Origin of the sequence: Devosia sp. YR412, assembly GCF_900110945.1 — a bacterium.
Lineage (GTDB): Bacteria > Pseudomonadota > Alphaproteobacteria > Rhizobiales > Devosiaceae > Devosia.
The window spans coordinates 1,135,955-1,191,622 of sequence record NZ_FOFL01000001.1 but is presented as its reverse complement, the minus strand read 5'-3'; the positions used below and the strand labels follow the sequence as shown (position 1 = coordinate 1,191,622).

Here is a 55,668-nt window from a genome sequence, read left to right as displayed (position 1 = left end):
CCGAAGCCGCCACCACGAAAGTGGTGATCGCGGCAACCGTCAGCACCATGAAGAGCGACGAATTGGTGAAGGAGAAGTTCATGCCGTGATCGGCAGCGCCGTCACCACCGAGGTGAATCGGGAAAATGTCCTGAATGACAAACTGGTGGATCGGGTCAGTACCGGCCAAGATCAAGCCCTCTAAAGGTCATCATTTGTCATCCTTGTCGGCGACACCGGAGACCGGCGGCGCTGACAATTCAGCGTTCATTTGCGCCACCACACGGGTGACATTGAGTATTCCAGCGGCGAAGCCCATCAGCATGCCGATGAGCAAGCCCCAGGGGCTGGACCCCAGGCCAAGATCGACGAGATATCCGAGGACACACCCGACGATGATTGCGGCGATGAATTCGGTACCGATGCGCATGCCGCGCGCCATACCGCTCATCCCCTCGGAGCTGTTTGCCGAGGCTCTGTTGTCCTCGAGCTGACGCTCCCGCTTGGCCGAGGCAATACGCGAAGCAATGTCGCGCGTCACCCCTTTGGCGCTGTCCGGCCGACCATCGGTATCTTGCGGTTTCGACATCCGCTCGCTCCCCTCGGCCGGCTTTTTCCCCGAGTTCCGGGTACGCCTTTTAAGTCGCGCGCAACATAGTGGTGGGGTCTGAGAGTGTCAAGACAACCTTAAACGTCGTAAGTATCTGTTTTATAATGGGAAATCAGCTTGTCGCAGGGGTGCGTCATGCTGTCCATCAATCAAGGTGGCAAAGTCTGGGCAGGGTCGGGGGGATTCTGTGCATTTTGTCCACGACCAGACGCCGCCCGGCCGGAGCCTTACGGTTGCAAACAGGCGGGCCCCGAGACGGCTTACGCCTCTGGTTAGATTAATAGTGAGACGCTAACCGTCTCGGGGCGTCCGGTTTTATGAACCGCGTCGGGCGGCCGATCTAACCTCGCAGATCGACGGCCCGGGCGTGAACCCACGGCGACTGGCATAGTCCCGTGCCCGGCCCACTCCCGCCACTGTCGCCTGCAGGCCGCCGATGCGGGGTGGATGGCAGGAGTATGCGCGCAGGTTGAGGGGCGGGGATAAGGTGGATAGATTCTTGCTGCGATGCTTCAGGCACTGAGCTTGCGGAAGGATACCCCCTTCCTGCTCGATGACGGACTTAGCTAAGGGCTAAGTCCTATCTCGCTTCCCTCCCCGCAAGGGGGAGGGTGGCCTCCACTCGTGCTGCTAGCTACTTGAGGTCAGTCCTGGGGCTTCCACACCAACTCAAACCGCCTCGCGGAAGCTCTCTGCCGTAGTCAGATCCACGGACACCAGCTGGCTCACGCCGCGCTCGGCCATGGTGACGCCGAACAGGCGATCGACGCGGCTCATGGTGATAGGATTGTGGGTGATCACCATGAAGCGGGTATTGGTGCGCTGGCGCATGCTGTCGAGCAGGTTGCAGAAGCGTTCGACATTGGCGTCGTCGAGCGGGGCGTCGACTTCGTCGAGCACGCAGATCGGCGCGGGGTTGGTGAGGAAGACAGCAAAGATCAGCGACATGGCGGTCAGAGCCTGCTCGCCTCCCGAGAGCAAAGTCATGGTCTGCGGCTTCTTGCCGGGCGGGCGGGCGATGATTTCGAGACCCGCTTCGAGCGGATCGTCGCTTTCGACAAAGCTCAGCTCGGCCGTGCCGCCGCCGAAAAGGGTGGTGAACAGTTCCTGGAAATGCGCATTGACCCTGCCGAAGGCCTCGTTGAGCCGGGCGCGGCCCTCGCGGTTGAGCGAGGCAATGCCGGTGCGCAGCTTGGCGATGGCTTCGATCAGGTCATTCTTGTCCCCAACCATCAGGTCGAGCTTTTCCTGAACCTCAACCGCTTCCTTCTCAGCCGACAGGTTCACGCCGCCCAGCCGCTCGCGCTCGGCCTTGAGCCGATCGACCTTCTGCTCGGTGGCGCTTTCGGCAGGAAGGGGCTCTTCGGGGCGGATGCCCGAGGCTTCGAGCGTCTTGTTGGCGGGAATGTCCAGCACTTCTTCGACCTGCCGCTCGATCTGCTGGCGCTGGGCAATGAATCCCTTGGCGCGTTCTTCGATGCGGGTCAGTTCGATCCGAGCATTGGCCAGGGCATCGCTGGCCGTCTTTAGCGTGCGATCGGCATCGCGCCAGCCGGTCTGGGCGACGGAGAGGCTGTCGCTAGAGGCTTGGTGCTCGATCTTGGCGGTTTCGATCTGATCGTCGAGCTGGGCGCGGCGGGTGGCAAAGCCGTCCGGCGTCTCGTTGACGGTGGCCAGTTGCGCTGTGACTTCGGCGCTGCGCTGGTCGAGGGTCGAGAGCTGGGCCAGGGCGCCATCGCGGCGGCGCTGCCAGCTCTGGCTGTCGCGTTCGAGCTGGGCGAGCCGGCTGTCGCGCATGCGGGCAGCGGTTTCGAAATTGCCGAGTTTCAGCCGGGCCTGGTCGGCGCGATCGCGAGCCGTGCTGAGGACCAGTTGCTTTGACTCGGCGGCAACGGCCGCATCGTCTTCGGTGCCGGCTTCGGTCAGTGCGCGTTCAGCCTCGCTGCGGGCGGCATCGGCTTCGGCAAGGCTGGTGGCCAGCCGGGCGCGGGCCTCTTCAAGGGCAGATTGCCGCGTCGCCAGATCGCCGATGGCGCGCTGCGCCGTATCGACATCGGACTGGGCAGCGCCGATGGCATGCTGGGCGGCGCGCCAGGCATCGCGGGCCTTGCGTTCTTCATGCCTGGCGGCATCCAGCGCTGTGGTCAGGGCTTCCACGTCGCGTTTGTGGGCATTACGCTCGCCGCGGAAGCGGGCAATTTCCTCATCGAGTTCGGCGAGGCGATTGCGCTGGGCGAGGCGCTGCGCGGCCGCACTCGGTGCGTCGGCAGCCGCGATGAAACCGTCCCAACGCCAGAGGGCGCCGTCGAGCGTGACGAGGCGCTGGCCGGGTTTGAGCGCATGCATCAGGCTCGGGCCATCCGCGGCGTGGATCAGGCCGATCTGATCGAGCCGGCGTTTCAGCAGCGGGCTGCCGGTGACATAGCGGGATAAGGGCTCGGCCGCCTGGGGCAGGGCGGCATCGTCGCTGTGATCGACTGGAACCGACCAATGCATCGGCGCGCCGGCATCCGAGCTGGCGTCGAGATCGTCGCCCAGGGCTGCGCCGAGCGCGGTTTCATAGCCGGGCGCCACCTTGAGTTGGTCGACAATGGCGGGCCACAGACTGGCGCCGACATTGAGCATTTTGCCCAGGGTGGCAGCTTCGGCTTCGAGGCGGTTGAGTGCGGCTTCGATTTCGGCCAGGCGGGGGCGGGCGGCGTCGAGCTGGTCTTGCGCGGCGGCGGCCGTTTCTTCGGCGAAGAGCGCGGCGCTTTCGGCCTCGGCCGCGACCATCTGGGCCGTGTCGAGGGCCGCGCGGCGAAGGCTCAGGGTTTCATCGGCATCGAGCTGCGCCGAAATGGTCTGGGCTTCCTGTTCCACTTCGGCCAATTGCTGTGTCAGGCGGTGAATGCGGGCGGCGGCGTCCTGGCTTGAGCGGGCGGCCTGGGCCCGGCGGGCGCGCACCTGGGCCAAGGTGTCGGCGGCAGCGCGGGCTTCGTCCTCGGCCTCGGCGACGATCTCGCGGGCGACTTCAGCCGCTTCGCGGGCCTCGTCGAATTCATCCTGCGCGGCTTCGCCTTCGGCGGTGAGGCGCTCCAGCTCTTCGCCATAGGCTTCGAGCGTCACCTCGGCCTCGGCCACCAGTTCGCGTTCGCGGGTGCCGTCGGCGCCGAGCTGGCGGATGCGGTCTTCCAACTCGGCCCGGCGCTGGCTGGCGCGCCGGGATTCCTCGGCGAGCTGTTCGGCGAGGATCGTGTAGCGCTGCAGCACGGCGCCGGTCACCGCCTCGCGGTCACGCAGGGGCTGCAGCGAGGCTTCGGCGGCAGCGAGCTTTTTCTGCGCCTCGAATTCGAGATGGGTGGCATCGGCCAGAGCGCGGACCAGCACACCCTGCTGCGCCTCGGCTTCTTTTTCGGCGAAGCGGGCGGCGACCCAGCGGATATGATACAGCGTCGCCTCGGCGCGGCGGATGTCGCCGGAGAGTGAACGATAGCGGGTGGCTAGACGCGCCTGCCGCTTCAGCGCCTCAAGCTGGGTCTCGACCTGGGCGATGATGTCGTCGACGCGTTCGAGATTGGCTTCGGCAGCGCGCAGGCGCAGTTCTGCCTCGTGGCGACGCGAATGCAGACCCGAAATGCCGGCAGCCTCTTCGAGCAGGGCGCGACGGGCGGTGGGCTTGGCGGCGATCAGCTCGCCGATCTGGCCTTGCCGCACCATGGCGGGCGAATGGGCACCGGTGGAAGCATCGGCAAACAGCAATTGCACGTCGCGGGCGCGGACTTCCTTGCCATTGACGCGATAGACCGAGCCTTGCTCGCGCTCGATGCGGCGCGTGACTTCGAGCACATCGGCATTGTTGAGCGCGGCGGGGGCGGTCCGGTCGGAATTGTCGAGGACGAGGGTGACTTCTGCCGAATTGCGGGCGGGACGATTGCCGGAGCCGGAAAAGATAACGTCGTCCATGCCGGAGGCGCGCATCGCCTTGTAGGAGCTTTCGCCCATCACCCAGCGCATGGCTTCGACGAGGTTGGACTTGCCGCAGCCGTTGGGCCCGACAATGCCGGTGAGGCCAGGCTCCATGACCAGGGTCATTTCATCCGAGAAGGACTTGAAGCCGTGCAGCTTGAGACGGGAGAATTTCATGACAGCGCCACCAGGGTGGCGCTGTCAAAGATCGAATTACTGCGCAGCGGGAGCAGCCGGGGCCATGGCGCCGCCAGCCGGAGCCGCGGCTGCCGGATCAGCTGGAGCCATTGCGCCGCCAGCGGGCGGAGCGACTTCAGTGGCGGGAGCGGGTGTGGTTGCAGCCGGTGCGGCGGCGGGAGCTGCCGGAGCCGGCGTTGCAGCGCCGGTGGTCGGCACGAAATCGGCAGGCACCAGCGGATCGATTTCAGCGGCGAGCTGCTCGAGCGTCTTGTCACCGCTAAGGGTCTTGCCATTGACATAGAATGTAGGCGTGCCTGCCAGACCAAATTCGCCGAGCGCCTGTTCGCGCACGGCTTCCATCCCGGTGAACAGGGCCTGATTCGTCAATGCGGCGTCAAAAGTTTCCTGGGTAAAGCCCAGCTGCTTGGCGATTTCGAGGATCGCATCGCGCGGGGTCTGCGAGGCAGCCCAGGTGTTCTGCGTCTTGAAATAGGTGTCGAGCACGTTGTGATAGTTGGTCGGGCCGGCGGCCTCGGCCAGCATGAACACGGCGGCGTCAAGCACGTTGCGCACGAACGGGCGGATGATCAGCTTGACCTTGCCGGTATCGACATACTGTTCAATGACGGTCGGCAGCACGTTGACCGAGAAGGCCGCGCAATGCGGGCAGGTCGGGGAAGCATATTCGATCAGGGTCACAGGCGCGTCTTCGCTGCCCAGCACATGGTCGGCGACGCCGCCGGCAGGGGCCATCAGCTTGGCCACGTCGATCATGTCACCTTCAGCAGCGCTGGCGGTGGCGACCCCGCAGAGGCTCAGCGCCGATGCGGCAGCGGCCAGAATAAGGGTGTCACGGCGGGTAAATTTCACGGCTAACGCTCCTGTTTTGTTGTGCGCGACACTACACCGGGCAAATGTGTGGGCAAGTAGGCACATTCATCAACCTACGGTGAACACTCCGGTTGCATTGTCGCATCCAATCCGCAGCTATTTTCGCTCCGACCTGCTGGAGAGCGCGTGACCCAGGGTCCGCAGCGCCTCCCGCAGATGCTCATCCTCGATATCGGCCACCTGGGCCCCGACCTTTGCGGCAACGCTCTGGCTCGGTTGGGTGGATTTCTGCTCCGTGCGGCCTGAACCGGGGGTGAATGCCTCGGCCGAGAGGCGGACAGTACTCACCAGCACGAAGCCGAAATAGCGGTTCACCGCCGCGGCGATCTTAGGACCGTCATGGGCGATGGCCAAAGCATGGCCGGGGATGCAGCGCAGCACCAGCGTCGCGCCCTCTTCGCTGCGCTCGCCGCGCGGCCAGCTCAGCTTGTCGGGAATGGCGACGGCATCATAGGGTTTTGGTGCCATGACCGACCAATAGGCAATGATGTCCCGGCTGGCAAAGCCGCGCTTCTTCAGTACCGGATCGAGCGCGCCCGCTAGCACATCGGCGATATTCATCGTCCGATTGCGGCGTTTCAGCTCTGGGAGGTCGTCCTTGGCCATGATTATGGAGTACCTCCACTGTGCTGCCGTTCACAAGAGCAATGCTGCCTCTTGTGAAGCTGCGGCGGCTGGCTATATCCGATACTGATGTACCTCCCCGACCCCGCTCCCATCGACGCCCCGGCCGTTCTCGCCTGGTATGACCGGCATGCGCGTGACCTGCCGTGGCGGGTGTCGCCAGCCGAGCGGGCGCGGGCGGTCAAGCCTGATCCCTATCGGGTGTGGTTGAGCGAGGTCATGCTGCAGCAGACGACGGTCGCGGCGGTAAAAAACTATTTCCTGCGCTTCACCAGTCTGTGGCCGACGGTGTTCGATCTCGCTGCAGCGCCGCTCGATAGCGTGCTCAAGGAATGGGCGGGGCTAGGCTATTATGCGCGGGCCAGGAACCTGCATGCTTGCGCTGTGGCGGTGGTCGAGCAGCATGGCGGGAAATTTCCGCAGACGTCGGAAGGGCTGCAGAGCCTGCCCGGTGTTGGCGCCTATACAAGTGCGGCAATTGCCGCGATCTGCTTTGATGAGCGCGTGGCCGTGCTCGATGGCAATCTCGATCGGGTGCTGGCGCGCTATTATGCGCTGCCGGTGCCGGTGCGCGAGGCCAAGGAAGAATTGCGTGCGGCGCTGCAGGCCTCGGTGCCGGAGCGGGCGGGGGATTATGCGCAGGCGATGATGGACCTTGGCGCCACCATCTGCGCGCCGCGCACGGCGGTCTGCATGCTGTGCCCGATCCAGCCGGGCTGCGTGGCAACCAAGGCCGGTGATCCGACGCTTTATCCGATCAAGCCGGTCAAGGCCGAGCGACCGACCCGCAAGGGCCATGCCTATGTAATGCTGGATGCGGACGGCGACGTCTATCTGCAAAGTCGCCCGGCCAAGGGCCTGCTCGGCGGCATGACCGAAGTGCCGGGATCGGACTGGGCTGCGACATTGCCGGCGGTGGATTATCCGGCCAAGGGCGACTGGCAGCATCGCGGCCAGGTGGTGCATGTGTTCACGCACTTTCGACTCGAACTGGAAGTCTGGTCGGCCACGGTTGCGGCCGACAAGCTGGACAGCGGCTGGTGGGCGGAGCGCCGGGTGCTCAAGGGCGAGGCACTGCCGACGCTCTATCGTAAGGTGCTGGCGGAGGCCGGTCTGCACTAGCCGGTGGTCGCGATGGAACAGGCTCGGCGCTAGGCGAGTTGAGAGCCATGACCCAGGACGACAGACCTTCCCGCCGGCTCATCTGGTCCGATGAATGTGACGCTCCCGCCGGCACGCCACCCGATCCACGATGGTGGACGCTGGAAACGGGCGATGACGGCTGGGGCAATCAGGAATTGCAGCGCTATACCGATGATCCGGCCAACGCCTTTCACGACGGAGAGGGCAACCTAGTTATCCGGGCTAAAAGAGAGCCGCATGATCTTACCTCCGCGCGGTTGATCAGCAAGGGGCGGTTCGAGTTTCAATATGGCCGGCTGGAATGCCGTGCGCGCGTGCCCGCCGGGAGTGGCCTTTGGTCGGCAGTCTGGATGCTGGGCAATACGATCGATCTTGCAGGCTGGCCAGCCTGCGGCGAGATCGATGTGATGGAACAGCTCGGCGCCCAGCCCAACCGGATTTTCGGGACATTGCATGTTCCTGGTCATTCCGGAAAGCATGGCATCGGTGGGGAGCACACTCTGACCGAGACCCTGTCAGATGAGTTTCACGTCTTTGCCGTGGACTGGCAGGCCGACCGCCTGACCTGGAGCATGGACGGTGCTGAGTATTTTTCGCTGACGGCGCAGGCGCTGGGCTCTGCCTGGCGCTTCGATCATCCGTTCTACATCCTGCTCAACCTGGCGGTGGGCGGTTGGCTGGGTGGAGAAGTGGCTGTGGAGACGGCATTCCCCGCCGATCAGCTGATCAACTATGTCCGGGTCTATGCTCCCGATTGAAACAAAGAGGCCGCCGGGGCAAACCGGCGGCCAGTTCAAGAGCCTGAATGATTGGAGGTCAGAATCAGGCAGAAAGCAAATCAAGTTGTGCACGGACGCCCGTACGAAGATCGTCGATGGGCAGGGAGCGCCCATCTTGTTCGTGGTGCCAGAAGGTCCACCCGTTGCATGCTTCAGCACCCTGAACCAAAGCGCCCACTTTGTGGATGGAGCCCTGGTGTGTGCCGGAGACAAGTGAGCCGTCTGCACGAACCATGGCGAAGTAACGTTTCGTTAAGTCGAAAAGTTGCGTGCCCGGTTCAATCAATCCCTGCTCGATCAGCGAGCCGAAGGGAATGCGGGGTTCCTTGCGCTTTGGCGTCACCGACTGTAGCGCCTCGAAGACGCCGGGCCGGATCGCGGCGATGCGCTTCAGCGCGGCATTGATATAGGTCTCTTCGCGCTCGATGCCGATGAAGTGGCGGCCCAGCTTGCGGGCCACGGCGCCAGTGGTGCCGGTGCCGAAGAACGGGTCGAGCACAATATCGCCGGGCTTGGTCGTGGCATTGAGAATACGGAACAGCAGGGCTTCCGGCTTTTGGGTCGGATGGACCTTTTCGTCGTCGTCGCCCTTGAGGCGTTCGGCGCCGGTGCAGATCGGGAACAGCCAGTCGCTGCGCATCTGCGTATCGTCATTGGCCAGTTTCATCGCTTCATAATTGAAGGTGACGCGGCTTTTTTGCGAGCGGGCGGCCCAGATCAGCGTTTCATGCGCATTGGTGAAGCGCGTGCCGCGGAAATTGGGCATCGGATTGGCCTTGCGCCAGATCACGTCGTTGAGCATCCAGAAATCGAGATCCTGCAATGCCGCGCCGACGCGGAAGATATTGTGGTAGCTGCCGATGACCCAGAGGGCGCCATCGGGCTTCAGCACCCGGCGCGCGGCGGCGAGCCAGGCGCGGGTGAACTTGTCGTAATGGGCAAAGCTGTCGAACTTGTCCCAAGCGTCATCAACCGCATCGACCTTGCTCTGGTCGGGACGGGTCAGCCCCTGCTCAAGCTGCAGATTATAGGGCGGGTCGGCAAAGATGAGATCGACGGAGCCGGCCGGCAAGGCATTCATGTGGTCGATGCAATCGCCCACGAGAATGGTATCGATCGGGAGACGCTGGGTCTCTTCCGCAGCGGCTGACGCAGCCGTACGCGCGGTACGCAACATACACTTAACCCTAACGCAGTACTAACGAGACGGTTATACGCCGGTGAGGTTAATGGAGCGTTTTTAAGGGGTTAGCGGTAGGTTAATCTAAGCGACTTGAATGCGGACGCGGGCCCAGGCTTCGCGGACCGGGGCGAATTCTTCGCGGTGGTGGCGGCAGGGGCCGTGCTCCACCAGGGCCCGCATATGGGCTGGGGTGGAATAGCCCTTGTGGCCGGCAAAGCCGAAATGCGGCGCATCGCAATCCATGACGCGGCACATGCGGTCGCGGGTGACCTTGGCGACGATCGAGGCTGCGGCGATCGAAACGCTGCGGCCGTCGCCGCCAATCAAGGCCAGACCTTCGCAGGGCAGGCCGAGTGGTACATCGCGGCCATCAATCAGCACACGGTCGGGACGGATGCCGAGGCTGTTGGCGGCTTGTGCCATGCCCCAAAGCGTGGCGCCGCGGATATTGTGGCTGAGGATGATCGAGGGCGGGGCGATGACTACGGAGACGGCAAGGGCCGTCGCCATCACCTGCTCGAACAGCACTTCGCGCTGGTCTTCGGTGAGTTTCTTGCTGTCGTTGAGACCTGCAGGAATGGCGTTTGCGTCCAGCACGACCGCCGAAACGACGACCGGGCCGGCCAGCGGACCACGGCCGGCCTCGTCGACGCCCGCGATGACGCGGAAGCCGCACGCCTGCAGCGCCAGCTCGTGGGAATAGTCAGGCTCGGTCTGAAGTGTCGAATCGAACAGCATGGCGCCAGCATCGCCTTCGCGCGGTTCAAGTCAACTAACGAGCCTGTGCCGGTAACCGTCAGGGCGAATTCCCCTTTATTCACAGCGGCGTGCCCTGTTGCGCCACATTGGCTCTGTTATAGTGCCTGGGCTGGGGGCAGCAGCGAGAACCGGCATCATGATTTCCAGGACTGGCATTTTTTTCGCAACATTGGCGCTGCTGGTGACGCCGGCGCTGGCCGATCCGTTCGAGCATTCGAGCGGCGAATGGCGAGAATATCATCGCGACTGGCTCGCTTCCTGTCCAGATGCCATCCATGAGGATGCCACCGACTATTACGGCTTTTCCTGTTTTGCCAGCACCGGTAGCCAGGAGTTGAACAGCGCCAACCTGCCGGCCTACAAGCTGACCCTTATGCGCAACCGGCTAACCGGCGATCTCGATCTCGCCATCACCGTGGCGGCCGATAATGTCGAGGCCGATACAAGCCGCAAGATTATCCTGGCCTTTGGCGGCGCAGCGCCGGTGAGCCTGGATTTCACCACGGATCTGGAAACTCGCTACAATACCATCAACCAGTTCTATGTGGTGGATCCCGCCCTCAAGGCCGAGCTGATCGAACGTCTCAAGGCGCGCAATGCGGTGTCGGTCACCCTGCCGCTGACCGGCCCTAAAACTAACCAGACGGTGTGGTTTTCCTTACGCGGCGTGGCGGCTTCGCTTGACTTCATGGCGACCTATGCCCGACGGGTCGCTCAATACTGATCCTACTTCCTGGAAATTCTGCATGATCCTCAAGCCCGGCGCCGCCCTGCTGTTTGATATCGACGGCACGCTGGCCGATACCGATCCGATCCATCTCGAAGCCTTCAACCGCACCTTCGAGCCCTATGGCCACCACTTCGACAAGGCGCGTTTTGCCCTGGAGCTGCAGGGCTTTGCCAATGCGGCGACGGCTGCCCGCTTCGTGCCGCATCTGTCGGTGGAGGAGGGGGCGGAAGTATTGCGCGGCAAGGAGACGATCTTCCGCGAACTGGCCGCCACATCGATCCATGCCGTGCCCGGCCTGTTCGAACTGATGGATATGGCAGACGCGCTTGGCCTGCCCATGGCGGCGGTGACCAATGCACCCCGCGCCAATGCTGAGTTGATCCTCGATGGACTGGGCATTCGCAGCCGCTTCAGGGCCGTGGTGATCGGCGAAGAGCTGGCGCATGGCAAGCCACATCCGCTGCCCTATCTCGAAGGCCTCCGGCTGATCGGCGGCGATGCCGTCCATGCGGTGGCATTCGAGGATTCGCGCACCGGCATTGCCTCGGCCACGGCAGCCGGAATTGCCACGGTGGGCATCCGCACCAGCCTGTTGCATGAGGACATGATCGCGGCCGGCGCGGTGCTCTCGGTGGACGGCTATGACGATCCCGCGCTGCATGCGTTCATTGAGTCACGGGTGGCGGAGGCCTAGAACAGACTCATCTGCCGGTCTTCCAGCCGCGGTGCAACGAAGAGGTCATTGCGCAGACCGGGCAGCTTGACCTCGAGGCCATAGCGTTCGCGGGCCTTGTCGAAGCGCTGGCGCAGCAGGGTGGCATACGGGCCTTCGCCGGTCATGCGGGTGCCCCAGCGGGCGTCATAATCCTTGCCGCCGCGCGTATCGCGCACCAGGGCCAGCACATGGCGGACCCGGTCGGGGAAATGGCGCAGCAGCCATTCGCGGAAAATGTCGCGCACTTCGCCGGGCAGGCGCAGCAGGATCATTGAAGCGCTGACCGCGCCCTGCGCCTTGGCAGCATCGAGAATGCGCTCGAGCTCCATGTCGTTGATCGCCGGGATCATCGGCGAGGCAAACACCGCCACCGGCACGCCCGCCTCGCTGAGGAGGCGGATGGCTTCGAGGCGTCGCGCCGGGGAGGAGGCGCGCGGCTCCATCTTGCGGCTCAGCTTGTGATCCATCGAGGTCATCGAAATGGCGACCTTGACCAGGCCCAGCTTGGCCAGTTCGGTCAGCAGGTCCAGGTCGCGGATGATCAGTGCCGACTTGGTGGTGATCATCACCGGGTGACGGGTTTCCAGCATGACTTCGAGAATGCCGCGCGTCAGCTTGTGTTTGCGCTCGGCCGGTTGGTAGGGGTCGGTATTGGTGCCCATGGCGATGGGTTTCACCTTGTAGCTCCTGGCGCCGAGCTCGGCGCGCAGCGCCTCGACAGCATTGACCTTCACATAGATGTCGCGCTCGAACTCGACGCCGGCCGAATGGCCGAGGAAGGCATGGGTCGGGCGGGCAAAGCAGTAGGAACAGCCGTGCTCGCAGCCGCGATAGGCATTGATCGAGCGCTCGAAGCCGATGTCCGGGCTGTCATTGGACGTGATAATGGTCTTGGCGCGTTCGACATGCTCCACGGTCTCGAAGATCGACAGAGGTTCGACATTGTCCCAGCCGTCATCCGCGCGCTCGCGGGTGAGTTTTTCGAAGCGGCCGGTGGTGTTGGACTGCGCGCCGCGGCCCCGGATGCGGTCGGGATCGAGCAGTTCGCGCCGTGCCAGATCGGCGTCGCGGCTGCGGCTGAGTTTTTCCAGGGCTTCGAACGAGGGGGCCTGATAGAGGGCCATGAGACATCTCCTGCCGGACGCGCAACAGTCGAATCGTGACCCGTTAACGCGTATCGAGATGTAACAGTTTCATGAGAACGAAACAAGAACAGTTAAGGTTTGTCCCGCTCACCTTTCTTGTCGCCACGGCACATATGGGCGTTTGACCCAGCCATTGAAAGACCGCGCGACGCCAAAATGCATCGCAGAATTGCGATAGAGTGGGTGGACGCGTCACGGGCCCGCGATTACACAACCAGACCTTGCTTCCGCGCGCCGCCATGCGGGAAGCAAGGTCGATCTCTCAATGCTGATCCGCGCCATCTGTGCAGCGTTTTGAACCGAGCTCTGACGATCAAACTGCTGACACACGCTGTCGCGCAAAAATTGAAGAGTGACGTCGAACACCACCGACGCCATCCGTCGTCCTGACGACACGCCAAATAATGTTGAGGAATATCATGAGTACCGACGCTGTGACTTTTGACGCCATGCCGGTCGATACGCCGCTTGTGGAGGATCATTCCGCCCGCAACCGGCTGGTGATTGCCCTTCTGCTCGTCTCGGCCTTCGTGGTCATTCTCAATGAAACCATCATGGGCGTGGCCGTGCCGCACCTGATGGGTGACCTCGGCGTCACTGCCGGCGCCGCCCAGTGGCTGACCACGGGCTTCCTGCTCACCATGGCCGTGGTCATCCCGATCACTGGCTACCTGCTGCAGCGCCTGAACACCCGCCCGGTCTTCATGCTGGCGATGAGCTTTTTCACGCTCGGTACGCTGATCTGTGCCGCCGCCCCTGGCATTGAATTGCTGATCGTCGGCCGCGTCGTGCAGGCCGTCGGCACCGCCATCATGATGCCGCTGCTGATGACCACGGTGATGAACCTGGTGCCGCCGGAATCGCGCGGCAAGACCATGGGCAATATCTCCATCGTCATCTCGGTAGCGCCCGCCATCGGCCCGACTATTTCCGGCCTGATTCTGTCGGTGCTGGAATGGCGCTGGATGTTCATCCTGGTCTTGCCGATCGCACTCGGCGCGCTGGCTCTGGGCGCTACGCTGATCAAAAATGTCTCGGTGCCGTCCAAGGCGCCGCTTGACTTGTTGTCGGTGCTGCTGTCGATCATCGGCTTCGGTGGTTTCGTCTATGGCCTGTCTGGCCTGGGCGAAGGCGCCCTTCACGCCGCAGATGCCGCGCCGCCCCTGTTCCCGTCCTGGCTGCCCATCGTGGTCGGCGTCGTCTTCATCGCCATCTTCGTGTTCCGCCAGCTGGCGCTGCAGCGCGACAACAAGGCCCTGCTTGATCTTCGTACACTGACTTCGAAGAACTTCTCCATCTCGGTGGTCATGATGGCCGTGCTGATGATTGCGATGTTCGGCTCGATGATCATGCTGCCGATCTACCTGCAGAGCGTCATTGGTCTCTCCACGCTGCAGACCGGCCTGCTGATGCTGCCCGGTGGCCTGGTAATGGGCCTTTGTGCGCCCTTCGTCGGCTCGCTGTTCGACAAGATCGGCCCGACGCCGCTGCTGGTGCCGGGTGCCATCATGCTCAGCGCGGTGATGTGGGCGGCAGCGCTGGTTCAGGTCGACACGCCGATCTGGGCGCTGCTGGCCGGCCATCTGGTGCTCAGCATCGGCCTTGCGCTGATGTTCACGCCGCTGTTCACCGCCAGCCTTGGTTCGCTCAAGCCGCATCTCTACTCGCATGGCAGCGCCATGATCGGCACCACCCAGCAGGTGGCCGGTGCGGCCGGCACGGCGCTATTCGTGGCGCTGATGACGCTGCAGACGGCAAGCCTTGTTGCGGGTGGTACGGAGCCGGTGGCGGCACTGGCCGGCGGCATTCGCTCGGCCTTCTTCGTGGGCGCCATCATCTCGCTGTTTGCAGTGGCCGCGGCCTTCTTCATCCGCAAGCCGGAAGGTGGCGCGCCGGGCATGGGCCACGGCCACTAGGCCGCCAAAATCAAGTCTTCAGCGGCGCCTTCGGGCGCCGTTGTTTTTTGCGGGGAAGCACGCAAACTCAACCTATTCCGGCGAGATTTTGTTAACGGCGCCGTCCTAAGGCTCTAGCTTGCCTGGCCTCCGTGCCGGCGCGGAGATCGCTTTGGATAGTTTCAGCAATTTTGCCTTCCTGCTCCCCATCACCATGGCGCTGTTTGCCGTGGTTTTCCTGGTCATTGGCGGCCTCGGCCACGCCGCGGCCCGCGCCTGGGGACTGGCTTTCCTGTTTGGCGCGCTGTGCTATCTCGCGCCCCTGCTGCCGATCGCCATTCCCCTGCAGGCGCTGTTCGCCAATGCGGCAATCCTCGTCTCGTTTTACTATTATGGCGAAGCTTTGCTGCGCCATTTCGGCGCCCCACGGCTGACCGGGCTGCGGCTGGTGTTCTCGCTGATCGCCTATGGCATGATCATCGTCACCGTGGTTGGCATCGACAGCCTGCAGCTTACCCTCCTCTCCAGCGACGTGGCTGTCGCGCTGCTGCTGGGCGTGCCGCTGCTGATGGTCATCCGTCGCGCGCATACCGCCATGGACCGGGTGCTGGTCGGCGTGGCGGGGGTGGTGCTGCTCGACATCGTCGTACGGCTGATCGTTTTTAACGTGCTGGTCGGCATCAGCCAGGAGCTGAGCGATTTCGCCAATTCCTCCTACACTTTCTACATGCAGGTCAGCGTCGGTGTGCTGAGCGTTGCCTTTGCGCTGGCCGGGCTGGGCTCGGTGGCCTTTGCCCAGCTCGACACCTATCGCCATGCCGCCGAACAGGATCCGCTGACCGGCCTGCTGAATCGCCGTGGCTTCGACAGTGCTGTGGCCTCGCTCAGCATGGCCCAGCGGGTGGCCGGCGTCGTGATGGCCTGCGATGTCGATAACTTCAAACAGGTCAATGACAGCTTCGGGCATGCCTCTGGCGACCTGGTTCTGGCCGGGCTGGCGGACCTGCTGCTGTCGCGTCTCCCCAGTTCGGCACTGGTGGCGCGCTTCGGCGGCGAGGAATTCGTGGTCTTCCTGCCCGACATGCCGCTGGCCAGCGGCGCAGCACTCGGCCAGTCGATCCGCGCCGATTTTTCGGCCCGCGACTGGCGCGCCGCGGGCGTGCATCGGCAGATCACCATGAGCCTCGGTGTTGCTGCACCGGCGGGCACGGAAAGCTCGCTACATGACGCGCTGGCCCGTGCCGATCGCGCGCTTTATGCCGCGAAGACCGCCGGCCGCAATCAGGTGATGATCGATGCCGGCGAGGCTTATGTACCGGGCCTGCGGATCGTGCCGGCGGCTTAGCGTTCGTCGAGGCGGGGCATCAGTTCGACAAAATTGCACGGCTTGTGCCGGTAATCGAGCTGATGGGTGAGAATACCCTCCCAGGCGTCGCGGCAGGCGCCGCGCGAGCCGGGCAGGCAGAAGACGAAGGTGGTGCCGATGAGGCCCGCCGTGGCGCGCGACTGGATCGAGCTGGTGCCGACGGTGGTCGCCGAATATTGGTGGAACAGCACGGAAAAGCCTTCCATCCGCTTGTCGAACAACGGTTCGACGGCTTCCGGCGTGATGTCACGACCGGAAAAACCCGTGCCTCCGGTGGTGAGGATAACATCGACCTCCGGGTCGGCGACAAAGCCCTGTACGGCGGCGCGCACCAGCTGGATTTCGTCGCGCACCACGACGCGTTCCGCACAGCGGTGACCATCGGCTTCCAGCAGCGACGTGAGCAGGGCGCCGCCGGTGTCGGTTTCCAGCGTCCGCGTGTCCGACACGGCGATCACGGCGATGGATAGGGGCTTGAATTCCCGGTCTTCAAATCGTGCCGTTTTGAACATCGCGTCGATCCTCGTTCTGCGTCGCCAATTCTGCGGGCACAGGCGCTTCGGCATGCCCCATTTCGGGCGTATCACTATCAGTCCGCGGATCGAGCACAATGGTTTCCGGCGTTTCGCTGCCCATCGGCTTGAACGGCGCGCGATAGGCTGCATCGAGGCTCTTGCGCTGGCTCATGCGCCAATAGGCAAAACCGGTGATGATGGCGTGGAAGACGGCGGTGACCATGAACAGCGAGGCCGGCGAAATGGCGCCCATCAGCAGCGAGGCAATGGTCGGGCCGATGGCGAGACCGACGCCGAGGATCAGCAGCATGCCGCCAGCGACGCGGGCGAATTCGCCATCCTTGGCAAAGTCGTTCGCATGCGCCACCGCGATCGGATAGAGCGGATTGGCGGCGAGGCCGTAGAGCGCAAACAGCACATACATGATCCAGCCCGGTCCCGGATTGATCAGGACAATCAGCGCACCGGTGACGGCTGCCGCACCACCGAGGCCCACCATCACCCAGCGGCGGTCGATGCGGTCCGACAGGCGGCCGAATGGAATCTGGCCGATGGCGCCGGCAATGGCGGCGATGGCAAAGAGGAAGGCGATGCCGCCGGAATCTAGCCCCTGCTCATAGCCATAGACCGGGGCCAGCGTGCCGAAGGAGCCATTGGCCATGCCGCAGCAAAAGGCCGCTGCGGCTGCAACCGGCGAGGTGCGGATCAGGAGGCGCAGGTCGAGCTTGGCTGAAGCCAGCGGACGGGGCTGCGGGCTCGAGGTCAGGGCTGTGGGCAACACGGCGCAGATGAAGCTGATGGCGCCGACGATAAAGGGCACATAGCCGGCGGTGCCGGTCATCGACATGGCCACTTGCCCGAGCGTCGAGGAGGCCATGTTGATGGTCGTATAGATCGAAAAGATCGTGCCGCGGCTCTTGTTCTCGGCCACTTCGTTCAGCCAGCTCTCCACGATCATCGCCGCGCCGGCAAAACAGAAGCCCGACAGCGCGCGCAGCAGGATCCAGCTGACGTCGTTGACCAGCAGCAGGTTGAACAGGATGGTGACCGTGCCGATGGCCGCCATCACCGAAAAGGCGCGGATATGGCCAACCTTGCGCACGATCAGCGGCACGCAGATCGAGCCGGCCACGAAGCCGACCGACCAGCCGGTGCCGATCAGGCCCAGCGACAGCAGCGAAAAGCCTTCCTCGGCGCCACGCACCGAGAGCAAGAGACCCTGCAGCCCGCCGCCGAACATCAACAGCGCAGAACCCAGGAACAGGGCGTAGATCTTGATAACTGAGGCCATGACGCTTTCGGCTGTGCTGGAACGGAAGAACGTTGCAAATCACGCAACGGTGACGATAACGCGGCATTCCGAAAATGGCAGGGCGAAAGTGCGAGCGGCAGAAACTATTCTGCCGAGGCGAGGCCGAGTTCGGCGATCTTGAGCTTGAGGCTGAGCATGTCGCGCCAGGCCTGTTCCTTGGCCGGTGGATTGCGCAGCAGATAGGCTGGGTGCAGGGTCGGGATGGCCTGGACGGGGTGGTTGCCGATGGTGACATCGCTCCACTTGCCGCGCATCTTGATGATACCATTGGTGGTGGAAAACACCGTCTGCATGGCGGGGCCGCCCAGCGTCATGACGACTTTCGGGGCGACCAGTTCGACCTGGCGATGCAGGAAGGGCAGGCAGAGCGCCATTTCTTCTGGGGTCGGCGTGCGATTGCCGGGCGGGCGCCAGGGTACTGTGTTGGCGATATAGACCTTGGTGCGATCGAGGCCGATGGCCGCCAGCATGCGGTCGAGCAATTGGCCGGACTTGCCGACGAAGGGCTTGCCCTGGCGGTCCTCTTCGGCGCCGGGCGCTTCGCCGATCAGCATGATCTCAGCCTCAGGATTACCATCGGCAAATACCAGTTGCGTGGCGCGCAGTTTGAGGCCACAGCCGTCATAGGCGCCGAGCAGGGTTTGCAATTCGTCGAGCGACTGCGCAGAGGCGGCGAGGCTGCGCGCTTCGGAGGGATCGCCACCCAACAGGACAGGGGCCTCGACAGGGCGTTCGGCAAAGCCGGGGCTTACCGCGACAGCCGGGACCGGCGTCACGCGGGCAGGCGGACGCTGGGCGAAGCGATCGACCGGCTCTTCGCCCACGGCGGTATCGACCCCGGCGGCCCGATACCAGTCGAGCACGCTGAGCATTTCCTCGTGATTTAGCGGTCGATCTTCAGCCATGTTCTCTGTTATGTCACAGCCCGTTTGGCGCGGCCAGCCGCGCACCCAGAAGGTTGAGGCATTCCTATATGGCAGAGGCCGGCGCGCGCGAAACCCTTTCGACCGACGTCTTGATCGTCGGCGCGGGTCCGTCGGGCCTTGCCGCGGCGATTCGCATCAAGCAGCGCCATCCAGAAATCGCCGTGACCGTGGTGGAAAAATCTGCCGAAATCGGCGGGCACATCCTCTCCGGCGCAGTGATGGACCCGGTGGGCCTCGATGCGCTGATCCCGGATTGGCGCCTCAAGGGTGCGCCAGTGGGGCCGGATGTTACCAGCGATACCTATCATTACCTCACTGCCAAACATGATTTTGCGCTGCCGCATGCACTGATGCCGCCGCAACTCAAGACTCCCAATGGTGTCATCGTCAGCCTGGGCCAGCTGGTGCAATGGCTGGGCGAGCAGGCGGCCGAGCTGGGCGTCGATATCTTCCCGATGACGGCGGCCGTCGATGTGCTGAGTTCTGAGGGTGGTCCGGTGCGCGGCATCATCACGGGCGATCTTGGCCGGGATCATGACGGCAATCCCAAGCCGGGCTTTGCCGAGGGCATTGCGCTCGAGGCCAAGTACACGCTGATCGCCGAAGGCGCGCGCGGGTCGCTGGCCAAGCAATTGGTGCTGGCGCATGAGCTGGAGCGCGAGCCGCAGAAATACGGCCTGGGCATCAAGGAAGTCTGGGAGGTTCCGGCCGATCGCCACCAGCCTGGCCGGGTGGATCACTATCTCGGCTTCCCGCTCGACAATGGCACGGCCGGCGGCGGCTTCGTCTATCATGCCGAGGACCGCAAGCTCTATGTCGGGCTGGTGACCTATCTCGACTACCGGGACCCGACGCTTTCGCCCTTCGACGAATTCCAGCGCTTCAAGACGCATAAGTCGGTGGCGCCTTTGCTCGAAGGCGCGACGCGGATCAGCTATGGCGCGCGGGCGGTCACGGCGGGTGGCTGGCAGTCGGTTCCCACGCTGGCCTTTCCGGGCGGTGGGCTGATTGGCTGTGCCGCTGGTTTCATGAATGCACCGCGGCTCAAGGCGATCCACAATGCGATCCTCTCGGGCATTGGCGCGGGTGATGCCGTGACCGCTGCCATCGGCAAGGGCCGCCAGCACGACCTGATCAAGGATTTTGGTCGCCACGTGATGTCGACCGGCATTGCCACCGAGCTCAAGGGCGTGCGCAACGTCAAGCCGTTGTGGACCCGGTTCGGCACCTTCGTCGGCGCGCTGGCAGGGGGCGTGGAGCTATGGAGCTCGGCCATTCTTGGTCACTCGCTGCTCGGCACGCTGCATCACCAGAAGCCGGATTTTCAGGGCCTCAAGCCCAAGGGCGTTTTGCCCGCGCGAGAATACGCCAAGCCGGATGGCAAGCTGACCTTTGATCGCGCGTCCTCGGTCTATCTGGCCAATCTGGCGCATGACGAGGACCAGCCGGTGCATCTGCGACTCGCCGATCCGGCCGTGCCGATCCGCGATAACCTCCCGAAATATGGCGAGCCGGCGCCGCTCTATTGTCCGGCCGGGGTCTATGAAGTGGCGGAAGAAAACGCCACCCCGGTGTTCCGCATCCACGCCGCCAATTGCGTGCATTGCAAGACCTGCGACATCAAGGATCCGGCGCAAAATATCACCTGGGTACCTCCAGAAGGGGGGAGCGGCCCGAATTACAGCGCAATGTAATGATGGGGCTGCATCACGCTATGTGGCGCGCCCTTGCGGAGCAGTCCCAAAACGGACAATCTTCGCCGCCAGAACGGGCCCCAGCGCCCAAGGGAGTTTCAAGCCTCGTGATATCGCTTCTGCATCGTTTCGCCCGCCCGGCGCTTGTGGCCGTCCTGCTCTCGGCGACGGCACTCCAGCCCGCCAATGCCGTGGAGTCGGTGCAGACGGCCCAATCTAATCCGCTGACCTCTTTCGACCTGCTGCCGCTGTTCCGCCCCAGCGTCACCGGCTCCTACATGGCCGGCCAGCAGGCGCTGCAGGATCTGCGTAGCGAAGAAGCCGCCCGCTATTTCAACCAGGCGGCGCTGGCCGATTGGGGTAATCCGATCATCGTCGAGCGCGCCTTTATAGCCCTGGCGGCCGATGGCCAGATCGGCCAGGCTGCGTCGACAGCCAAACACCTGCTCGAACTCGATCCGAACAATGAGCTGGCCGAACTGGTCGTCGCTACCGAAGCCCTCAAGGAGCGCCGCTATGGCGCGGCTGAAAAGCTGCTCGGCTCCATCGGCCAGGACAGTTTTACCGGCATCACTGCCAGTATCCTGCAGGCTTGGGCGCTGGTGGGCGACAATCGCAAGGCGGATGCCGACGCGGTGATGGAAAAGCTGGCTGCCGCGGGTCTCGAGGATTTCCTGGTGTTTCACCGCGCCCTGATGGCGGAAGCCTCGGGCGACAATGCCGAGGCCATCGAGCTCTCCGGCCGCGCCTTTGATACCGAACCCTATGTAGCGCGCATCGTCGAAGTCTATGCCCGCAGCCTCGCCAATGCCGGACAGTTTGACGAAGCCAAGGAAGTCATCGCCCAGTTCGAAGACCAGGGCCTGACGCATCCGATCGTCAGCCTCGTCAAGGCGCAGATCGATGCGGGCCAGCGTCCGGGGATTTTCGCCACCAATGTGCAGGTCGGCGCCGCCGAAATGTTCCATGGCATCGGCGTCGCCCTGTCGCGCGATGGCAGCCTTGACCTGTCGCTAGTCTTCCTGCGCCTCGGGCTCTATCTCGATCCATCGGCCGATGTGGTGTCGCTGGCGCTGGGGCAATTGCTAGATACCGCCAACCAGCATGATGCTGCCAACCTGATCTATGAGGCCGTCCCGGCCACCTCGCCGATGAAGCCGACGGCAGTGGTGCGTGTTGCCACCAATCTCGACGCCAAGGGCGATCGGCCGGAGGCTTTGCGGCGGCTCAACAATATCGTCACCAGCCGGCCGGAAGACCTCGATGCCATTTCCGTCTATGGCGACCTGCTGCGCTATGACGAGCAATACACGCAGTCGGCCGAGGCCTATACCAAGGCGCTGGCGCTGACTGGCGGCGAAAACCTCTCCGACTGGCGCTTCTACTATGTCCGCGGCATTGCCTATGAGCGGGCCAAGGAGTGGCCCAAGGCCGAAGCCGACTTCCTCAAGGCACTGGATCTCAACCCCGACCAGCCGGCCGTTTTGAACTATCTCGGCTATAGCTGGATCGACCAGGACATGAACCTCGAGCCGGCTCTCGAAATGATCGAAAAGGCCGTCGAAGCCCAGCCGCAGGATGGCTATATCGTCGATTCGCTGGGCTGGGCTTTCTACAAGCTCGGCCGGATCGATGAAGCCGTCACGACACTCGAGCAGGCGGTGCTGCTGCGTCCCAATGATGCCGAAATCAATGACCACCTGGGCGATGCCTATTGGAAGGCTGGCCGCAAGCTGGAAGCGCGCTTCCAGTGGAACGTCGCCTCGTCGGTCGATCAGGAAGGCAATGTGAAAAAGCGCGTGGTGCCCAAGCTGGCCGACGGGTTGACCGAAGCCAACCAGACCAAATAGCCCGATGGTCGAACCTTTCGTCCAGCTGGCGCCGGCCAAGGTCAACCTTGCGCTGCATGTCACCCGTCGTCGCGAGGACGGCTATCACGACCTCGAAAGCCTGGTGGTGTTTGCCGACTTGGCCGACGAGCTGGAAGCGCGGCCGGCGGCAGCGGATTCGCTGACCATTGGTGGACCTTTCGGCAAGGGGCTGGGCACCGGCGAAAGCAATCTGGTATCGCGGGCTGTGGCGGGGTTCCGGGCGCGTTGGCCGGATGCGGTCGAGACGGGCCTTGCCATGCATCTCACCAAAAACCTGCCGGTTGCGGCTGGCATTGGCGGTGGTTCGGCCGATGCGGCAGCAGCGCTGCGAATGATGGCGGGATTGTCCAACAAGCCGATTGCTGTGTCTGAACTGACCGACCTTGCAGCGCGGCTGGGTGCTGACGTGCCGGCCTGCCTCGTTTCGGCACCATTGGTGGCGCGGGGCGTGGGCGAAGTGCTGGCGCCTTTGCCGGAATTTCCGGCTTGCCATATCGTGCTGGTCAATCCGATGATCCCGCTGGCCACGGCCGACGTGTTCCGCCGCTTGCGGGCACATGACAACTATCCCCTGCCGGAACTGCCCAACCCGCTGACGCGACCGGCACAGCTGGGCATCTGGCTGGCGGAGACGCGCAACGACCTTGAACCACCCGCGGTCAAACTGGTGCCGGTGATCGGCGCGATCGTTGATGAACTGGCCCAGACTCAAGGTTGCATTTTGGCGCGCATGTCGGGGTCGGGCGCGACCGTGTTCGGCCTGTTCGGCTCAAGCGGGCAGGCGCATCAGGCAGCGCAGGTGATGCGGGCCAGCCATCCGGACCATTGGGTTGCGGCAGCACCGCTTCTGGTGCCTTGAGTAGGGCCTAGTAAGCCCGGATCACGCTGAATTCGACGACATCGCTAAGCAATGCGCGCATCGGAGATTCCGGCAGGAGGTCCAGCGCCGCCTGGGCCGAGCGCGCGTGGGCGTGGGCCTGGTCCATGGTGCGGGTCAGGGTGTTGTGCTTTTCCATCACGGCAACCACGGCGGCGACCTGTTCGGCCGTCGCTTCGGCATCGCCGAGGGCTGCAGTGATCGTTTCGCGCTCGTCGGCGCTGCCTTCGGCCAGGGCCAGAATCACCGGCAGGGTCATCTTGCCTTCGCGCAGGTCGTCGCCGACATTCTTGCCCAAAGTGCCGGACTGCCCGCCATAGTCGAGCACGTCATCGACCAGCTGGAAGGCATTGCCCAGTTCGAGGCCATATTCCGCCAGTGCTTTGCGGCCGGCGTCATCGGCACCGCCCGACATGGCGCCAACTTCGCAGGCAGCCTGGAACAACACGGCGGTCTTGGCACGGATCACTTCGGCATAGTCCTGCGGCGTTGTGGTCAGGTCGCCGGTCTTGGCAAGCTGGAACACTTCGCCTTCGGCCATTACTGCGGAAGCCGCCGACAGCACGCCGAGCGCGCCGATATCGCCGGTTTCCACCATCATCATGAAAGCCTGGCCGAGCAGGAAATCGCCGACAAGAATGGAAGCCTTGTTGCCCCAGACCATGCGGGCGGCCGGCTTGCCGCGGCGCATGTCGCTCTCATCGACGACATCGTCGTGGAGCAGCGTGGCATTGTGCATGAATTCCACGGCGGCAGCGAAATTGATCGCCGTGCCGGTGCCCTTGGCAAAAAGCTGTGCGGCCGCCACGGTCAGCATCGGGCGCAGGCGCTTGCCACCGCTCTCGATGAGGTAGCGGGCGAGCTCGGGCACCATTTCGACATGGGAATCGGCGCGGCTCAGGATCAGCGCATTGACCTTGGCCATATCGGCCTCGGTGGCGAGGAGCAGGCGCTCGATCGGGTTGGCGGCCGGAGCCTCTTTGATCTGCGTCAGAACTGACACTCTTGTTCCGTCCTCATTTGCCTCAGTGGCAAATCTGGTTGAGCCTGCCACGCCGGCGCATGTATGGTCGCACCAAACCGGCCTTTAAGGGTGCGATGTCCCTAGACCAGCCTCAAAGCTTTGTAAAACACCAATCCATCACGCGCGACGCCTTTTTGGGTGGGCGGCTCACTCTGTCGCAGCCAAGCCACGGTTTCCGGGCCGGTTTGGACAGCGTGCTGCTGGGTGCGGCGGTGGGGCAGGGGCGCAAAAACCTGCTCGATCTGGGCTGTGGCGTCGGCACGGCGGGCTTCGTGGCCATGCATTATGGACGGATTCTGAACGCCACTCTGGTGGATCAAAATGCCGAGATTGTGGATCTGGCCAGAACCAATGCGACGGACAATGGCTTCGCCGAGCGGGCGACGGTTTTGGTTGCCGATATTACGGCGCGTGGCGCCGAGCGTCAGGCAGCGGGACTTGTGGAGAATGGCTATGACGTCGTCATCGCCAATCCACCCTTTTTTGCCGATGGGGCGGGGACGCTGGCGGTGGATCGCGGACGGGCCGACGCGCGGCATATGGATGCGGCCATGCTTGACCTGTGGATCAAAACGGCGGCCAGTGCGGCGGCGGCGGGAGGTGAGATCATTTTCGTCTATCCCTCGACAAGTCTGTCGCCTCTGCTGGCCGGGTTCGAGCAGCGCTTCGGGGCGGTGACCGTGCTGCCTCTGGCGCCGCGGGCCGAGGCGCCGGTGAGCCGGGTGCTGATACGCGGCATCAAGGGCTCGCGAGCACCGATGACGCTGCTGTCGAGCCGGGTGCTGCATGGCGAGGGCCGGAGTTTTGCCCCCGAGTTCGAAGCAATCTTTCGTGGCGAGGCGCGGCTCGTCTGGTAATCGCGGTCGCGCCATCCTAAATCTGGCGCAAAGCAAGAAGGATCGAGCATGGCCGAACCGACCACGCCGAAGCGGAACTGGCTGCAGCGCCTGACTGGCCGCGGCAAGACCGTCATTCCCGTCGTCCGCCTCCATGGCGTCATCGCCGCCGATCAGCGCCAGGGACGGCTCAATATCGCGACCGTCGCGCCGCTGCTGAAACGGGCCTTTGCCATCAAATCGGCGCCGGTGGTGGCGATTGTGATTAATTCTCCCGGTGGTTCTCCAGTGCAAAGCAGACTGATCGCCAAGCGCATTCGCGATCTCGCCAGCCAGCACGACAAGCGCGTGCTGGTCTTCGTGGAAGATGCGGCGGCGTCGGGCGGCTATTTCATTGCCGTGGCCGGCGACGAAATCATCGTCGATCCCTCGTCCATCGTCGGTTCCATCGGCGTCATTATGGCCGGCTTCGGCTTTGTCGGCGCGCTGGAAAAGCTGGGCGTCGAGCGGCGCGTGCATACGGCCGGCAATAACAAATCAACGCTCGATCCCTTCCTGCCGGAAAAGCAGGATGACGTGGAGCGCATCAAGCAGTTCGAGCTCGATATCCATCAGGTGTTCATCGATTTCGTGAAGGCCCATCGCGTCGGTAAGCTCAAGGCAGCCGACGAGGTGCTGTTCACCGGGCAATGGTGGACCGGCTTGCGTGGCGTGGAACTGGGGCTGGTCGATGCCATCGGCGATCTGCATGAGACGCTGACCATCCGCTATGGCCAGGATATCGCCCTCAAGCTGATCGAGCCCAAGCGGCCGTTCTTCGGCCTGCCGCGCCTTGGGTTTTCGACCGGCGAGATTGCCGCGACGATCGAGGATCGCGCGGCCTGGGGGAGGTTCGGCCTGTGATCTGGCGCGTCGTCATCTTTGCCGTCATAGGCGTGGTCATTTTTCTCGGCGTGCGCAAGATCTGGCGCGACTGGACCGGCCAGTTCAATGCCGAGGAACAGGAAGCCAGGCGCCTGCGCCGCGAACGCGACCTGCGCGAACGGGACCAGCCCGGCGTCATCGACCTCAAGCGCGACGAAGACGGCACCTATCGCCCCGGCGATGACGACAAACGCCGTTGACCATGAAGACCGCTCAAACTAGAGGTTGAGCCGCCTTTTCGCAGGACTGCCAGATGACCAATCGCCCGTCGCATATGGACCCGAAAAACTCCTTCCAGGGTCTGATCCTCACGCTGCAGCAGTTCTGGGCGGAGCAGGGCTGCGTCATCCTGCAGCCCTATGACATGCAGATGGGCGCCGGCACCTTCCACACCGCGACGACCTTGCGTGCGCTGGGCCCCAAGCCGTGGAAGGCCGCCTATGTGCAGCCCAGCCGCCGGCCCAAGGACGGCCGCTATGGCGAAAACCCCAATCGTCTGCAGCACTATTACCAGTTCCAGGTGATCCTCAAGCCATCGCCTCCTGACATCCAGGAGCTCTATCTTAAGTCGCTGGCCGCCATCGGGCTCGATGCGAGCCTGCATGACGTGCGCTTTGTGGAAGACGACTGGGAAAGCCCGACGCTGGGCGCCTGGGGGCTCGGCTGGGAATGCTGGTGCGACGGCATGGAAGTCAGCCAGTTCACTTACTTCCAGCAGGTCGCCGGCTTTGAATGCTCGCCTGTGCCGGGCGAGATTACCTATGGGCTAGAACGCCTCGCCATGTATGTGCAGGGCGTTGAAAACGTCTACGACCTCAATTTCAACGGCGGCACCGGCGACGACAAGGTCACCTATGGCGACGTCTTCCTGCAGAACGAGCAGGAAAGCTCGAAGTACAATTTCGAAGCCGCCGACACCGAAATCCTGTTCCGCCACTTTGCCGATGCCGAACAGGAATGCCGGGCCATTCTCGCCAAGGGCGCCGAAGGCAATCGCCAGACCATGGCCATTCCGGCCTATGAGCAGGTGGTCAAGGCCTCGCATAACTTCAACATGCTCGACGCCCGCGGCGTCATCTCGGTGACTGAGCGCCAGAGCTATATCCTGCGCATCCGCGACCTCGCCAAGAGCTGCGGCGAAGCCTGGCTGCAAACCGCTGGTGGCGGGGCGGAATAAGCTCCGCAATACCATTGCGTGCCTGACGGCGCAGTGCCAATGTCCGCAGCATTTGCGGGAGAAAGCACAATGTTCGGTTGGATTATCCTTGGCCTCGTCGTCCTGGCGGCAGCCTATGCCGTGATGCTCTATAACGGCCTGGTCAAGAACCGGCAGTTGGTGGAAGAGGGCTGGTCGGGCATCGACGTGCAGCTCAAGCGCCGCACCGACCTGATCCCCAACCTGATGGAAACCGTGAAGGGCTATATGGGTCACGAGCGCGAGACGCTCGAAGCGGTGACCAATGCCCGCGCGGCGGCGACAAGCGCCGCCAATGGCACGCCCGAACAGCGCGCCGCGGCCGAAGGCCAACTCTCGGGCGCCCTGGGCCGGCTGATCGCCACGGCCGAGGCCTATCCCGACCTCAAGGCCAATACGACCTTCCTCGAATTCCAGGCGGCGCTGCAGACCGTGGAAGACGAAATCCAGATGGCCCGCCGCTATTACAATGGCTCGGTGCGCAATATGAACACCATGGTCGAATCCGTGCCCTCCAACTTCATCGCCGGCCCTTTCGGCTTCCAGAAAGCGCAGTATTTCGAGCTGGAGAACGAAGCCGACCGCGCCGTGCCGACCGTCAAGTTCAACTAGACGCCATGCGCGCCATGCTCCGTTCCCTTGCTGCCCTCCTGCTGGGGCTGCTGCTCGTTGTGCCCGCCCTGGCGCGCGAGGAGATTGCTGGCCTTACCTCGGACGTGACGCTCCGCACCGATGGATCGGTACGCGTGGTGGAAATGATCGAGGTCAATGCCGAGGGCGTGGAGATCCGGCGCGGCATCTATCGCGATATCCCGACGGTGCAGCTGTCGATCTCGGGGCAGAAGATCCGCTCCAGTCTCGACGTGGAGAGCGTGACGCGCGATGGCCAAGACGAGCCCTTCCGCACCGAGCGGATGGGCAATTTCGTCCGCATCTGGATCGGTGACAGCGAGCAGTTCATTTCGCGCGGCCGGCATCGCTACCAGATCACCTACACCATGGACCGCATGGCTCGCAGCTTTGAGGACCATGACGAGCTCTATTGGAACGCCACCGGCAATTACTGGATTTTCCCGATCGTCAAATCCTCGGCGCGGGTGACCCTGCCGGATGGCGCGGTGATTTCCGACATGGTGGGCTATACCGGCCCGGTCGGTTCGACCGAGCAGGCGGTGATCATCACCCGCACCGGCGATAATACGGCCGTGTTCCGCACCGAGCGCCAGCTCGGCGCTGGCGAGGGCATGAGCTTTGCGGTGAAATTCCAGAAGGGCGTGCTGGTGCCGCCCAGCGGCGCCGACGGCTTTTTCCAGTGGCTGTCCGACACCCGGGAAATCTTCCTGCCGATCCTCGGCGTCATCTTGGTGCTGGGCTACAATGTGCTGGCCTGGAGCCGGGTCGGGCGCGACCCGGAAAAGGGCACCATCATCCCGCTGTTCCATCCGCCCAAGGATTTCTCGCCGGCCCTGACGCATTTCGTGCATCACTGGGGCTTCCAGAACTGGACGGCCTTTACAGCCACGGTCTTCGACCTTGGGGTCAAGGGTCTGGTGCGGATTGAAAATCCCAAGGATGCGCTGACCGTGGAAGTGACCGGCAAGGCGCCGGACGAAAAGCTGCCGGCCGGCGAACGGAAGCTGTTCGACTATTTCAAATCCAAGGGCCGCATTACGATCAACACCAGCAACGGTCCCGAGATTGCCGCGCAGCGCAGCGCGCTGCATGCGGCGATCAGCAATGAAAACCGTGCGGTCTGGTTCAACCACAATTTCGGCTATGCCGCGCTGAGCTTTGTCCTGGCGATTGGCGTGCTCATTGCCCTGGTCTGGTTCGAGGCGCTGGAGCCGGAGTGGTTGGCCGCAGCCGTGGTTGTCGGCCTTGTGCTCGGGTTGGTCGGCATGCTGGGCAACAAGCTGTGGCAGGGCGGCGGCTTCCGGCGGTTCTTCGTCATCCTCTGGGTTGGCATCGTCGGCTTCAACCTGCTCGGCGGCGGGCTGGAAGCCTTCACGCATCTGTCGATCAACACCGCTGCCGTCGCGGCTGGTTCGATCGTGTTGATCACCGTGATCTTTGCCGTGCTGATGCGGGCGCCGACCATCCAGGGCCGCAAGGTCATGGACCAGATCGACGGCTTCAAGATGTATCTCGATACGGCCGAGAAGAACCGGCTCAACATCATCAATGAGCCGCCGATGACGGTGGATCGCTTCGAGCGCATCCTGCCCTATGCCATCGCGCTGGGCGTCGAAAAGCCATGGTCGGAGCATTTCGAGGGCGAGCTGTCGCGCAATGCCATCGAAGGCATGGCGCCGGGCACGGCCTATAGTCCCTATTGGTACACCGGCGCGTCGAGCTTCGAGCGCGGCGGCCTGTCCAATGCGATCAGTGCAGCGTCGAGCGGCATGACCGCGGCCATGGTGGCGGCACAGCCCGTGCAGGCCAGCTCGTCGGGCTTCGGCTCCAGCGGCGGCGGGGGCGGCGGCGGTGGATTTTCGGGCGGCGGTGGCGGCGGCGGCGGCGGTGGCGGCTGGTAATCGCCAATAGACATCCAGCCCTGCCCAAGCTAAGCAAAACCGCGCTTTCTAACCCTTGGTACCGCTATGCCCGAACTGCTGCTCGAACTCTTTTCCGAGGAAATCCCGGCCCGCTTCCAGCGTCGCGCCGCCGATGACCTGAAAAAGGCCGTGACCAATGCGCTGGTCGATGCAGGTCTGGTCTATGAGGGCGCCAAGGCCTTCGTGACGCCGCGCCGCCTGGCGCTGACCGTCACGGGCCTGCCGGCCCGCTCGCCCGATACGCGCGAAGAAAAAAAGGGCCCCAAGGTCGGCGCACCGCAGCCCGCCATTGACGGCTTCCTGCGCTCCGCCGGGCTGAGCTCGCTCGACGAGGCCAAGGTCGAAAGCGATCCGAAGAAGGGCGACTTCTATGTTGCCCATATCAACAAGCCGGGTGCCGAAGCGGTGACGCTGCTCTCGGCCATCCTGCCAAAAATCCTGACCGATTTCCCCTGGGCCAAGTCGATGCGCTGGGGCTCGGGGAGCTTTAGCTGGGTGCGGCCGCTGCGTGCCATTACCGCGACCTTCGGTTCGGAAAACGAAGACCCGGTGGTGATCCCGTTTGCTTCGGGCGTGGTGGAATCCGGCCAGACCACCTTCGGCCATCGCTTCCTCGCCCCCGCCGCCATCAAGGTGCGCCGCTTCGATGACTATGTCGAAGCGCTGGAGCGCGCCAAGGTGGTGCTCGATATCGACCGCCGCAAGGACATCATCCGCACCGATGCCGAACAGCTGGCCTTTGCGCAGGGGCTGACCGTCATCGCCGACGAAGGCCTGCTCGAAGAGGTCGCCGGTCTCGTCGAATGGCCGGTGGTGATGATGGGGTCGTTCGACCCGGCCTTTCTGGAAGTCCCCGAAGAAGCCATTATCGCCACCATCCGCGCCAACCAGAAATGCTTCTGCCTGCGCGATGCGTCGGGCAAGCTGGCGCCCAATTTCATCATCACCTCCAATACCGTGGCCAGCGATGGCGGCGCGACAATCATCGCCGGCAATGAGCGCGTCATCCGCGCGCGGCTGAGCGATGCGATGTTCTTCTACAATGGCGACTTGTCGCTGCCGCTCGAACATGGCCTGCCCAAGCTGGAAGAAACCGTGTTCCACGCCAAGCTGGGCACCCAGTTTGCCCGGATCGAGCGGCTGGTGAAGCTGGCCGGCGAGATTGCGCCGCAGGTTGGTGCCGATCCCGAACGCGCCAAGCGCGCTGCCATGCTGGCCAAGGCCGACCTGACCACCCAGATGGTTGGCGAATTCCCCGAGCTGCAGGGCCTGATGGGCCGCTATTATGCTTTGGCGCAGGGCGAGCCGGCCGATATCGCGACGGCGGTGGAAATGCATTACAAGCCGCTCGGCCCGACCGACAAGGTGCCCACCGAACCGGTATCGATCGCTGTTGCGCTGGCTGACAAGCTCGACCTGCTGACCGGCTTCTGGGCCATCGACGAAAAGCCTACGGGCTCGCGCGATCCCTTTGCCCTGCGCCGCGCGGCGCTGGGCGTGATCCGGATCATCTCGGAAAACAACCTGCGCTTCCCGCTCAAGGTCGATGCTGACCTCCTGGCCTTTTTCCATGATCGCCTGAAGGTTTCGCTGCGCGATGCCGGTGCCCGGCATGACCTGCTCGATGCGGTGATTTCCGCCGACAGCAATGACATCCTGCAGGTGACCCAGCGCGCCGAGGCGCTCTCGGCGCTGCTGTCTTCGGCTGACGGGCAGAACCTGCTCGCCGGCTACAAGCGTGCTGCCAATATTCTTGCGGCCGAGGAGAAAAAAGACGGCAAGGCTTATGCTGGCGCCGTCGAACAGGATGCGTTGAAGCTGTCGGAAGAGACGGCGCTGGCCTTTGCCGTGGATGCCGTGCATGCCGCCGTGTCCAACCATGTGGCCAAGGACGACTACAAGGGCGCCATGGGCGAGCTGGCGACGCTGCGCGCGCCGGTGGATGCCTTCTTTACAGCCGTGCTGGTCAATGATGCCGACCCGGCGGTGCGCGCCAATCGCCTCAACCTGCTCGCCCGCCTGCGCGACACCATGCATTTGGTGGCCGATTTCGGCAAAGTGGCCGGCTGACGATCAGCGCTGGGGCAGCGCGCAGAGCACGCTGCCCAGGCTTGTCGTGAACATGAAGGACGTCTTGCCCGCGGCATCGGTGGTGAAGCTGCCGCTGAGCCTGATATCGGCCAGCGGGCCGCTGACGGCGGTGACGCTGTCGCCGGACGAAGCGACCTGTCCGGTGCCGCCAATGCCGTCGGCTGCCGCGAATTCATAGTCGCCGGCGACCATGAGGTTGAGGACGCCGAAGGCGTTGCCGCTCATGTCGACGCATTGATAGACGCCGGGCGGCGGGAACTGTGCGAAAGCCGGCGCTGTTGTGAGCGCCAGGGCGGTGATGGTGATTGCAATTGGGCGGATCATCACCAGATGATGCGCCAGGCCGCGGCTTTAGCCAATTCAAACTGGCGCTACTGAAGGAATTTTCGATGAGTGTTGGTTTGTTGGCGCTGCTCGACGATGTCGCCGGGCTGGTCAAGGTCGCTGCGGCCTCGCTGGACGACGTGGCGGGGCAGGCGGCCAAGGCGGGCGTCAAGGCCGCCGGTGCGGTGATCGACGATGCGGCAGTGACGCCAAACTATGTCACCGGCTTTACCGCCGACCGCGAATTGCCCATCGTCGGCAAGATCGCCTGGGGCTCGATCAAGAACAAGCTGCTGTTCCTGCTACCGGCGGCGCTGCTGCTGAGCCTCTTCGCCTCTTGGCTCATCACGCCGCTGCTGATGCTGGGCGGCGCCTATCTCTGCTACGAGGGCGCCGAGAAGATCTTCCACGCGCTGCGCCCACATGATGCCGAGGCGCATGAGGCGAGCCTCGAGCCGACAGCGATCGAGCCGCAGAGCATGGAAGACCGCCAGGTGGCGGGTGCCATCAAGACCGATTTCATCCTCTCGGCCGAGATCATGACGATCATCCTGGCCGCCATCGATGTCGAGAATTTCTGGACCCGCGCGGTGATCCTGGCGATTGCCGGCGTCGGCATTACCGTGGCCGTCTATGGCGCCGTGGCGCTAATCGTCAAAGGCGACGACTTCGGCCTGTTCATGGCCCGCAACGGCCGCACCGGCGCCGGCAGGGCCTTCGGGCGCGGCGTGGTGAGTTTCATGCCGGTCTTCATGCAGGCGCTCAGCGTCATCGGCACGGCCGCCATGACCTGGGTCGGCGGCAGCATCATCGTGCATGGGCTATATGAGTTCGGCTTTGCCGGCCCCGAGCACATTGTCGAGGCGGCGGCCCATTGGGCCGAGCATCTGGTGCCGGCGATTGCCGGGGTGGCTGGGTGGTTTGCAACGGCTGTGGTGGATTTCGGCTTTGGCATCGCCATCGGCGCGGTGATGATCCCGGTAGCGGGCTATGTGATTGCGCCGGCGTGGAAAGCGATCAAGGGCCTGCTGCCGAAGCGGGCCTAGCCGCCTACTTCTTGCCCTTGAACGGCGCCATGCCTTCGTTGGCGAGCTGATCGGCGCGTTCGTTCAGCTCGTGGCCGGCGTGGCCCTTGACCCATTTCCACTCGATAGTGTGGCGCTTCTGGGCTTCGTCCAGCGCTTGCCAGAGTTCGAGATTCTTCACCGGCTTCTTGTCGGCGGTCTTCCAGCCATTGCGCTTCCAGCCATGCATCCAGCTCTGCACGCCGTTTTTGACATATTGGCTGTCGGTATGCAGTTCCACGGTGCAGGGGCGCTTGAGGGCGTTGAGCGCCTCGATGGCGGCTGTGAGCTCCATCTTGTTATTGGTGGTCAAGGCTTCGCCGCCCTTGAGTTCCTTGACGTGGCCGCCGAACTCGAGAATGGCGCCCCAGCCGCCGGGGCCCGGATTGCCCGAGCAGGCGCCGTCGGTGTGGATCGTGACGATGTCGGTCAACGCGCCACAGCCGCTTCGATGGTGCGCAGCTCGCGCGGGATGTTGAAGGCGATATTTTCCTTGGCGGTGACGCGCGCTTCGACCTTGATGTCATAGCGCTGGGCAAAGGCTTCGATCACTTCATCGACCAGCTTTTCTGGCGCCGAGGCACCGGCCGAAACGCCGAGCGACTTGATGCCTTCAAGGCGCGACCAGTCGATTTCCGAGGCGCGGTCGACCAGCATGGAGACCTTGCAGCCCGAGCGTTCGGCCACTTCCACCAGACGCAGCGAATTGGAGGAATTGGGGGAACCGACGACGATCATCGCATCCACTTCCGGCGCCACGGCCTTGATGGCCTCCTGCCGATTGGTGGTGGCGTAGCAGATATCTTCCTTGTGCGGCCCGTTGATCGCCGGGAATCGGGACTTGAGCGCCGCGACGATTTCGCGGGTGTCATCGACCGAGAGGGTGGTCTGGGTGACGAAGGCCAGTGTGTTGGGATCTTTCGGCTCGAACACCATGGCATCGGCCACGGTCTCGATCAGCGAAATCGAGCCGGGCGGCAGCTGGCCCATGGTGCCGACCACTTCGGGATGGCCCTTGTGGCCAATGAGAACAATTTCGTGGCCTTCGGCATGGTGGCGCTGCGCCTCGACATGCACCTTGCTGACGAGCGGGCAGGTGGCGTCGAGGAAGAACATGTTGCGGCTCTTGGCATCGGCCGGCACCGACTTGGGCACGCCATGCGCCGAGAAGACGACGGGAGCGCCGGTATCGGGGATTTCGCTCAGCTCTTCGACAAAGATCGCGCCCTTGTCGCGCAAGCCATCAACCACATATTTGTTGTGCACGATGGCGTGGCGCACATAGACCGGCGCGCCATATTTTTCGAGCGCAAGCTCGACGATCTGGATGGCGCGATCGACGCCGGCGCAAAAACCGCGTGGGGCGCAGAGCAGAATGTCTAGTTGTGGCCGCTTTTCCATAACAGTGAGATGCTTTCGAGCGTCGCTCAAGTCAAGTCTTGTTGCGGTCGCATGGGTGCACAGGCATTATGCACTCTCAAAGAATGTAAGGACTTAGCCGTGAGTTTGGCGCAGGAAATGTTCGCGATTGCCCCGGCCATGGGGAAGGCGAACCTGTCTGCCAGCCAGCTCAAGCTGCTGAGCGGCAAGGCGCGCTGGATTTTCCGCGTGGGCGAAGCCGGTTTTCCGACGGTCCCGACCATTGCCCTGACCCGCGCTGCCTGGGAGGCTTTGCAGGCCGAACGCGCTCACAAGGATGTGCGGCTGCGCACCCATTGGATCGCCTGCCTGTTCAAGCTGGTCGACAAGGAAGGCAAGCCGCCAGTGCTGGTGGTCCGCACCTCGGCGGCGACGCATAATGCGGGATTGGCCCCCGCCAAGCTGGGCATCGCGGCGCCGACCAGTCCCGAGGATTCGGTCGATCCGACGCGGCCGCTGGCCCGGGCGATCAAGAATGCCTTCGAGAGCTATGGCTTTGGCCAGGGCTGGACCGCGCGACCCGACGAGGATCGCGGCAAGCAGATCGTCTTGGTGCAGGCCGTGGCCGATGGCGAGGTGGAACAATTCCTCACCCGCAATGCCACGACCGGCGTGCTGGGTCCGGCGCCGGTGGATGGCTCCATGCTGCCGCACCTGCCGGAATCGGTCGATGCGTTGGTGGCTTTGGTCGATGCCAAGTCGGGCCGACATATGTGCGTGACGGTGGCGATCAAGCGCGGGCAGGTGGTGTTCCTGTCGGCGCGGCCATCGCAGGTTTCGGCGGCGGCCGATCTGGAAGCGGCGGTGGATCGGGTCAATCGCAAGGTCTGGTCGGCCCATAATGCGGTGACCCGCGTCGACCCCAACCGCATGGCGCAATTGCTGCATCCGCGGCTCAAATCCACCGAGGGCGCCCAGCCGGTAGCCGTGGGCCTGGGCGTATCGCCCGGCGCGGCCAGCGGCATGATCGTTTTCAATCCCGACGATGCAGCGCGGCTGCGAGCGCGCGGCAAGCATTGCATCCTCGTGGTCAACGAGACCGGCCCCGCCGATATTGAGGGTATGAAGGCGGCGACCGGCATCCTGACGGCACGCGGCGGCATGTCGAGCCATGCCGGGGTGATCGCCCGTATTACCGGCAAGCCCTGCGTAGCCGGGGTGCGGACGCTGTCGGTCGATACCAATGAAATGGTCTGCCGCATCGGCGACCGCGAATTCCGTCCCGGCGACCGGCTGACCATCGATGGCAGCGACGGCTCGGTCTATGCTGGCACGCTGCCGCTGGCCCAGCCGCATATCGGCGGCGCCATCGGCAAGCTGCTCGGCTGGTCCGACGCCAGCCGGACCATTGCCGTGCGCACCAATGTGGAAACCGTCGAATCGGCCCGCACGGCGCTGAGCTTTGGCGCCGAAGGCATTGGCCTTGCCCGGAGCGAGCACATGTTCTTTTCGCCTGAGCGCATGGTGGCGTTGCGTCGCGTAATCCTTTCCGAGGACGAGGAAGACCGCAGCCGGGCCATCAATGGGCTGGTGGATTTCCAGACTGGGGACTATTCGGCGCTGTTTTCCACCATGCAGGGCCTGCCGGTGACGGTGCGGCTATTCGATCCGCCCTTGCACGAGTTTCTGCCGCGCAGCGACGAGGAAATCGAGGAAACAGCGGCCTCGCTGGGGCTGGCCGTTCGCGCGCTGCGGCAGCATCTGGAGCGCATTGCCGAGGTCAACCCGATGCTGGGCCATCGTGGCGTGCGGCTGGCCATCACCAATCCCGAAATGCTGCAGATGCAGATGCAGGCCGTGATGGCCGGCGTGCGCGCGGCCAGCGAGACGCAGAACGAGCCGGTCGTGGTGGAGGTCATGGTGCCCTTCGTGTCGACGGCCAGCGAAGTTGCCTGGGTGCGCGAGCGGGTGCATGCCATTGCCAATAATTCCGGCTTGTTGCGCGGCGACCGGGTAAAGTTCTCCTTCGGCACCATGATCGAACTGCCGCGCGCGTGTCTAAGGGCCGGCGACATTGCGCATATGGTCGACTTCTTCTCCTTCGGCACCAATGACCTGACGCAGACCACCTTCGGCATTTCGCGCGACGATGCGCCGACCTTCCTTGCCACCTATCAGCGCAAGGGCGTCTATGAGCGCGACCCCTTTGTCACCATCGACGAAAAGGGCGTTGGCGAGATGATCCAGATTGCCATCCAGCGCGGCAGGGCTGCCAATCCCAAGCTCAAGATCGGCATTTGCGGCGAACATGCCGGCGATCCGGCATCGCTGAAGTTCTTCGCCGGGCTGGGCGTCGACTATGTCTCCTGCTCACCCTATCGTGTGCCGGTTGCCCGGCTGACGCTGGCGCAGGCTTCTGCTTAAATAGCGGCGACACGATCCCTATATGAAGGGGACGGCCGGCGCATTGCCGGCGAGGGAAGGACAAGACCGAGGTGAGATTTTTGCCGGTTCTGGCGCTGCTGCCGATTTTCGCCCTATCGACACCTGCCGTCATGGCCCAGCAAGCGGGGGCGCAATGCACCGCTATCTCCGGTGACGCCGAACGGCTGGCCTGTTTTGATGACGCTTTTGTCGGAGCCGCCGCACCAGCGGGCAATGCCCAGGTTGTGATCGAGTCCGAACAGCTTATTCCCGCCCGTCCAAATGGCCGCGCTCCGGCGACGATCACCGTGGCCTGCGAGGCCAATGTGCTGAGCGTGGCTTTTGGCTTTGCCGGCAATACCATCTCTGCCCTGGGTCGCGATGCCGGGATTACCTGGCAGCTCGACCTCGGCGCCCGCAGCAGCCGGACCCTGCCGGTCGATGCCAGCAACACGGCCGTGCTGCTCGATAATACGCGGGATTCGCTGGCGTTTCTGCAAAGCCTCGAGGGTGCCAATAACCTCACCGTGCGGGTCACGCCGGCCAGCGCGCGGACCTTTTCGGTGCGCTATCAGCTGAGCGATTTCGCGGCGCAAGTGGCGCCAGTGCGCGCGGCCTGCGGCGGTTAAAGCCCACACATTTGCGTCATTCATAGTTCTGCCAAAGGCCTGCCATGGTTAACCCATTGCTGCGCCTCAAAGCCTGTTTACCGGCTGCTAACCCTAATCAGACATCATGATGATTGTCGGCATTTTAGCGTCACTTTCGCCGATCAGTTGTTGTGTTGCGTAGTGTTGAGTAGCGTTTATGGCTTCATCCCACCGGCCGGTGGCGCTTTCGCGCCCCGCCAGAGCGGTTCGCCGTCATCCCTTCACCAGGTTACTGGTCGTCGGGATTTTCTGTTCTCTCAGCTATGCCGCCTTGACCAATGGCGCCTTCGGGCCGACCGGCGATCTGGCTGACACGCTGCCGGCCGACGTCGATCTGGTGACGGCAAGCCTCTCCTATTACGGCGTTGATCCGGTGATTACCGGCTCGGTCGATCATCTGTTCGATAGCGCCAGCTTTACCGGCCCCAATCGGGCCGAAAAGACCGATCGTGTGCGGCCGGCTGTCGATCTGGCGTCCTTCACGCAGAGCTTCGAAGAAACCCGCACGCGCATTGCCTCGCTGCGCAATGCGGATGCCATCGCTTTGGGCCAATCGCTCTATGCGGCCGTCGAGCTGCCGGCCAGCGGCGATGTCGAAATTGGGCCCCGCATGTCGGTCGCGTCGCTTGATCCGTCGACGGCTGCGGCGCTGGAGGCCATTGCCGGCATCGCACCGAGCGTTGCTACGCCGCTCCCCGCCATGGCGTCCCAACAGCTTGCCTATGCCCGTGAAACTGCCCCGGTAACCGGGGCTTTTTCCTCCGGTGTGCCGGTGGCAGCCAATGAGAAAGAACTCTGGTGCCTGGCGACGGCGGTGTATTTCGAGGCGCGCGGCGAAAGCTATCGTGGCCAGGTCGCCGTGGCGCAGGTCGTGCTCAACCGCGTCAAGGATCACCGCTATCCCGATACGATCTGCGGCGTGGTGTTCCAGAACCAGAGCCGGCGCAACTCCTGCCAGTTCTCGTTTGCCTGCGACGGCATTCCCGAAGTCATCAATGACAGCAAGTCATGGGCGCAGGCCCAGGACATCGCCCAGCGCTTCACTGCCGGCGAGCTCTACCTGACCGAAGTGGCTGATGCGACGCATTATCACGCCACCTATGTCAGCCCCGCCTGGGCCCCCCGCATGACCAAGGTCACGCAGATCGGCCTGCATGTCTTCTACAAATTCAAGCGCGGCTGGCTCTTCGGCTAGCCGTCAGCCTGAGCTGACGGATCAGTTCCGCCAGGAGCGCATGATGAAGGAATTGGCGCTGCGGGTGATCACCGTGGTCCAGTGGCCGTGGCTCCAGTAGGAAAACTCGTTGGCCGGCTGCGGATAGATGCCGGTGACGTCGACGCCGGGATACTGCACGTGGTTGGAAAACAGCGCGTCGCTGGAATAGGTGCCGCTGGCCGTATTGGTGATGGTGACATAGCTTACCCGGCCGGCTTCGACCTTCTTGACCCGCGTGGTCAAGATCGGGTCGGTCGAGATGCTATCGTCGTGTGAGACCTCATAGAATTTGTTCTCGTAGCGCACGAGCTTGGAGGCATCAATGCCGGTGGGCGTCTCGTCGCCAAAGGCTTCCACAACCATGCCCGGTCCAATGGCGGCCAGTGCCGTGGCGCAGGCGGCGCCCAGCGCCATTCCCATGAGTAGATGGCGATCCGGCAGGTTCATGGCATGCGTCCCAAAATGAAGCGACTGGTGCAATCCTATTAACGGATTAATAACCATGATCGCGCGAGGGACGCAAAGTTCAACTTTGGCTAGGGTTAATCTCCACAGGCCAAGTGACTGTCGTCAAAGTGTAATTTCCTCGAAAGCCGCGACGAAGCGGTCATGCGCTTCGCGCGTCGGCCAGGGGCGGATCAGCCGGTCGAAGGCATCGACGTCAAAGGCCGGCAGGCTGGGTTCGCCGAAGAATTTGCGGGCTTCGCTATCCTCGAAGCCGGCGAGGTGCACGGCCTCGAAATAGGCCGACTCGCGGTCGGCTTTCTTGACCAGTTTGGTCAGGGCCGAGGACATGGTGGCGGGGAGGGAGAAGCGCAGGAAAATCGCTGACAGCAAACGATTTTCGACGTCCTTGTAGTTTCCCCCCATGGCTGCCTTGAAAGGGGAAATGATGTCGCCCATGACATATTCGGGCGCGTCATGCAAAAGGGCCTGGGCCTGCGAGACGGGGTCGCAGTCGGGATTGTGAGCGCGGAACAATTCGAGCACCAGCACCGAATGCTGGGCGACAGAAAACGGATAGTCGCCAGCGGTTTGGCCGTTCCAGCGGGCGACGCGGGCGAGGCCATGGGCGATGTCTGAGAGTTCGACATCCATCGGCGAAGGATCGAGAATATCGAGCCGGCGCCCCGACAACATGCGTTGCCAGGCGCGTGCACTTGCGCGTGCCATAATGTCCCCAAATGCTAACAGACTGTTAGCATCGAGCGTAACCAATCGCGGCTCGATTCGACAGGCAGCGCGCTAGTCTTCGGGCGTGGTCTCGCCGAATTGGTAAGTGGCCCAGACGGGCAGGGCGACGCGGACCGGCTTGCCATCCACGGTGACGGCGGAGGGGTCGGTGATGCGGTCGAGGCGAAGGATAGCGACGGCCCTGCCATCGAGGACCTGACCGATTGTGCCGGCATCGCGCCCGCCGGCGACGACGGACGAACCGGCAGGTGCGTCCACGCCGAAGACTAGCACCGGGCGGCGGCGGGCGGTGCCGCGGTGCTTCATGCGGGACACAACCTCCTGACCGACATAGCAGCCCTTGGCAAAGTCGATGCCGTCAATGATGTCGAAGCCGATATCATGGGCGAAAGTGTCATTGGCGGGGAAGTCATTGCCTTGGTGGGCGATACCCGCATCAATGCGCTCGGCCTGATAGAAGTCGTCATTCTGCACCCAAGCACTGGTGGCCTCGACCGGCGCGATGGTCTGCCAGCCCATGTCGATCGGGCCCATGCGATCGGAGAAGCGGATGCCATCTGGCTCTTCATCCTGGGCAAAACCGACGCGATGGGTCTCGCGCAGGTCATCGATCACCACCTGCGAGCGCAGCCGATACATCTTCATGCGTTTGAGGAAATCATCGGCCACCGACTGGTGCACGTCGAGGTAGAGGCCGTCCTGCGCATGGCCGGCCAGCCCTTCGGCCAGGATCTTGCCCTGGGGCGACAGCAGCGCCCAGGCAGCGGCAACCTCGCCTTCACCCATACCGGTCGCGGGGATTTCGCCCGTCACCACGTCATTGAGCAGTTTATGCGCATCAACGCCGGAAAAGCGGAACACGGCACGGTCGGCGCGCAGATGGATGGTCATGGTCTCTTGCTTCCCGGACAAGGGGTCCGCTAAACCGGCCCAAGGCATTGGCAGGCAGGACCCAAGACATGGCGCAGTACGACACCATTTTCAAGAACGCCACCGTGGTGAACCAGGATGGCGAGGCGCTGGCCGATATTGCGGTGCGCAATGGCCGGGTGGTCGCACTGGGCGATGTGGGCAGCAATGCGGGTGAAGTGGTAGACTGCAAGGGCCTGCATATCCTGCCCGGCGTCATCGACACCCAGGTGCATTTCCGCGAGCCGGGTCTGACGCATAAGGAAGACCTCGAAACCGGCTCGCTCGGCGCGGTGATGGGCGGCGTGACAGGCGTGTTCGAAATGCCCAATACCAATCCGCTGACCACCACGCGCGAAACCTTCGAGGCCAAGATCGCGGCGGGCACCAACCGCATGCATTGCGACTTCGCCTTCTATATCGGCGGCACGCATGAAAATGTAGGCGAACTGGCCATGCTGGAAAAGCTGCCGGGCTGTGCCGGCGTGAAAGTGTTCATGGGCTCGTCCACCGGCTCACTGCTGGTGCAGGACGATGCCGGTGTCGAAGCCATTTTGCGCGCCATTTCGCGCCGCGCCGCCTTCCACTCGGAAGACGAATATATGCTGGAAGAGCGCAAGCACCTGCGCGTGCCGGGTGATCCCAGCAGCCACCCGGTGTGGCGCTCGCCGGAAGTGGCGATGAGCTGCACGACGCGGCTGGTCAATATCGCCCGCAAGACCGGCAAGCGCATCCATGTGCTGCATATTTCGACCAAGGAAGAGATCGTCTACCTGGCCGACCACAAGGACGTGGCTTCGGTTGAGGTCACGCCGCATCACCTGACGCTGGACGAGACGGCCTACACCAAGCTCGGCACCTATGCCCAGATGAACCCGCCGGTGCGCGACAAGGACCATCGCGCAGGCATCTGGAAGGGCGTGGAGAATGGCGTGGCCGATATCCTGGGCTCGGACCATGCGCCGCATACGCGGGCGGAGAAGGACCATCCTTATCCCGAAAGCCATTCGGGCATGACCGGTGTGCAGACGCTGGTGCCGACCATGTTGGACCATGTGAATAATGGAAAGCTGAGCCTGCAGCGGTTTGTCGACATGACCAGTGCGGGGCCGAACAGGCTGTTCGGCATTGCCAACAAGGGCCGGATTGCGGTGGGCTATGATGCCGATTTCACCGTGGTGGATCTGAAGCGCCGCGAGACGATCAGCAATGACTGGATCAAGTCGCGGGCGGGTTGGACGCCGTACGACGGGGTGACTGTGATGGGCTGGCCGGTGGGGACCGTGGTGCGCGGTAAGACGGTGATGTGGCAGGGGGAATTGGTGACGCCATCTATTGGCCAGCCGATGCGGTTTTTGGAGGCGCTGTAGGGGACGCGGCGCTGCGCGAAGAGTCTTCTTTTGGATACCCCCACCTAGCCTCCCCCTGATAGGGGGAGGAACAGATCGAGTTTGAAGCGCGCCATTGTGCCCAATACACCGGGCCGATTCCTCCCCCTATCAGGAGGAGGCTAGGTCGGGGTACTCTTCCCACCCACGGTGTCATCCCGGCCTTGAGCCGGGATCCATCTCGAGATCGCGCCACGGCCGCAAGGTGGTTCGATCTGGCGGCGTGAGGCAAAATCTCAGGATGGGCCCCGGCTCAAGGCCAGGGTGACACCGAGATTGGGGAGGCATCATGCCGACTGGTACTCTTCCCCCACGCTCAATCCGGCTGGCTGACTGGACCTCGACCGACGCCTCAATCCAGCCTGCCGAGCACCCCCTCCAGCGCCGTGATATACTGTGGCCACGAGGCGCCAGCGCCCTGATATGCCTGTTCCTGATCGGGGCGGAAGCCGGACTGTTCCATGCGCAGATGGGTGCCGGTGCTGGTGGGCGTCAGGGTCCAGGTGACCAGGCTTTCGAGACCGAAGGCGGCCCATTTGTAGGTCAGTACCTTGTTGGGCTCGACTTCCACCACTTCGCAATCCACCCCGCCCCAATCGGCGCTAAAGCGGAAGCTGTGGCCGACTTCGGGCTTGAGGTCGCTCTTCATGCCGATCCATTCCTCGACCAGATGCGGCTGGGTCAGCGCGCGCCAGAGCTTTTCGGGCGGATAGCCGATGTCGCGGGTGACGATGACGGAGCGGGTTTCGGTCATGGCTTTGGTCCTTGCTGGAGGCGTTGAAAATCGGGTTCGCTCATTGGTCCATCCTTTTGAGCAGGTCTTCCAACCGGTCGATGCGGCTTTCCCAGAACCCCGTCATCTGCTGGGTCCAATCGGTCAGCGGCGCAAGGGCATCGAGCTGGGCGCTGTAATGGGTGTTGCGGCCCTCGTGTCGGTCGCGCACGAGACCAGCCAGCTTGAGCACGCCGAGATGTTTGGAGACCACGGGCTGGGACACGCCGGCGCCCTGGGTGAGGGCGCCCACGGTGGTTTCGCCCTCGCGGCACAGGCGCTCGAACAGGGCGCGCCGGGTCGGGTCGGCGAGAGTCTTGAAGATGACGTCCGGCGCGGCTGACATAAACCATACCTCGGTGGCTATGGATTTTATATAGCTGGGTGGCTATGGGTTGTCAAATCGGACCGGAAACGCAAAAGGGCAGCGGATGCAGCCGCTGCCCTTTGGGGACCCGATGGAGGCCGGGGATTATTGCAGCACGCGCTCGAGATTGTATTCGCCGGAGCGAATGCGGTCGGGCAGCAGGGTCATGAGATCGGCGGTGGCTTCGTCGCCATGCATCTTGACGAAGGTGGCCAGCGCCGCAAACAGCGAGGCATGGGCCAGCGCGGCGCTTTGCACGCCATCTTCCTCGGCGACGTTCCAGGCCTCGGCCAGATATTCCAGCGCAAGCTGGCGCTCACCCTGGTCGCGGTCAAAAACAGTATGGCCCGAGGCGGGCGTGAACATGGTTTTGGTCGTTGTCATGGGTTTGGGCGTAGCATGGGGACATGCGGCAGGCGCGGGAGAAGTAACTCGAAGGTTAACGGGGTATGCGCATCTGCGTGGGGCGCTTTAACGCCTGTTAACCTATTCGGCGAAGCGGGTATGGATGTCGCGCGCATTGCGCTCGGCCTCCACCAGCAGCCGCGTCAAAGCCTCGCGCGCCCCGGGCGTGCAGCTGTGATGAAAGCGCGAATAGGCGGTATAGCCCTGGTTGAAGGCGCCGGCGAGACGCTGGCGGCGATCTTCGTCGGGCTCGTCCAACGCGATGAGATCCGCCATCTGGGCGCGCCAGTCTTCAGAACCCGAGGCGCACAGCGGCTGCAGGAAATAAAGGCTCCCCATGATCTCGGCCAGCCGCTCCATCTGCCGCTGATAGGGCGGGTCGATGGCAAGGGCCGGCGCGGTGCCGAGGGCCAGAAGCAGAGCGATGGTGGAAAGGCGGAAGCGCATGGCGAGGTCTTATCAGCTTTGCGCAAGGACGGCGAAGGCTCTCGCCAAGACGTCATCGAGCCGGCTGGTGGTGCGCAGGGCGATCAGGGCGGATGGGTCCATCCACTGGTGGTCGGCCACCTCGTCCGAGGCGCGTAATTGCCCGGAGAAATCGCGGGTGGCAAACACAGCCAGCCGGAAGGCGCCATCCTGACCAAGGCTTTGCACCATGACGGGTTTCGGGTTGCGGATGGTCAGGCCAACCTCTTCACTGATCTCGCGAATGGCGCATTGCTCGATGGTCTCGCCCGGTTCGAGCCGACCGCCGGGTAGGGTCCAGAGGTGCTGATAGGGCGCATAGGCGCGCTTGATCAGCAGGACTTTGCCCTCGCGGACCACGGCGACGCTGGCGGCATTGGGCGGGGTTTCGGTCACGTTGTCGGTCACTTGTGGCTCATTTGCGATTCGCTGACCCACAGACTACCTGTAACTTGCTGATTCAGGAGTTACCGAGATGTGCGGTCGTTACGCATCCACCCTGCCGCCCGAGCTGATGGTGGAGCTCTTCAAGCTGCTCAAAAGCATCGACATGGTGCCACGCTACAATATTGCGCCGACGCAGCCGATTGCCGCCATCTGGGAAGCGCATGGTCGGCGCGAGGCGCATTTTGCCCGCTGGGGCTTGGTACCCGGCTGGGTCAAGGACCCGCGCGATTTTCCGCTGCTGGTCAATGCGCGGGTGGAAACCATGGCGGAAAAGCCGGCGTTTCGCGACGGGCTGAAGCATGGCCGCTGCATTGTCCCGGCCAGCGGCTATTACGAGTGGCACACCAATCCGGATAAGTCGAAACAGCCGTATTACATCACGATGCAGGACGGTGCGCCGATGGCGCTGGCCGGGGTCTATGCCAGCTGGATGGGTCCCAATGGCGAGGAGATCGACAGCGTCGCCACGATCACCGTGCCGGCTAATGAGCAGTTGTCGGCCATCCACCACCGCATGCCGGCGATCCTGCGCGGCGATGAGATTGATGCCTGGCTGAATGTGCGCGAGGTGCGGGCAGCCGAGGCGGCGCAGCTCGCCATACCGCTGGAGAATGGGGCGGTGAAATTTCACCCGGTCTCGACGCGGGTCAATTCGGCGCGCGATGATGATGCGGGGCTGATCGAGCCGGCGGAACTGGTGAAGCCGGAGCCGAAGCTGAAGAAGGCGGCGGGCGGGCAGATGAGCCTGTTCTAGTCAGAAAATTCCGAAATAGCCCAGAGCATCGCCCATGGCGTCTTCTTCCCAGCCGAGATGGGAGAGCAGCACGCGCTCTAGGGCGTGATAGACTTGCTTGGTGTCGTCGAAGCGGCTGGGCGACGGTTCGGCGGCCAGCGCGTTCAGCGCTTCGACCAGCCGGACCAGCAGTTCATGCACCACGACATGTTCGGCCGTCAGCCGGTCGGCAATGGCCTTGAAGCCAGGGCTCTGCAGGGCAAGCACCGGGAACAGGTGGGCATCCTCGATGGAATGATGCGTGTTCACGACATCACAATGCTGGCCGCAGAGATTGCCGAAGCGGCGATAGTTGGCAACCATGGCGAGATCGTCGGTCTCGCTGGCGATTTCAGCTGAGGTCACCGTGCCGGCATTGGCGCGGTCGATCAGCTTGCCGAGCGTCGTCATGTTGTCGCGCAGGTGATCATGGATCATGCGCAGATGTTCGCCCGAAGCGCGCTGGGCCTGGGTCAGGCCCTCGAGCTTGGGGATGGGCGGACGGGTGGCGTCGTCGAGAAAGGCGATGTTGAGCAGCATGGCGCATAGATGGCGCCTGCCAGTGACGGGCGCAAGACGGCACAAATTGGTGACCCACTTACGCCGATGTGCGCTGTGTTATGCGTCGGCTCGAAGCATCTTCCCAGGATTGAGAATGCCCTTGGGATCGAGCGCTGTCTTGATGGCGCGCATCATGTCGAGCGCCACCGGGTCCTTCACCTGCACCAGCAGCTCGCGCTTGAGCTGGCCGATGCCGTGTTCGGCCGAGACCGAGCCGCCGAGACGGAGGACGATTTCGTAGATCGCCTCGTGCATGGCTTCGTCGGCCTGGGCCATGAATGCTTTCGGGTCAGCGCCCACGGGCTGGCTGAAATTGAAGTGGATATTGCCGTCGCCCATATGGCCGAAGGGCACAGGGCGAATGCCGGGGAACAGGCGTTCGGCGGCGGAAATGCCCTCGGCGATCAGCTGCGGCACGGCGGCGATCGGTACGGACACGTCGTGCTTGATGGAGGCGCCTTCCTTGGATTGCACTTCGCTCATCTGCTCGCGGAAAGCCCACATGCGGGTGCGGTCGGACAGCGATTCGGCGAGCACGGCATTGTCGATCAGGTTTTCCGAAAACGCCGCCTCAATGGCAGCCTGCAATGTGCCGGCTGGGCCGCCCTTCATGCGCGAGACTTCGATCAGCGCATACCAGGGGGAGGGGCCGGCGGTCGGGTCGCGGTCGAGGAAGCCGTGGCGGAGTTGCATTTCGAGGCCGGTTGCGGGGATGATCTCGAAGGCATTGAGCCGGCTGCCGATGCGCTCGCGCACCATCTGGAACAGCGTCAGTGCGGCTTCGGGGCCGGTGATATTGACCAGCGCGGTCTCATAATCCTCCGGCTTGGGGAATATCTTGAGCGTCGCCGCGGTGATGATGCCCAGCGTGCCTTCGGCGCCGACCAGCAGATCCTTGAGGTCGTAGCCGGTATTGTCTTTCTTCAGCGAATTGAGACCCTGATACAGCCGCCCATCGGCCAGCACCGCCTCGACACCCATGGTGAGTTCGCGGGCATTACCATATGCGAGCACATTGACACCGCCGGCGTTGGACGACAGCAGGCCACCGATACGGGCCGACCCCTGCGAAGCGAGCCAGAGCGGGAAGATGGTGTTTTCTGCCTCGGCAGCCTTGTGGGCGTTTTCGAGGATGACACCGGCTTCGGCCGTCATGGTGCCGGCGGCGACGTCGACGGAACGGATGCGATCGAGCCTGCTCAGGCTGACGATGACCTCGTCATCACGCATCGGCACCTGCGCACCGACCAGGCCGGTATTGCCGCCTTGCGGAATCAGGCCGATGCTGTGTTCGGCTGCCCAGCGCACGATTGCCTGCACCTGCTCGACCGAGCTCGGCAGGACGACGGCCACCGCCGACTGGCGGAAGCGCTTGCGCGGTTCATTGAGGTAATTGCCCATCCGGTCACTGTCGCCGATGACGGCATGGCCACCGAGCAGGGCGGTGAGCTGGGTGACGGCATCGGTGGCGGAGAGGGGCATGGAAAAACCGGAGCTGGGCGACGGATCGACGGGGCGGTGAACTTGCCCCCGAATGACGCCCTATGCAACAAGCGCCGCAACCTGAAGGGAACGCGATCTCGACATGGCAGCTTGCCGATCTGGCAGGTGTCACGACAGGCAGAATCCACTAGGGTGTTTGCAGTTTCATAGAAGTAGGACGTGCCGGGTCAGCGGCGCGGGAATAGACATGACAGCTCTGGTTTGGCCGGAAATCTACTTTGTCCGGCATGGTGAAACGCCCTGGAATGCCGAACGCCGCTATCAGGGGCGCAAGGACATTCCGCTCAATGACAAGGGGCGCGGCCAGGCCAACCAGAATGGCAAGACGCTGGCAGCGCTGTTTGCGGCGCGCGGTCTCGATCCGATGGCCTTCGAGTGGCATGCTTCGCCCTTGGGCCGGACGCGGGAAACCATGGAGCGCGTGCGCGCCGGTTTCGATCAGCACCTGCCGGAAACAAAGTTCGACGTACGGCTGATGGAAATTTCCTTCGGCGTGCTGGAGGGCGAACTGTTCGAAGAATTGCCAGCCAATATGGCGATCGCGCCCGGTCACCGCACCGAGGATTACTGGGACTTCAGGCCCGACAAGGGCGAGAATTATCGCGACGTCGAGGCGCGGCTAGCCGAATTTTCCAGCGTGCTGACCGGTCCCTCGGTGGTGGTGGCGCATGGCGGCATCGCCCGCACGCTGCGGGTGCTGATCGAGCGGGCCCCGATCGTCGAGGTGATCAACTGGGCGCCACCCCAGGACGCCATCATGCACTTCACGCCCGGCAAGATGGAACTGCTGCGGGCGTAAAGCCCGCGCAGTTGTTGTAGGCGCCGTTCGGGCTTATGTTGGGGAAACATGAGCCGATGGAGGCGCCTGTGAACGAGATCAAGAGTCCTCGCCTTATCCACACTCAAGCCGGCCGGGCAATCGAACTGCCGAGTGATTTTGAATTGCCGGCTCAGTTCGATCAGCCGGAGGCAGAAATTTCTGTTGTGAGAGCCGGCGATCAACTGATTATCCGGGCGCGGCCGAAGGATGCCGCCGCTGCACCGAAGACCTTTCGTGAGGTGCTGGACCGCATGGAGTCGATTGATGTCGAGTGGCCCGACGTTGACGAGGGCCTTTTGCCACTTGATGACATCAAGCTATGAGCCAGTGGCGTGTGATGCTGGATACGGACATCGTATGCAGCATCATGCGCTTCCCCGCTTCTACACCGGGCGATCGCCTGGCTGAATATGCACCGGACCAGTTGGCAATATCGGCTGTCGTGCTGGCCGAGTTGCGGTTTGGCGCCGTGCGGGTTTCATCCACCAGGCTGCATAACCAAATTGCCTTTATCTTACAGACAGTCGCCGTATTAGAGTTCAGCGCGTCTGCTGCGTCTGATTATGCCCAAATCCGCACATATCTGGAACAGGCTGGCACGCCGATCAGCCCCAATGACCTTCCTCATTGCCGCCCATGCTCGATCGCTGGGCGCCACCCTCGCGACCGACAACATCCGCGAGTTCTCCCGCGTGCCAAATCTGCGGGTCGAGAACTGGCTTGATTGACCTTCGTCGCCTCGCTGCCTAGAAAGCCCTCAACCACGGGGCTGCGCCATGTCTTTCAATACTTTCGGTCATCTCTTCCGCTTCACCACCTGGGGTGAAAGCCATGGGCCGGCGCTGGGCGTGGTGGTGGATGGTTGCCCGCCGGGCCTGGTGCTGACGCCGGAAATCATCCAGCGCGATCTCGATCGCCGCAAGCCGGGGCAGAGCAAATACACGACGCAGCGTCGCGAGGCCGATGAGGTCAAGATCCTCTCGGGCGTTTTCGAGGATGAGCGCACCGACGGACCGCGCACCACGGGCACGCCGATTTCGCTGCTGATCGAAAATACCGACCAGCGCTCCAAGGATTATGCCGAAATCCGCGACAAATACCGGCCCGGCCATGCCGACTATACCTACGACCAGAAATACGGCGTGCGCGACTATCGCGGTGGTGGCCGCACCTCGGCGCGCGAGACGGCGGCCCGCGTGGCGGCCGGCGCGGTGGCGCGGCAGGTGCTGGGCGGCATCACCATTCGCGCCAGCCTGGTGCAGGTTGGACCGCACAAGATCGACTACAATAATTTCGACTGGGAGCAGGTCGGGGAAAATCCCTTCTTCTGCGCCGATGCCAAGGCGGCGGAACTCTGGGCCGACTATCTCGATGGCATCCGCAAGGATGGGAATTCCGTTGGCGCGGTGATCGAAGTGGTGGCCGAGGGCGTGCCGGCGGGCTGGGGCGCGCCGATCTATGGCAAGCTGAGCGCGGACCTCGCTTCGGCGATGATGAGCATCAATGCGGTCAAGGGCGTCGAAATCGGTGCCGGCTTTGAATCCGCGAGCCTGACAGGCGTTGAAAATGCCGATCAGATGCGGGCAGGGCCGGAGAAGCCCTACTTCCTCGACAACCATGCCGGCGGTATTCTCGGCGGGATTTCCAATGGTGATCCCATCGTCTGTCGCTTTGCCGTCAAGCCGACGTCTTCCATCATCACCCCACGCCAGACGGTGACGACGAGCAATGAGGATACCGACATCATCACCAAGGGCCGCCATGACCCCTGCGTCGGCATTCGTGCCGTGCCGGTGGGCGAGGCGATGATGGCGCTGGTGCTGGCCGATCATGCGTTAAGACATCGTGGTCAGACCGGACGTGAAGGGGCAGTCGGCTTCGAGCGGAACTAGGTCCGCCCGAACACCAGCACCGTCTCCACATTCCCATCGCCGCCGGCGATAGGGGAGACGGTTGACTTGCGATGCTGGAAGCCGTGTTCGGCCATGAAGGCGATGACCTCGTCGAGCGCGGTTGCGATGGCCGCTTCATCGGTGACGATACCGCCCTTGCCGACATTGCTGCGACCGACTTCGAACTGTGGCTTAAACAGGATCACTGCGTCGGCGGTGGGCGTGCAGAGCGCCAGCGGCGCAGCCAGCACTTTGGTCACCGAGACGAAGCTGACGTCTGAGACCAAAAGGTCGATCGGCTCGGGGATCATCTCTGCCGTCAGGTCGCGGGCATTGACGCCCTCCATGCTGACCACGCGGTCGCTGCCCTTGAGGCGGTCGTGGAACTGCTCGTGCCCCACGTCGACGGCATAGATGCGGCGGGCGCCGCGTTCCATCAGCACCTGGGTGAAGCCGCCGGTCGAGGCGCCGATATCGACGCAGATCTTGTCTTTGGCGTCGATCGGACCGGCATCGAGCCCCGCAACGAGCTTGAGCGCGGCGCGGGAGACATAATTGGCGGCCGGATCGCTCAGCGCCAGCTTGTCGTCCTTGCCGACCATCTGGTTCTGCTTGTGCGCGGTGACGCCATTGATGGTCACCGTGGCACGGAGGATAGCGTCACGCGCCCGGGCGCGGCTGGGAACGAGGCCACGCTGTTCCAGCGCCAGGTCGAGGCGGATACGCTCGCTCATCCTTCCACCAGGCGCTTGACCTTGGCGACAGCGGTAGCGTGATCTTCCTCATAGGCTATGGTGCCGTCGAAGCTGCCCTGGGCATCGACGAGGAAGGTCAGGGCGGTGTGGTTGACCAGATAGTAGGGATCGCCAGGTTCGCTCTCGACCTTTTCGGAAAAGACGCCAAAGGCCTTCTTGGCATTTTCGGTCTGCTCAAGGCTGCTGCCGACAAGGCCGATGATGGAGGGATCAAAGCCCTCGACATAGTTTTTGACCATGTCCAACGTATCGCGTTCCGGGTCGACCGAGACGAAGATGATGCGCAATTGCTCATCGGTGAGGCCCAGTTCGGCACGGATGGCGGTGGTTTCCGCCAGGGTGGTCGGGCAGACGTCGGGGCAGAAGGTGAAGCCGAAAAAGATCAGGCTGGGAGTGCCGCGCAGCTCATCCTGCGTGAAGGCGCCGCCCTTGGTGGAATTGAGCGCAAATTCCTGGCCGGTGACGCCGAGCGGGCGCGCCGGTGGGCGGAAGATGACGAGAGCCGTCGCGCCAATGGCCACGACGGCCACTAGCGCCCACAAAACGATGCGGAAGTTGCGGAGCGATTTTGCGGTAGCCATCAGGCGTCCAGCGGCTCGGTGCCGGTCGGCCTGCCGTCGCGGGAGAGGGTGATCTTTTCGATGCGGGCTTCTGCGGTGCGCAGCAGCGTCTCGCAATGCGCCTTGAGGGCCTCGCCGCGCTCATAGATGGCGATGGATTCGGCCAGCGGCGCGCGGCCGGATTCCAGCTTGCCGACGATTTCTTCGAGCTGAGCCAAAGCGGCTTCAAAGCTGAGGGTCTTCACATCGTCATTATCGGCCATGTCGCTTATCCTAGTCCTCGAGACGCCCGACGGCGCCGTCCATCAGCATGGCGACATGATGGCTTGCACCACCCGCCAGGCCCTTGAGGTCATAGCCACCTTCCAGCAGCGACACAATGCGGTTGCCACAGCAACGATCGGCCACATCCATCAACTTTCCTGTGAGCCAGGAGAAGTCGGAACTCTGCCAGTTGAGCTGGGCCAGCGGATCGCGCTCATGCGCATCAAACCCCGCCGAGATCAGCAGCAGGTCAGGCGAAAAATCGTGGAGCGCCGGGATGATGCGAGTGAGATAGGCGTCGCGCATCGCCGCGCCGTCCGTATTGGCATCGAGCGGCACGTTGAGGATATTGCCGACGCCCTTTTCCCTGGGGTTTCCGGTGCCGGGATAGAGCGGCATCTGATGCGTGGACGCGTAGAAAACGCTCGGGTCCGCCTTGAAAATATCCTGCGTGCCATTGCCGTGATGCACGTCGAAATCGACGATGGCGACGCGCTCGGCGCCATACTTGCGCTGCGCCTCGCGGGCGATGATGGCCACGGTATTGATCAAGCAAAAGCCCATCGGCGTGGCGATTTCGGCATGATGGCCGGGTGGGCGGATGGCGCAGAAGGCATTGTCCACTTCGCCCAGCAGCACCGCATCGAGCGCATTGAGCGCGCCGCCGAGCCCGGTCGTCACCGCAGACAGCGAATTGGCGGAAATGAAGGTGTCGCCGTCGATCTGGCCAATGCCTTCGGCGGGGCGGGCGTCGCGCAGGCGGGCGAGGTAGCGGCTGTCATGCACCAGCTCGGCCAGCATCAGGTCGCCGGAAATGGCATCGCGGCGCAGCAACTTGTCGAAACGGGATTTGCTCAGCGCGTCTTCGACCGCACGAATGCGGTCGGCGCGCTCGGGGTGACCCTGCGGCGTGACGTGATCGGCAAAATTCGGCTGGCTGACGAGCAGCGTGGTCACTGGGATCGAGTCTCCTGATTCGTCACCTCGTCTTGACGCGCGGGACCGTCATTGTCAAACAACGCCCATGAACCAGCCCAGCATCGATCCGAAATCGCTCGAAGACGCCGCGGCCCTGCTGCGCGCCGGCAAGCTCTGCGCCTTTCCCACCGAGACCGTTTACGGCCTGGGCGCCGATGCCATGGATGCCGATGCGGTGCTGTCCATCTATGAGACCAAGGGGCGGCCAAGGTTCAATCCACTGATCATTCACTGCGCCGATCTCGCCATGGCCGAGACGATTGCCGAATTTTCGCCCTTTGCGCGCCGGGTGGCGGCGCTGTGGCCGGGCAGCCTGACGCTGGTGCTGCCGGCCAAGCCGGGCAATGGACTGGCCGATGTGGCGACGGCCGGGCTCGATACGGTGGCGATCCGCATTCCCGATCACCCGGTGGCGCTGGCGCTGATTGCGGCCGTGGGCCGGCCACTGGCGGCGCCGTCGGCCAATCCGTCGGGGCGGCTGTCGCCGACTACGGCCTATCAGGTGCGGCTGGGTTTCAAGGGTAAGGTGCCGGTGCTGGATGGTGGGCCGTGCCGGGCGGGCGTGGAATCCACCATCATTCGCATCGAGGGCGAACGATTGGTGCAATTGCGCGCCGGGGCGGTGGCACGCGAGGAGATCGAGCGGCTGCTGGGTGTGGTGGTAGAGGTGGCGGAGAAAGATGCTGCCATTGTGGCGCCGGGCATGCTGGCCAGCCATTATGCCCCCAATGCGCTGATGCGGCTCGATGCCGAACCCCAGCCGGGCGAGGCCTATCTGGCCTTCGGGCGCGGTGTGGAGTTTGCCGGCGTGACGCGGAATCTGTCGCCGGACGGCGACCTGCACGAGGCGGCGCGGAATTTGTTTTCGATGCTACATGAATTGGATGCGGCGGGCGTTGGCACGATCGCCGTGGCGCCGATCCCGGAGTGGGGGCTGGGCGAGGCGATCAATGACCGGTTGCAAAGGGCGGCGGCGCCACGGGATTTGTAGCTATCACTGGCCGACCCAAACGCGCGGTGCCATCCCGGCCTTGAGCCGGGATCCATCCTGAGATGGCTCACTGAACCACCTTGCGGCTGCGGCCAGATCTCGAGATGGGCCCCGGCCAAGGCCGGGGTGACATCGTGCTTGAGGTGAGGCCGGGGATCAGTCGCGAACCTTATACGGCTTCTGATCGCGCATGAAGCGCGCCAGCGCTTCGAGATCGGCATCACCACCCGGTGGCAGAACCACCTTGAGGTTGGCGTAGAGGTCGCCGTCGCCATAGAGGCCCTTGCCCTTGAGGCGGAGCGCCTTGCCGGTGTCGATGCCAGGGGGCAGGTTGAGTTCGACCGAACCGTCGAGTGTCGGGACGCGGACCTTGGCGCCGAGTACGGCTTCATAGAGCGTGATCGGCACGTCGGTGCGCAGGTCCTGGCCGTCGCGGCGGAACTGCTTGGACTTTTCAAAGCGCACGGTGACCAGAGCATCGCCGGCTTCGCCCATGCCGGGCGAGCCCTGGCCCTTGAGGCGGATCTGCTGGTTTTCTTCGAGCTTTTCCGGGAGCTTGACCGAGAGCACCTTGCCGGTCGGCATGCGCACCGAGATGGAGCCGCCCTTGTGGGCGTCTTCCAGCGAAACCGTGGCATTGACCACGATATCCTCGCCCTTCATATGCCGACCCGCGCCGGCACCGGCTGCGCCGCCGGCAAACGGATCCCATTGCGCGCCACCGGCCGGGCCGCGCCCGGCACCGGGGCCGCCGCGCTGCTGGCCGCCGAAGCCGCTCATGAATTCCTTGAGAATATCCTCGGCCGAAAAGCCTGCGCCCGCACCGGCACCCGAACGGCCGCCACGCGCGCCGCCACCAAAGCCGCCGGGATTGAAGCCGGCAAATTTGGGATGGCCATCGGCATCGATCTCGCCGCGGTCGAACTGGCCGCGCTTTTCGGTGTCGTTGAGGAGGTCATAGGCATTGGTCGCCTCGGCAAACTTGCCGTGCGAGGAGGGATCATCCGGATTTTGGTCGGGGTGATACTTCTTGGCCAGCTTCCGATAGGCGGACTTGATGTCCTTCTCGGTCGCCGATCTTGGCACCCCAAGCACGGTATAGGGATCGCGCATTTGGTCCATTCAATGAGTCGGGCGTTGATTGCCCCAAGGTTCGAGTCCTATATGGCGACGCATACTTGCAATGTCCAGTTTCCCGCGACGAACGGATGATATGTCCATGCTGCAAACCCTGACCGAGCGCCTGTTCGACGACAGCGATCGCACCGATCTCGATCCCTTTGCCCTGTTCGAGGAATGGTATGCGCTGGCCCAGGAGGCCGAGCCCAATGATCCCCATGCCCTGGCACTGGCCACGGTGGATGATGACGGGCTGCCCGATGTGCGCATGGTGCTGCTTAATGCGCGCGACGAGCGCGGCTTTTGCTTCTTCACCAATTTCGAGAGCGAGAAGGGCAAGCAATTGCATGCCCATCCCAAGGCCGCCATGCTGATGCACTGGAAGTCGCTGCGCCGGCAGATCCGGGTGCGCGGGCCGGTGGAAGTGGTGACTCCGCAGGAAGCCGACGCCTATTTCGCCAGCCGCCACAAGGGCAGCCAGATCGCGTCTTCGGTTTCGGACCAGTCGCGGCTCTTGGAGAACAAGATGGTGCTGCTCGATCGGGTGACCCATCTGGCGTCGAGCATTGGCGATGGCGTCGTGCCGCGTCCGCCGCACTGGTCGGGCTTTCGGATTGTGCCGCAGAGCATCGAATTCTGGAAAGATGGCGAGTTTCGGCTGCATGACCGGGTGAAGTTTACCCGCACCGGCGACGGTTGGGT

The 55,668-nt window shown here is 63.5% G+C and carries 57 protein-coding genes (2 of these 57 only partly in view); 27 read left to right on the top strand and 30 right to left on the bottom strand.

The genetic code is table 11. The features are described 5' to 3' along the window. The 5 genes from BM045_RS05695 to BM045_RS05675 form a co-directional block, all read right to left on the bottom strand. Window positions 1-169 carry the beginning of a F0F1 ATP synthase subunit A gene (locus BM045_RS05695; RefSeq protein WP_092180995.1) on the bottom strand. Its footprint begins 605 nt before the window's first position, so the window shows 169 of its 774 coding nt (coding positions 1-169); the start codon lies at window positions 167-169; its stop codon lies beyond the left edge, outside the window. 21 nt (window positions 170-190) lie between these two features. Then, entirely contained in the window at window positions 191-568 is a 378-nt protein-coding gene (locus BM045_RS05690) for an AtpZ/AtpI family protein (protein ID WP_092180434.1), read from the bottom strand. Window positions 569-1,258: 690 nt separating this feature from the next. Continuing rightward, a complete protein-coding gene (smc, locus tag BM045_RS05685; RefSeq protein WP_092180433.1) occupies window positions 1,259-4,714 on the bottom strand; it encodes a chromosome segregation protein SMC in 3,456 nt (1,151 codons plus the stop codon). 36 nt (window positions 4,715-4,750) lie between these two features. Then, entirely contained in the window at window positions 4,751-5,587 is an 837-nt protein-coding gene (locus BM045_RS05680; RefSeq protein WP_170848390.1) for a DsbA family protein, read from the bottom strand. Window positions 5,588-5,704: 117 nt separating this feature from the next. After that, window positions 5,705-6,214: a DUF721 domain-containing protein gene (locus BM045_RS05675; protein ID WP_092180429.1), complete on the bottom strand. Its 510-nt coding sequence runs from the start codon at window positions 6,212-6,214 to the stop codon at window positions 5,705-5,707. 87 nt (window positions 6,215-6,301) lie between these two features. Here BM045_RS05675 and mutY point away from each other — a divergent pair, with 87 nt between their 5' ends. Continuing rightward, window positions 6,302-7,354, top strand: coding sequence for an A/G-specific adenine glycosylase (gene mutY / locus BM045_RS05670; protein ID WP_092180427.1), 1,053 nt, complete (start codon window positions 6,302-6,304; stop codon window positions 7,352-7,354). 47 nt (window positions 7,355-7,401) lie between these two features. Further along, the gene (locus tag BM045_RS05665; RefSeq protein WP_092180425.1) at window positions 7,402-8,133 is read left to right on the top strand and encodes a glycoside hydrolase family 16 protein; all 732 of its coding nucleotides are present in this window, start codon (window positions 7,402-7,404) and stop codon (window positions 8,131-8,133) included. Between the two features lie 64 nt (window positions 8,134-8,197). On the opposite strand, the gene BM045_RS05660 is transcribed toward BM045_RS05665, so the two are convergent. Continuing rightward, window positions 8,198-9,331, bottom strand: a complete 1,134-nt coding sequence (locus BM045_RS05660) for a site-specific DNA-methyltransferase (RefSeq protein WP_092180423.1) — start codon at window positions 9,329-9,331, stop codon at window positions 8,198-8,200. Between the two features lie 87 nt (window positions 9,332-9,418). Next, window positions 9,419-10,075: a ribonuclease HII gene (locus BM045_RS05655; protein WP_092180421.1), complete on the bottom strand. Its 657-nt coding sequence runs from the start codon at window positions 10,073-10,075 to the stop codon at window positions 9,419-9,421. A 157-nt stretch (window positions 10,076-10,232) separates the two neighbouring features. Between BM045_RS05655 and BM045_RS05650 the strand changes: the two genes are divergently transcribed. Together BM045_RS05650 and BM045_RS05645 are read left to right on the top strand one after the other, a co-directional pair. Then, window positions 10,233-10,820 (top strand): hypothetical protein, encoded by a 588-nt coding sequence (locus BM045_RS05650; RefSeq protein ID WP_139198719.1) that lies wholly within the window; start codon window positions 10,233-10,235, stop codon window positions 10,818-10,820. Window positions 10,821-10,842: 22 nt separating this feature from the next. Further along, on the top strand, window positions 10,843-11,520 hold the full coding sequence (locus BM045_RS05645) for an HAD family hydrolase (RefSeq protein ID WP_092180417.1): 678 nt from the start codon (window positions 10,843-10,845) through the stop codon (window positions 11,518-11,520). On the opposite strand, the gene BM045_RS05640 is transcribed toward BM045_RS05645, so the two are convergent. Then, window positions 11,517-12,665 carry a PA0069 family radical SAM protein gene (locus BM045_RS05640; protein WP_092180415.1) on the bottom strand — a complete coding sequence of 383 codons (1,149 nt, stop codon included), beginning with the start codon at window positions 12,663-12,665 and terminating at the stop codon, window positions 11,517-11,519. The two genes, BM045_RS05645 and BM045_RS05640, sit on opposite strands and share 4 nt — an antisense overlap. 440 nt (window positions 12,666-13,105) lie before the next feature. Here BM045_RS05640 and BM045_RS05635 point away from each other — a divergent pair, with 440 nt between their 5' ends. Together BM045_RS05635 and BM045_RS05630 are read left to right on the top strand one after the other, a co-directional pair. Next, on the top strand, window positions 13,106-14,602 hold the full coding sequence (locus tag BM045_RS05635) for a DHA2 family efflux MFS transporter permease subunit (RefSeq protein ID WP_092180413.1): 1,497 nt from the start codon (window positions 13,106-13,108) through the stop codon (window positions 14,600-14,602). 151 nt (window positions 14,603-14,753) lie between these two features. Next, the gene (locus BM045_RS05630) at window positions 14,754-15,926 is read left to right on the top strand and encodes a GGDEF domain-containing protein (protein ID WP_139198718.1); all 1,173 of its coding nucleotides are present in this window, start codon (window positions 14,754-14,756) and stop codon (window positions 15,924-15,926) included. Here BM045_RS05630 and moaB read toward each other — a convergent pair. The 3 genes from moaB to BM045_RS05615 form a co-directional block, all read right to left on the bottom strand. Further along, on the bottom strand, window positions 15,923-16,459 hold the full coding sequence (gene moaB / locus BM045_RS05625) for a molybdenum cofactor biosynthesis protein B (RefSeq protein WP_170848389.1): 537 nt from the start codon (window positions 16,457-16,459) through the stop codon (window positions 15,923-15,925). The two genes, BM045_RS05630 and moaB, sit on opposite strands and share 4 nt — an antisense overlap. Continuing rightward, window positions 16,437-17,753 (bottom strand): MFS transporter, encoded by a 1,317-nt coding sequence (locus BM045_RS05620; protein ID WP_092180407.1) that lies wholly within the window; start codon window positions 17,751-17,753, stop codon window positions 16,437-16,439. Before BM045_RS05620 ends, moaB begins: the two co-directional genes overlap by 23 nt. A 104-nt stretch (window positions 17,754-17,857) precedes the next feature. Next, the gene (locus BM045_RS05615) at window positions 17,858-18,679 is read right to left on the bottom strand and encodes a uracil-DNA glycosylase (protein ID WP_092180405.1); all 822 of its coding nucleotides are present in this window, start codon (window positions 18,677-18,679) and stop codon (window positions 17,858-17,860) included. A gap of 68 nt (window positions 18,680-18,747) precedes the next feature. Between BM045_RS05615 and BM045_RS05610 the strand changes: the two genes are divergently transcribed. The 3 genes from BM045_RS05610 (at window position 18,748) to BM045_RS05600 (ending at window position 23,124) form a co-directional block, all read left to right on the top strand. Next, window positions 18,748-20,394: an electron transfer flavoprotein-ubiquinone oxidoreductase gene (locus BM045_RS05610; protein WP_092180403.1), complete on the top strand. Its 1,647-nt coding sequence runs from the start codon at window positions 18,748-18,750 to the stop codon at window positions 20,392-20,394. Window positions 20,395-20,501: 107 nt separating this feature from the next. After that, window positions 20,502-22,244 carry a tetratricopeptide repeat protein gene (locus BM045_RS05605; protein ID WP_170848388.1) on the top strand — a complete coding sequence of 581 codons (1,743 nt, stop codon included), beginning with the start codon at window positions 20,502-20,504 and terminating at the stop codon, window positions 22,242-22,244. Between the two features lie 4 nt (window positions 22,245-22,248). Continuing rightward, window positions 22,249-23,124, top strand: coding sequence for a 4-(cytidine 5'-diphospho)-2-C-methyl-D-erythritol kinase (locus tag BM045_RS05600; protein WP_092180399.1), 876 nt, complete (start codon window positions 22,249-22,251; stop codon window positions 23,122-23,124). Window positions 23,125-23,131: 7 nt separating this feature from the next. Here BM045_RS05600 and BM045_RS05595 read toward each other — a convergent pair whose 3' ends face one another. Next, a complete protein-coding gene (locus BM045_RS05595; RefSeq protein ID WP_244522880.1) occupies window positions 23,132-24,145 on the bottom strand; it encodes a polyprenyl synthetase family protein in 1,014 nt (337 codons plus the stop codon). A gap of 38 nt (window positions 24,146-24,183) precedes the next feature. Here BM045_RS05595 and BM045_RS05590 point away from each other — a divergent pair, with 38 nt between their 5' ends. From BM045_RS05590 to glyS, 7 genes are all read left to right on the top strand, one after another. Beyond that, window positions 24,184-25,023 (top strand): tRNA1(Val) (adenine(37)-N6)-methyltransferase, encoded by an 840-nt coding sequence (locus tag BM045_RS05590; protein ID WP_139198717.1) that lies wholly within the window; start codon window positions 24,184-24,186, stop codon window positions 25,021-25,023. Window positions 25,024-25,071: 48 nt separating this feature from the next. After that, the gene (locus BM045_RS05585) at window positions 25,072-25,905 is read left to right on the top strand and encodes a S49 family peptidase (protein WP_092180395.1); all 834 of its coding nucleotides are present in this window, start codon (window positions 25,072-25,074) and stop codon (window positions 25,903-25,905) included. Further along, window positions 25,902-26,126 (top strand): hypothetical protein, encoded by a 225-nt coding sequence (locus BM045_RS05580; protein ID WP_092180393.1) that lies wholly within the window; start codon window positions 25,902-25,904, stop codon window positions 26,124-26,126. Before BM045_RS05585 ends, BM045_RS05580 begins: the two co-directional genes overlap by 4 nt. Before the next feature lie 74 nt (window positions 26,127-26,200). Continuing rightward, entirely contained in the window at window positions 26,201-27,103 is a 903-nt protein-coding gene (locus BM045_RS05575) for a glycine--tRNA ligase subunit alpha (RefSeq protein WP_092180989.1), read from the top strand. Window positions 27,104-27,172: 69 nt separating this feature from the next. Next, window positions 27,173-27,733, top strand: coding sequence for a LemA family protein (locus BM045_RS05570; RefSeq protein WP_092180391.1), 561 nt, complete (start codon window positions 27,173-27,175; stop codon window positions 27,731-27,733). Window positions 27,734-27,747: 14 nt separating this feature from the next. After that, window positions 27,748-29,655, top strand: a complete 1,908-nt coding sequence (locus tag BM045_RS19060; RefSeq protein ID WP_210184979.1) for a DUF2207 domain-containing protein — start codon at window positions 27,748-27,750, stop codon at window positions 29,653-29,655. 66 nt (window positions 29,656-29,721) lie between these two features. Next, window positions 29,722-31,746 (top strand): glycine--tRNA ligase subunit beta, encoded by a 2,025-nt coding sequence (gene glyS, locus BM045_RS05560; RefSeq protein WP_092180388.1) that lies wholly within the window; start codon window positions 29,722-29,724, stop codon window positions 31,744-31,746. Window positions 31,747-31,749: 3 nt separating this feature from the next. Here the strand turns inward: glyS and BM045_RS05555 are convergent, their stop codons facing one another. Further along, window positions 31,750-32,091 (bottom strand): hypothetical protein, encoded by a 342-nt coding sequence (locus tag BM045_RS05555; protein WP_092180386.1) that lies wholly within the window; start codon window positions 32,089-32,091, stop codon window positions 31,750-31,752. A gap of 65 nt (window positions 32,092-32,156) precedes the next feature. Between BM045_RS05555 and BM045_RS05550 the strand changes: the two genes are divergently transcribed. Next, window positions 32,157-33,137, top strand: a complete 981-nt coding sequence (locus BM045_RS05550) for a DUF808 domain-containing protein (protein ID WP_092180384.1) — start codon at window positions 32,157-32,159, stop codon at window positions 33,135-33,137. Window positions 33,138-33,141: 4 nt separating this feature from the next. On the opposite strand, the gene rnhA is transcribed toward BM045_RS05550, so the two are convergent. Together rnhA and ispH are read right to left on the bottom strand one after the other, a co-directional pair. Beyond that, window positions 33,142-33,588, bottom strand: coding sequence for a ribonuclease HI (gene rnhA / locus BM045_RS05545; protein WP_092180382.1), 447 nt, complete (start codon window positions 33,586-33,588; stop codon window positions 33,142-33,144). After that, the gene (gene ispH / locus BM045_RS05540; protein WP_092180380.1) at window positions 33,585-34,556 is read right to left on the bottom strand and encodes a 4-hydroxy-3-methylbut-2-enyl diphosphate reductase; all 972 of its coding nucleotides are present in this window, start codon (window positions 34,554-34,556) and stop codon (window positions 33,585-33,587) included. The genes rnhA and ispH overlap by 4 nt, the downstream gene beginning before the upstream one ends. Before the next feature lie 99 nt (window positions 34,557-34,655). Here ispH and BM045_RS05535 point away from each other — a divergent pair, with 99 nt between their 5' ends. From BM045_RS05535 to BM045_RS05525, 3 genes are all read left to right on the top strand, one after another. Then, window positions 34,656-36,938 (top strand): putative PEP-binding protein, encoded by a 2,283-nt coding sequence (locus tag BM045_RS05535; protein ID WP_170848387.1) that lies wholly within the window; start codon window positions 34,656-34,658, stop codon window positions 36,936-36,938. Between the two features lie 71 nt (window positions 36,939-37,009). After that, on the top strand, window positions 37,010-37,567 hold the full coding sequence (locus BM045_RS05530; protein WP_139198716.1) for a hypothetical protein: 558 nt from the start codon (window positions 37,010-37,012) through the stop codon (window positions 37,565-37,567). Window positions 37,568-37,745: 178 nt separating this feature from the next. Continuing rightward, a complete protein-coding gene (locus BM045_RS05525) occupies window positions 37,746-38,783 on the top strand; it encodes a cell wall hydrolase (RefSeq protein WP_092180374.1) in 1,038 nt (345 codons plus the stop codon). A 21-nt stretch (window positions 38,784-38,804) separates the two neighbouring features. Here the strand turns inward: BM045_RS05525 and BM045_RS05520 are convergent, their stop codons facing one another. From BM045_RS05520 to BM045_RS05510, 3 genes are all read right to left on the bottom strand, one after another. Next, window positions 38,805-39,251 carry a hypothetical protein gene (locus BM045_RS05520; protein WP_092180372.1) on the bottom strand — a complete coding sequence of 149 codons (447 nt, stop codon included), beginning with the start codon at window positions 39,249-39,251 and terminating at the stop codon, window positions 38,805-38,807. 123 nt (window positions 39,252-39,374) lie between these two features. Beyond that, window positions 39,375-39,977, bottom strand: coding sequence for a YfbR-like 5'-deoxynucleotidase (locus tag BM045_RS05515; protein ID WP_092180370.1), 603 nt, complete (start codon window positions 39,975-39,977; stop codon window positions 39,375-39,377). Between the two features lie 72 nt (window positions 39,978-40,049). Further along, window positions 40,050-40,889, bottom strand: coding sequence for a CAF17-like 4Fe-4S cluster assembly/insertion protein YgfZ (locus BM045_RS05510; protein ID WP_170848386.1), 840 nt, complete (start codon window positions 40,887-40,889; stop codon window positions 40,050-40,052). Between the two features lie 68 nt (window positions 40,890-40,957). Here BM045_RS05510 and BM045_RS05505 point away from each other — a divergent pair, with 68 nt between their 5' ends. Next, complete coding sequence (locus BM045_RS05505; protein WP_092180366.1) at window positions 40,958-42,277, top strand: dihydroorotase; 1,320 nt, start codon at window positions 40,958-40,960, stop codon at window positions 42,275-42,277. 370 nt (window positions 42,278-42,647) lie between these two features. Here the strand turns inward: BM045_RS05505 and BM045_RS05500 are convergent, their stop codons facing one another. The 5 genes from BM045_RS05500 to BM045_RS05480 all read right to left on the bottom strand — a co-directional run bounded on the left by BM045_RS05500 (window position 42,648) and on the right by BM045_RS05480 (window position 44,712). Then, entirely contained in the window at window positions 42,648-43,049 is a 402-nt protein-coding gene (locus BM045_RS05500; protein WP_092180364.1) for an SRPBCC family protein, read from the bottom strand. Window positions 43,050-43,089: 40 nt separating this feature from the next. After that, entirely contained in the window at window positions 43,090-43,413 is a 324-nt protein-coding gene (locus BM045_RS05495) for an ArsR/SmtB family transcription factor (RefSeq protein ID WP_092180362.1), read from the bottom strand. Window positions 43,414-43,539: 126 nt separating this feature from the next. Further along, window positions 43,540-43,818, bottom strand: a complete 279-nt coding sequence (locus BM045_RS05490; RefSeq protein WP_244522879.1) for a hypothetical protein — start codon at window positions 43,816-43,818, stop codon at window positions 43,540-43,542. A 102-nt stretch (window positions 43,819-43,920) separates the two neighbouring features. After that, a complete protein-coding gene (locus BM045_RS05485) occupies window positions 43,921-44,286 on the bottom strand; it encodes a TIGR02301 family protein (RefSeq protein WP_092180360.1) in 366 nt (121 codons plus the stop codon). 12 nt (window positions 44,287-44,298) lie between these two features. Beyond that, a complete protein-coding gene (locus tag BM045_RS05480) occupies window positions 44,299-44,712 on the bottom strand; it encodes an NUDIX hydrolase (protein WP_170848385.1) in 414 nt (137 codons plus the stop codon). A 67-nt stretch (window positions 44,713-44,779) separates the two neighbouring features. On the opposite strand from BM045_RS05480, the gene BM045_RS05475 reads away from it, so the two are divergent. Beyond that, window positions 44,780-45,505, top strand: coding sequence for an SOS response-associated peptidase (locus tag BM045_RS05475; protein ID WP_092180356.1), 726 nt, complete (start codon window positions 44,780-44,782; stop codon window positions 45,503-45,505). On the opposite strand, the gene BM045_RS05470 is transcribed toward BM045_RS05475, so the two are convergent. Both BM045_RS05470 and BM045_RS05465 read right to left on the bottom strand, forming a co-directional pair. After that, on the bottom strand, window positions 45,506-46,063 hold the full coding sequence (locus tag BM045_RS05470; RefSeq protein ID WP_092180354.1) for a hemerythrin domain-containing protein: 558 nt from the start codon (window positions 46,061-46,063) through the stop codon (window positions 45,506-45,508). A gap of 78 nt (window positions 46,064-46,141) precedes the next feature. After that, a complete protein-coding gene (locus BM045_RS05465) occupies window positions 46,142-47,566 on the bottom strand; it encodes an FAD-binding oxidoreductase (RefSeq protein ID WP_092180353.1) in 1,425 nt (474 codons plus the stop codon). Between the two features lie 208 nt (window positions 47,567-47,774). Between BM045_RS05465 and BM045_RS05460 the strand changes: the two genes are divergently transcribed. From BM045_RS05460 to aroC, 3 genes are all read left to right on the top strand, one after another. Next, on the top strand, window positions 47,775-48,386 hold the full coding sequence (locus tag BM045_RS05460; RefSeq protein ID WP_170848384.1) for a histidine phosphatase family protein: 612 nt from the start codon (window positions 47,775-47,777) through the stop codon (window positions 48,384-48,386). A 68-nt stretch (window positions 48,387-48,454) separates the two neighbouring features. Beyond that, the gene (locus BM045_RS05455; protein ID WP_139198715.1) at window positions 48,455-48,730 is read left to right on the top strand and encodes a virulence-associated protein VapB; all 276 of its coding nucleotides are present in this window, start codon (window positions 48,455-48,457) and stop codon (window positions 48,728-48,730) included. A 453-nt stretch (window positions 48,731-49,183) separates the two neighbouring features. Then, window positions 49,184-50,299 carry a chorismate synthase gene (gene aroC, locus BM045_RS05445; protein WP_092180348.1) on the top strand — a complete coding sequence of 372 codons (1,116 nt, stop codon included), beginning with the start codon at window positions 49,184-49,186 and terminating at the stop codon, window positions 50,297-50,299. Here aroC and BM045_RS05440 read toward each other — a convergent pair. The 4 genes from BM045_RS05440 to BM045_RS05425 are packed head-to-tail and all read right to left on the bottom strand — an operon-like array spanning window position 50,296 to window position 52,835. Further along, window positions 50,296-51,033, bottom strand: coding sequence for a TlyA family RNA methyltransferase (locus tag BM045_RS05440; RefSeq protein WP_092180346.1), 738 nt, complete (start codon window positions 51,031-51,033; stop codon window positions 50,296-50,298). The two genes, aroC and BM045_RS05440, sit on opposite strands and share 4 nt — an antisense overlap. Next, window positions 51,030-51,635 (bottom strand): SCO family protein, encoded by a 606-nt coding sequence (locus tag BM045_RS05435; protein ID WP_092180344.1) that lies wholly within the window; start codon window positions 51,633-51,635, stop codon window positions 51,030-51,032. The genes BM045_RS05440 and BM045_RS05435 overlap by 4 nt, the downstream gene beginning before the upstream one ends. Then, window positions 51,635-51,877: an exodeoxyribonuclease VII small subunit gene (locus BM045_RS05430; protein ID WP_092180342.1), complete on the bottom strand. Its 243-nt coding sequence runs from the start codon at window positions 51,875-51,877 to the stop codon at window positions 51,635-51,637. Before BM045_RS05430 ends, BM045_RS05435 begins: the two co-directional genes overlap by 1 nt. A 10-nt stretch (window positions 51,878-51,887) precedes the next feature. After that, the gene (locus tag BM045_RS05425) at window positions 51,888-52,835 is read right to left on the bottom strand and encodes a histone deacetylase family protein (RefSeq protein ID WP_092180340.1); all 948 of its coding nucleotides are present in this window, start codon (window positions 52,833-52,835) and stop codon (window positions 51,888-51,890) included. A 67-nt stretch (window positions 52,836-52,902) separates the two neighbouring features. Between BM045_RS05425 and BM045_RS05420 the strand changes: the two genes are divergently transcribed. Continuing rightward, the gene (locus BM045_RS05420) at window positions 52,903-53,847 is read left to right on the top strand and encodes an L-threonylcarbamoyladenylate synthase (protein ID WP_092180338.1); all 945 of its coding nucleotides are present in this window, start codon (window positions 52,903-52,905) and stop codon (window positions 53,845-53,847) included. Between the two features lie 156 nt (window positions 53,848-54,003). Here BM045_RS05420 and BM045_RS05415 read toward each other — a convergent pair whose 3' ends face one another. Continuing rightward, window positions 54,004-54,960 carry a DnaJ C-terminal domain-containing protein gene (locus BM045_RS05415; protein WP_092180983.1) on the bottom strand — a complete coding sequence of 319 codons (957 nt, stop codon included), beginning with the start codon at window positions 54,958-54,960 and terminating at the stop codon, window positions 54,004-54,006. A gap of 100 nt (window positions 54,961-55,060) precedes the next feature. Here BM045_RS05415 and pdxH point away from each other — a divergent pair, with 100 nt between their 5' ends. Continuing rightward, window positions 55,061-55,668 carry the 5' portion of a pyridoxamine 5'-phosphate oxidase gene (gene pdxH, locus BM045_RS05410; protein WP_092180336.1) on the top strand. 22 nt of this gene lie beyond the right edge of the window, so 608 of the gene's 630 nt are visible here — the first part of the coding sequence; its start codon is at window positions 55,061-55,063; the stop codon falls past the right edge of the window.

Coding starts and splice junctions, on each gene's coding strand:
- BM045_RS05690 (WP_092180434.1), bottom strand. CDS start 568: ATGTCGAAACCGCAAGATACCGATGGTCGGCCGGACAGCGCCAAAGGG.
- smc (WP_092180433.1), bottom strand. CDS start 4,714: ATGAAATTCTCCCGTCTCAAGCTGCACGGCTTCAAGTCCTTCTCGGAT.
- BM045_RS05675 (WP_092180429.1), bottom strand. CDS start 6,214: ATGGCCAAGGACGACCTCCCAGAGCTGAAACGCCGCAATCGGACGATG.
- mutY (WP_092180427.1), top strand. CDS start 6,302: ATGTACCTCCCCGACCCCGCTCCCATCGACGCCCCGGCCGTTCTCGCC.
- BM045_RS05665 (WP_092180425.1), top strand. CDS start 7,402: ATGACCCAGGACGACAGACCTTCCCGCCGGCTCATCTGGTCCGATGAA.
- BM045_RS05660 (WP_092180423.1), bottom strand. CDS start 9,331: ATGTTGCGTACCGCGCGTACGGCTGCGTCAGCCGCTGCGGAAGAGACC.
- BM045_RS05655 (WP_092180421.1), bottom strand. CDS start 10,075: ATGCTGTTCGATTCGACACTTCAGACCGAGCCTGACTATTCCCACGAG.
- BM045_RS05650 (WP_139198719.1), top strand. CDS start 10,233: ATGATTTCCAGGACTGGCATTTTTTTCGCAACATTGGCGCTGCTGGTG.
- BM045_RS05645 (WP_092180417.1), top strand. CDS start 10,843: ATGATCCTCAAGCCCGGCGCCGCCCTGCTGTTTGATATCGACGGCACG.
- BM045_RS05640 (WP_092180415.1), bottom strand. CDS start 12,665: ATGGCCCTCTATCAGGCCCCCTCGTTCGAAGCCCTGGAAAAACTCAGC.
- BM045_RS05635 (WP_092180413.1), top strand. CDS start 13,106: ATGAGTACCGACGCTGTGACTTTTGACGCCATGCCGGTCGATACGCCG.
- moaB (WP_170848389.1), bottom strand. CDS start 16,459: ATGTTCAAAACGGCACGATTTGAAGACCGGGAATTCAAGCCCCTATCC.
- BM045_RS05620 (WP_092180407.1), bottom strand. CDS start 17,753: ATGGCCTCAGTTATCAAGATCTACGCCCTGTTCCTGGGTTCTGCGCTG.
- BM045_RS05615 (WP_092180405.1), bottom strand. CDS start 18,679: ATGGCTGAAGATCGACCGCTAAATCACGAGGAAATGCTCAGCGTGCTC.
- BM045_RS05610 (WP_092180403.1), top strand. CDS start 18,748: ATGGCAGAGGCCGGCGCGCGCGAAACCCTTTCGACCGACGTCTTGATC.
- BM045_RS05600 (WP_092180399.1), top strand. CDS start 22,249: ATGGTCGAACCTTTCGTCCAGCTGGCGCCGGCCAAGGTCAACCTTGCG.
- BM045_RS05585 (WP_092180395.1), top strand. CDS start 25,072: ATGGCCGAACCGACCACGCCGAAGCGGAACTGGCTGCAGCGCCTGACT.
- BM045_RS05575 (WP_092180989.1), top strand. CDS start 26,201: ATGGACCCGAAAAACTCCTTCCAGGGTCTGATCCTCACGCTGCAGCAG.
- BM045_RS05570 (WP_092180391.1), top strand. CDS start 27,173: ATGTTCGGTTGGATTATCCTTGGCCTCGTCGTCCTGGCGGCAGCCTAT.
- BM045_RS19060 (WP_210184979.1), top strand. CDS start 27,748: ATGCTCCGTTCCCTTGCTGCCCTCCTGCTGGGGCTGCTGCTCGTTGTG.
- glyS (WP_092180388.1), top strand. CDS start 29,722: ATGCCCGAACTGCTGCTCGAACTCTTTTCCGAGGAAATCCCGGCCCGC.
- BM045_RS05555 (WP_092180386.1), bottom strand. CDS start 32,091: ATGATCCGCCCAATTGCAATCACCATCACCGCCCTGGCGCTCACAACA.
- BM045_RS05550 (WP_092180384.1), top strand. CDS start 32,157: ATGAGTGTTGGTTTGTTGGCGCTGCTCGACGATGTCGCCGGGCTGGTC.
- ispH (WP_092180380.1), bottom strand. CDS start 34,556: ATGGAAAAGCGGCCACAACTAGACATTCTGCTCTGCGCCCCACGCGGT.
- BM045_RS05525 (WP_092180374.1), top strand. CDS start 37,746: ATGGCTTCATCCCACCGGCCGGTGGCGCTTTCGCGCCCCGCCAGAGCG.
- BM045_RS05520 (WP_092180372.1), bottom strand. CDS start 39,251: ATGAACCTGCCGGATCGCCATCTACTCATGGGAATGGCGCTGGGCGCC.
- BM045_RS05515 (WP_092180370.1), bottom strand. CDS start 39,977: ATGGCACGCGCAAGTGCACGCGCCTGGCAACGCATGTTGTCGGGGCGC.
- BM045_RS05510 (WP_170848386.1), bottom strand. CDS start 40,889: ATGACCATCCATCTGCGCGCCGACCGTGCCGTGTTCCGCTTTTCCGGC.
- BM045_RS05505 (WP_092180366.1), top strand. CDS start 40,958: ATGGCGCAGTACGACACCATTTTCAAGAACGCCACCGTGGTGAACCAG.
- BM045_RS05500 (WP_092180364.1), bottom strand. CDS start 43,049: ATGACCGAAACCCGCTCCGTCATCGTCACCCGCGACATCGGCTATCCG.
- BM045_RS05495 (WP_092180362.1), bottom strand. CDS start 43,413: ATGTCAGCCGCGCCGGACGTCATCTTCAAGACTCTCGCCGACCCGACC.
- BM045_RS05490 (WP_244522879.1), bottom strand. CDS start 43,818: ATGACAACGACCAAAACCATGTTCACGCCCGCCTCGGGCCATACTGTT.
- BM045_RS05485 (WP_092180360.1), bottom strand. CDS start 44,286: ATGCGCTTCCGCCTTTCCACCATCGCTCTGCTTCTGGCCCTCGGCACC.
- BM045_RS05475 (WP_092180356.1), top strand. CDS start 44,780: ATGTGCGGTCGTTACGCATCCACCCTGCCGCCCGAGCTGATGGTGGAG.
- BM045_RS05470 (WP_092180354.1), bottom strand. CDS start 46,063: ATGCTGCTCAACATCGCCTTTCTCGACGACGCCACCCGTCCGCCCATC.
- BM045_RS05465 (WP_092180353.1), bottom strand. CDS start 47,566: ATGCCCCTCTCCGCCACCGATGCCGTCACCCAGCTCACCGCCCTGCTC.
- BM045_RS05460 (WP_170848384.1), top strand. CDS start 47,775: ATGACAGCTCTGGTTTGGCCGGAAATCTACTTTGTCCGGCATGGTGAA.
- aroC (WP_092180348.1), top strand. CDS start 49,184: ATGTCTTTCAATACTTTCGGTCATCTCTTCCGCTTCACCACCTGGGGT.
- BM045_RS05440 (WP_092180346.1), bottom strand. CDS start 51,033: ATGAGCGAGCGTATCCGCCTCGACCTGGCGCTGGAACAGCGTGGCCTC.
- BM045_RS05435 (WP_092180344.1), bottom strand. CDS start 51,635: ATGGCTACCGCAAAATCGCTCCGCAACTTCCGCATCGTTTTGTGGGCG.
- BM045_RS05430 (WP_092180342.1), bottom strand. CDS start 51,877: ATGGCCGATAATGACGATGTGAAGACCCTCAGCTTTGAAGCCGCTTTG.
- BM045_RS05420 (WP_092180338.1), top strand. CDS start 52,903: ATGAACCAGCCCAGCATCGATCCGAAATCGCTCGAAGACGCCGCGGCC.
- BM045_RS05415 (WP_092180983.1), bottom strand. CDS start 54,960: ATGCGCGATCCCTATACCGTGCTTGGGGTGCCAAGATCGGCGACCGAG.